At 66.3% G+C, this 57156-nt stretch carries 51 protein-coding genes; 20 read left to right on the forward strand and 31 right to left on the reverse strand.

Features of this window, described 5'->3' with window-relative positions:
* The 5 genes from DID99_RS24125 to DID99_RS24150 form a co-directional block, all read right to left on the reverse strand.
* Positions 1–917 (reverse strand): methyl-accepting chemotaxis protein (locus tag DID99_RS24125; protein WP_148091649.1); only part of this gene is annotated, 917 nt, incomplete at its 3' end.
* A gap of 123 nt (positions 918–1040) precedes the next feature.
* Positions 1041–2174 (reverse strand): hybrid sensor histidine kinase/response regulator, encoded by a 1134-nt coding sequence (locus tag DID99_RS24135; RefSeq protein ID WP_044847544.1) that lies wholly within the window; start codon positions 2172–2174, stop codon positions 1041–1043.
* A gap of 505 nt (positions 2175–2679) precedes the next feature.
* Positions 2680–4263, reverse strand: a complete 1584-nt coding sequence (locus DID99_RS24140) for a Na+/H+ antiporter (RefSeq protein ID WP_044847545.1) — start codon at positions 4261–4263, stop codon at positions 2680–2682.
* A gap of 244 nt (positions 4264–4507) precedes the next feature.
* Positions 4508–5941 (reverse strand): aldehyde dehydrogenase family protein, encoded by a 1434-nt coding sequence (locus DID99_RS24145; protein WP_124667640.1) that lies wholly within the window; start codon positions 5939–5941, stop codon positions 4508–4510.
* Between the two features lie 28 nt (positions 5942–5969).
* Positions 5970–7610 (reverse strand): acetolactate synthase large subunit, encoded by a 1641-nt coding sequence (locus tag DID99_RS24150; protein ID WP_124667641.1) that lies wholly within the window; start codon positions 7608–7610, stop codon positions 5970–5972.
* 381 nt (positions 7611–7991) lie between these two features.
* Here DID99_RS24150 and DID99_RS24160 point away from each other — a divergent pair, with 381 nt between their 5' ends.
* Both DID99_RS24160 and DID99_RS24165 read left to right on the forward strand, forming a co-directional pair.
* Positions 7992–8309 carry a type II toxin-antitoxin system RelE/ParE family toxin gene (locus tag DID99_RS24160; RefSeq protein WP_124667642.1) on the forward strand — a complete coding sequence of 106 codons (318 nt, stop codon included), beginning with the start codon at positions 7992–7994 and terminating at the stop codon, positions 8307–8309.
* Between the two features lie 3 nt (positions 8310–8312).
* Positions 8313–8612, forward strand: a complete 300-nt coding sequence (locus DID99_RS24165) for an addiction module antidote protein (RefSeq protein WP_006750245.1) — start codon at positions 8313–8315, stop codon at positions 8610–8612.
* A gap of 48 nt (positions 8613–8660) precedes the next feature.
* On the opposite strand, the gene DID99_RS24170 is transcribed toward DID99_RS24165, so the two are convergent.
* The 5 genes from DID99_RS24170 to andAc all read right to left on the reverse strand — a co-directional run bounded on the left by DID99_RS24170 (position 8661) and on the right by andAc (position 13448).
* Positions 8661–9947, reverse strand: coding sequence for a DUF445 domain-containing protein (locus DID99_RS24170; protein WP_124667643.1), 1287 nt, complete (start codon positions 9945–9947; stop codon positions 8661–8663).
* A gap of 164 nt (positions 9948–10111) precedes the next feature.
* Positions 10112–11332, reverse strand: coding sequence for an anthranilate 1,2-dioxygenase system ferredoxin--NAD(+) reductase (gene andAa, locus DID99_RS24175; protein ID WP_124488770.1), 1221 nt, complete (start codon positions 11330–11332; stop codon positions 10112–10114).
* Entirely contained in the window at positions 11322–11648 is a 327-nt protein-coding gene (gene andAb, locus DID99_RS24180) for an anthranilate 1,2-dioxygenase ferredoxin subunit AndAb (RefSeq protein WP_044847551.1), read from the reverse strand. Before andAb ends, andAa begins: the two co-directional genes overlap by 11 nt.
* A gap of 25 nt (positions 11649–11673) precedes the next feature.
* Positions 11674–12159 (reverse strand): anthranilate 1,2-dioxygenase small subunit AndAd, encoded by a 486-nt coding sequence (gene andAd, locus DID99_RS24185; protein ID WP_044847552.1) that lies wholly within the window; start codon positions 12157–12159, stop codon positions 11674–11676.
* A gap of 17 nt (positions 12160–12176) precedes the next feature.
* The gene (andAc, locus tag DID99_RS24190) at positions 12177–13448 is read right to left on the reverse strand and encodes an anthranilate 1,2-dioxygenase large subunit AndAc (protein ID WP_044847583.1); all 1272 of its coding nucleotides are present in this window, start codon (positions 13446–13448) and stop codon (positions 12177–12179) included.
* Between the two features lie 210 nt (positions 13449–13658).
* Between andAc and andR the strand changes: the two genes are divergently transcribed.
* Complete coding sequence (andR, locus tag DID99_RS24195; RefSeq protein WP_124488772.1) at positions 13659–14615, forward strand: anthranilate 1,2-dioxygenase regulatory protein AndR; 957 nt, start codon at positions 13659–13661, stop codon at positions 14613–14615.
* Between the two features lie 186 nt (positions 14616–14801).
* On the opposite strand, the gene DID99_RS24200 is transcribed toward andR, so the two are convergent.
* Positions 14802–15692, reverse strand: a complete 891-nt coding sequence (locus DID99_RS24200) for a LysR family transcriptional regulator (protein ID WP_044847554.1) — start codon at positions 15690–15692, stop codon at positions 14802–14804.
* Positions 15693–15783: 91 nt separating this feature from the next.
* Here DID99_RS24200 and DID99_RS24205 point away from each other — a divergent pair, with 91 nt between their 5' ends.
* The 3 genes from DID99_RS24205 to catC are packed head-to-tail and all read left to right on the forward strand — an operon-like array spanning position 15784 to position 18188.
* Positions 15784–16917, forward strand: coding sequence for a muconate/chloromuconate family cycloisomerase (locus DID99_RS24205; RefSeq protein WP_124667644.1), 1134 nt, complete (start codon positions 15784–15786; stop codon positions 16915–16917).
* Positions 16918–16953: 36 nt separating this feature from the next.
* The gene (gene catA, locus DID99_RS24210; protein ID WP_044847556.1) at positions 16954–17856 is read left to right on the forward strand and encodes a catechol 1,2-dioxygenase; all 903 of its coding nucleotides are present in this window, start codon (positions 16954–16956) and stop codon (positions 17854–17856) included.
* A 41-nt stretch (positions 17857–17897) separates the two neighbouring features.
* Complete coding sequence (gene catC / locus DID99_RS24215) at positions 17898–18188, forward strand: muconolactone Delta-isomerase (RefSeq protein WP_044847557.1); 291 nt, start codon at positions 17898–17900, stop codon at positions 18186–18188.
* Between the two features lie 145 nt (positions 18189–18333).
* Here the strand turns inward: catC and DID99_RS24220 are convergent, their stop codons facing one another.
* On the reverse strand, positions 18334–19119 hold the full coding sequence (locus tag DID99_RS24220; protein ID WP_124667645.1) for an NAD(P)H-dependent oxidoreductase: 786 nt from the start codon (positions 19117–19119) through the stop codon (positions 18334–18336).
* 86 nt (positions 19120–19205) lie between these two features.
* On the opposite strand from DID99_RS24220, the gene DID99_RS24225 reads away from it, so the two are divergent.
* Together DID99_RS24225 and DID99_RS24230 are read left to right on the forward strand one after the other, a co-directional pair.
* On the forward strand, positions 19206–20099 hold the full coding sequence (locus DID99_RS24225) for a LysR family transcriptional regulator (protein WP_124667646.1): 894 nt from the start codon (positions 19206–19208) through the stop codon (positions 20097–20099).
* Positions 20100–20405: 306 nt separating this feature from the next.
* Positions 20406–20816 (forward strand): DUF2471 family protein, encoded by a 411-nt coding sequence (locus tag DID99_RS24230; protein WP_044847560.1) that lies wholly within the window; start codon positions 20406–20408, stop codon positions 20814–20816.
* Between the two features lie 25 nt (positions 20817–20841).
* On the opposite strand, the gene DID99_RS24235 is transcribed toward DID99_RS24230, so the two are convergent.
* The gene (locus DID99_RS24235) at positions 20842–22875 is read right to left on the reverse strand and encodes an NADPH-dependent 2,4-dienoyl-CoA reductase (RefSeq protein WP_124520324.1); all 2034 of its coding nucleotides are present in this window, start codon (positions 22873–22875) and stop codon (positions 20842–20844) included.
* 76 nt (positions 22876–22951) lie between these two features.
* Between DID99_RS24235 and DID99_RS24240 the strand changes: the two genes are divergently transcribed.
* Positions 22952–24034 carry an AraC family transcriptional regulator gene (locus tag DID99_RS24240; protein ID WP_124645991.1) on the forward strand — a complete coding sequence of 361 codons (1083 nt, stop codon included), beginning with the start codon at positions 22952–22954 and terminating at the stop codon, positions 24032–24034.
* A 64-nt stretch (positions 24035–24098) separates the two neighbouring features.
* Here DID99_RS24240 and DID99_RS24245 read toward each other — a convergent pair whose 3' ends face one another.
* The 3 genes from DID99_RS24245 to DID99_RS24255 form a co-directional block, all read right to left on the reverse strand.
* On the reverse strand, positions 24099–24548 hold the full coding sequence (locus tag DID99_RS24245) for an aconitase X swivel domain-containing protein (protein ID WP_124520326.1): 450 nt from the start codon (positions 24546–24548) through the stop codon (positions 24099–24101).
* Positions 24541–25788 (reverse strand): aconitase X, encoded by a 1248-nt coding sequence (locus DID99_RS24250; RefSeq protein WP_044847565.1) that lies wholly within the window; start codon positions 25786–25788, stop codon positions 24541–24543. Before DID99_RS24250 ends, DID99_RS24245 begins: the two co-directional genes overlap by 8 nt.
* Before the next feature lie 65 nt (positions 25789–25853).
* Positions 25854–26282, reverse strand: coding sequence for a MarR family winged helix-turn-helix transcriptional regulator (locus tag DID99_RS24255; protein ID WP_044847566.1), 429 nt, complete (start codon positions 26280–26282; stop codon positions 25854–25856).
* A 112-nt stretch (positions 26283–26394) separates the two neighbouring features.
* Here DID99_RS24255 and DID99_RS24260 point away from each other — a divergent pair, with 112 nt between their 5' ends.
* The 5 genes from DID99_RS24260 to DID99_RS24280 all read left to right on the forward strand — a co-directional run bounded on the left by DID99_RS24260 (position 26395) and on the right by DID99_RS24280 (position 32045).
* Positions 26395–27315, forward strand: coding sequence for a LysR family transcriptional regulator (locus DID99_RS24260; RefSeq protein ID WP_044847567.1), 921 nt, complete (start codon positions 26395–26397; stop codon positions 27313–27315).
* Positions 27316–27422: 107 nt separating this feature from the next.
* The gene (locus tag DID99_RS24265) at positions 27423–27854 is read left to right on the forward strand and encodes a MarR family winged helix-turn-helix transcriptional regulator (RefSeq protein ID WP_044847568.1); all 432 of its coding nucleotides are present in this window, start codon (positions 27423–27425) and stop codon (positions 27852–27854) included.
* 61 nt (positions 27855–27915) lie between these two features.
* A complete protein-coding gene (locus tag DID99_RS24270) occupies positions 27916–29004 on the forward strand; it encodes an HlyD family secretion protein (protein WP_124520327.1) in 1089 nt (362 codons plus the stop codon).
* A 13-nt stretch (positions 29005–29017) separates the two neighbouring features.
* Positions 29018–30592: a DHA2 family efflux MFS transporter permease subunit gene (locus DID99_RS24275; protein WP_124488781.1), complete on the forward strand. Its 1575-nt coding sequence runs from the start codon at positions 29018–29020 to the stop codon at positions 30590–30592.
* 16 nt (positions 30593–30608) lie between these two features.
* The gene (locus DID99_RS24280) at positions 30609–32045 is read left to right on the forward strand and encodes an efflux transporter outer membrane subunit (RefSeq protein WP_124645990.1); all 1437 of its coding nucleotides are present in this window, start codon (positions 30609–30611) and stop codon (positions 32043–32045) included.
* 142 nt (positions 32046–32187) lie between these two features.
* Here DID99_RS24280 and DID99_RS24285 read toward each other — a convergent pair whose 3' ends face one another.
* From DID99_RS24285 to glmS, 4 genes are all read right to left on the reverse strand, one after another.
* The gene (locus DID99_RS24285) at positions 32188–32598 is read right to left on the reverse strand and encodes a TIGR02594 family protein (protein ID WP_124488821.1); all 411 of its coding nucleotides are present in this window, start codon (positions 32596–32598) and stop codon (positions 32188–32190) included.
* Positions 32599–32927: 329 nt separating this feature from the next.
* On the reverse strand, positions 32928–33152 hold the full coding sequence (locus DID99_RS24290) for a hypothetical protein (RefSeq protein WP_044847573.1): 225 nt from the start codon (positions 33150–33152) through the stop codon (positions 32928–32930).
* A gap of 280 nt (positions 33153–33432) precedes the next feature.
* On the reverse strand, positions 33433–33636 hold the full coding sequence (locus DID99_RS24295; protein WP_006485974.1) for a cold-shock protein: 204 nt from the start codon (positions 33634–33636) through the stop codon (positions 33433–33435).
* Positions 33637–34179: 543 nt separating this feature from the next.
* Complete coding sequence (gene glmS / locus DID99_RS24300; RefSeq protein WP_124645989.1) at positions 34180–35997, reverse strand: glutamine--fructose-6-phosphate transaminase (isomerizing); 1818 nt, start codon at positions 35995–35997, stop codon at positions 34180–34182.
* Positions 35998–37269: 1272 nt separating this feature from the next.
* On the opposite strand from glmS, the gene wecB reads away from it, so the two are divergent.
* A complete protein-coding gene (gene wecB, locus DID99_RS24305) occupies positions 37270–38487 on the forward strand; it encodes a non-hydrolyzing UDP-N-acetylglucosamine 2-epimerase (RefSeq protein ID WP_124488785.1) in 1218 nt (405 codons plus the stop codon).
* 144 nt (positions 38488–38631) lie between these two features.
* Here the strand turns inward: wecB and DID99_RS24310 are convergent, their stop codons facing one another.
* The 6 genes from DID99_RS24310 to DID99_RS24335 all read right to left on the reverse strand — a co-directional run bounded on the left by DID99_RS24310 (position 38632) and on the right by DID99_RS24335 (position 44805).
* Positions 38632–39420, reverse strand: a complete 789-nt coding sequence (locus DID99_RS24310) for a hypothetical protein (protein ID WP_124667657.1) — start codon at positions 39418–39420, stop codon at positions 38632–38634.
* A 102-nt stretch (positions 39421–39522) separates the two neighbouring features.
* The gene (locus tag DID99_RS24315) at positions 39523–41385 is read right to left on the reverse strand and encodes a methyl-accepting chemotaxis protein (protein WP_124645988.1); all 1863 of its coding nucleotides are present in this window, start codon (positions 41383–41385) and stop codon (positions 39523–39525) included.
* 149 nt (positions 41386–41534) lie between these two features.
* Complete coding sequence (locus DID99_RS24320) at positions 41535–42212, reverse strand: OmpA family protein (protein WP_124645987.1); 678 nt, start codon at positions 42210–42212, stop codon at positions 41535–41537.
* 18 nt (positions 42213–42230) lie between these two features.
* On the reverse strand, positions 42231–42995 hold the full coding sequence (locus tag DID99_RS24325) for a flagellar motor protein (protein WP_044847579.1): 765 nt from the start codon (positions 42993–42995) through the stop codon (positions 42231–42233).
* 22 nt (positions 42996–43017) lie between these two features.
* Positions 43018–44253: a Crp/Fnr family transcriptional regulator gene (locus tag DID99_RS24330; protein WP_124645986.1), complete on the reverse strand. Its 1236-nt coding sequence runs from the start codon at positions 44251–44253 to the stop codon at positions 43018–43020.
* A gap of 126 nt (positions 44254–44379) precedes the next feature.
* Complete coding sequence (locus DID99_RS24335) at positions 44380–44805, reverse strand: hypothetical protein (RefSeq protein ID WP_124667647.1); 426 nt, start codon at positions 44803–44805, stop codon at positions 44380–44382.
* Positions 44806–44978: 173 nt separating this feature from the next.
* On the opposite strand from DID99_RS24335, the gene DID99_RS24340 reads away from it, so the two are divergent.
* Positions 44979–45881: a hypothetical protein gene (locus DID99_RS24340; RefSeq protein ID WP_260426195.1), complete on the forward strand. Its 903-nt coding sequence runs from the start codon at positions 44979–44981 to the stop codon at positions 45879–45881.
* Between the two features lie 41 nt (positions 45882–45922).
* Here the strand turns inward: DID99_RS24340 and DID99_RS24345 are convergent, their stop codons facing one another.
* Both DID99_RS24345 and DID99_RS24350 read right to left on the reverse strand, forming a co-directional pair.
* Positions 45923–47617 carry a bacteriophage N4 adsorption protein A gene (locus DID99_RS24345; RefSeq protein ID WP_124488789.1) on the reverse strand — a complete coding sequence of 565 codons (1695 nt, stop codon included), beginning with the start codon at positions 47615–47617 and terminating at the stop codon, positions 45923–45925.
* The gene (locus DID99_RS24350) at positions 47614–49572 is read right to left on the reverse strand and encodes a glycosyl transferase family protein (protein WP_124645983.1); all 1959 of its coding nucleotides are present in this window, start codon (positions 49570–49572) and stop codon (positions 47614–47616) included. Before DID99_RS24350 ends, DID99_RS24345 begins: the two co-directional genes overlap by 4 nt.
* Before the next feature lie 956 nt (positions 49573–50528).
* Between DID99_RS24350 and DID99_RS24355 the strand changes: the two genes are divergently transcribed.
* The 3 genes from DID99_RS24355 to DID99_RS24365 all read left to right on the forward strand — a co-directional run bounded on the left by DID99_RS24355 (position 50529) and on the right by DID99_RS24365 (position 53564).
* Positions 50529–50834, forward strand: coding sequence for a hypothetical protein (locus DID99_RS24355; RefSeq protein WP_235879201.1), 306 nt, complete (start codon positions 50529–50531; stop codon positions 50832–50834).
* Positions 50835–50846: 12 nt separating this feature from the next.
* Positions 50847–52490: a DUF2334 domain-containing protein gene (locus tag DID99_RS24360; RefSeq protein ID WP_124520336.1), complete on the forward strand. Its 1644-nt coding sequence runs from the start codon at positions 50847–50849 to the stop codon at positions 52488–52490.
* A 105-nt stretch (positions 52491–52595) separates the two neighbouring features.
* The gene (locus DID99_RS24365; protein WP_124645982.1) at positions 52596–53564 is read left to right on the forward strand and encodes a hypothetical protein; all 969 of its coding nucleotides are present in this window, start codon (positions 52596–52598) and stop codon (positions 53562–53564) included.
* Positions 53565–53768: 204 nt separating this feature from the next.
* Here DID99_RS24365 and DID99_RS24370 read toward each other — a convergent pair whose 3' ends face one another.
* Positions 53769–54431, reverse strand: a complete 663-nt coding sequence (locus tag DID99_RS24370) for a glutathione S-transferase family protein (protein ID WP_124645981.1) — start codon at positions 54429–54431, stop codon at positions 53769–53771.
* A 333-nt stretch (positions 54432–54764) separates the two neighbouring features.
* Between DID99_RS24370 and DID99_RS24375 the strand changes: the two genes are divergently transcribed.
* Complete coding sequence (locus tag DID99_RS24375) at positions 54765–56123, forward strand: polyhydroxyalkanoate depolymerase (RefSeq protein ID WP_124667648.1); 1359 nt, start codon at positions 54765–54767, stop codon at positions 56121–56123.
* A gap of 123 nt (positions 56124–56246) precedes the next feature.
* On the opposite strand, the gene DID99_RS24380 is transcribed toward DID99_RS24375, so the two are convergent.
* Both DID99_RS24380 and DID99_RS37380 read right to left on the reverse strand, forming a co-directional pair.
* Positions 56247–56714, reverse strand: a complete 468-nt coding sequence (locus tag DID99_RS24380) for a DUF3761 domain-containing protein (RefSeq protein ID WP_044848073.1) — start codon at positions 56712–56714, stop codon at positions 56247–56249.
* Between the two features lie 68 nt (positions 56715–56782).
* The gene (locus tag DID99_RS37380; protein WP_185500349.1) at positions 56783–56920 is read right to left on the reverse strand and encodes an HHHH-motif protein; all 138 of its coding nucleotides are present in this window, start codon (positions 56918–56920) and stop codon (positions 56783–56785) included.
* Positions 56921–57156: the final 236 nt, after the last annotated feature.

Consider the following 57156-nt stretch of genomic DNA (forward strand, 5'->3'; position numbering starts at 1 on the left):
GCGGTCGCCTGCTGCTCGCGCGACGTCGCCGCGATTTCGGCGACCGACGTCGTCACCTGCAGCGACGACTGCTGCGCGCGCGCGACCAGCTCGGTCAGCTCGTCGGCCATCCGGTTGAAGCCCGTCTCGAGCGTGCCGAATTCATCGCGGCGGCGCAGGTCGAGGCGGCGCGTCAGGTTGCCGGTACGCATCACGTCGTGCACCTCGACGAGCCGCGTCATCGGCACGGTGACGGAACGGTACAGCCCGTAGCCCAGCCCCAGCGCGGACAGCAGCACGATCGCCAGCGCGGTCGCGAGCACGACCTCGGTGTCCTGCACGGATTCGCGGATCAGCTTCGCGGACTGGTCGGCGAACTTGCGGTTCTCCTGCACCAGGATATTCGCGTTGCGCACGACCTCGGCCCATGAAGGCTGCACCTTCGCATAGGCGGCGACGGCCTCTTCGCGCGACACGCGGCTCTTCTGCACCGCGTCGTTCAGCAGCGGCAGGTAGCGGTCGAAGGCGCCTCGAAACGTCGCGAAGCGCTGGCGGTCGTCATCGCGAAACGTCGTGTTCTGGTAGTCGACCGACAACGACTCGACCTCCTTGAGCGCCTCGCCGATCTTCGCGAAATCGCGCTGCACGAGTTCGGGATCGGTGTCGACGAACGTCGCCTGCTGCAGCGCCGTGAACGATTCGTTGACCGCGCCGCGCAGCGACGCCGCGAGATAGACGCCGGGCAGCGAATCGCGTTCGATGCTGACGGCTTCGCTGTTGATCGCGCGCAGGCGCTCGTAGGACACGCCGGCCATCACCAGCATCAGCACGAACAGCACGCCGAAGCTGATCAGGATACGGTTGCCGAGCGTCAGCCGGGCGGCGCCGCTCGTCGTGTGCAGGCTTTCATTGGTCGCGCGGGGCGTCACGGTGGCCATGTTCGTTATGGGCTTTCTAAAATCAGCGTTGAAAAAATCCGCGCCCGCCTGCGCGCCGGACGGCGCGCCACGAGCGCATCGGGGTCTGCGGGCAACGCGGCACCGGCGGGCCGCGCCGCGAAATCATCGCTCCGCTTGTGCCGGCAGCCGAAGCGCGACCATGAAGCCGCGCGCCGTATTGCGCATCAGGATCTGGCCGCGATGCCGCGCGGCCGTCGCGCGGACGAACGCAAGCCCGAGGCCGAAGCCGCCGCGCGCCGCGCCATGCGCGGATTCGAGCCGCACGAACGACTCGGTCGCGGCCGTGCGCTGCTCGGGCGCGATGCCGGAGCCGGCGTCCTCGACGCCGATCAGCCAGGCACCGTCATCGTCGCTCAGCGTGCAATGCACGTCCGTACCGGCCGGGCCGTATTTCAGCGCGTTGTCGATCAGGTTCGCGACCGCGCGCGTGAGCATCATGCGGTCGCCCATCGTCACGCACTCGGTGCCGGGCACGTGGGCAACGACCCGGCTGCCGAATCCGGCCGCCTTCTCCCACAGCTGGTCGACCGCGTCGAGCACGATCTCGTTGAGGCTCAGGACCTCGTGCGCGCGGCGTTCCGACTGCGCGCGGGTCAGGTGGATGAAGCCGTCGGCGAGCGCGAGCGCGCGCCGGGCGTGGCCGGCAATGCGCTCCATGATCGCCGGCATGTCGCCGTGCTCGGTCCGGTAGACCTCGAGCAGCGCGAGAATCGAGGTCTGCGGCGAGCGCATGTCGTGCGACAGGAAATCCAGCGCTTCGTCGCGCTGCCGCGACATCAGGTACGAATTCGAGTGATAGCGGATGCGCGCGGTCAGCTCCATCGCGTCCGGGAGCTTCACGAGATAGTCGTTCGCGCCGGCGATGAATGCCTCGCGCTTGACGATCGGCTCTTCCTTCGCCGACAGCACGATGATCGGCACGCGTGCGGTGTCGGCGTTCGCGCGCCACGCGCGAACGAGGTCGAGGCCGTCGATGTCCGGCATCACGAGATCCTGCAGGATGACCGTCGGCTTCACGTCGCGCGCGACCGCCATCGCCCGGTGTGCGTCGGTGCACACATGCAGGTCGATATCGTGCTCGCTGCGCAGCGCGCGACGGATCACCTCGCCGACGAACGGCTGATCGTCGACGAGCAGAACCGATAGCCCCGATTCGAGACAATCCGGCGCATTTTCACCGCTGGATTCTTTCATAAATACCGTTTCAAACGCCAAATCTCCAATTGATTCTTTCATAGGAGTTGTTTATCCGACTTGGACGCCATCTTAAAACATGGCGGCAGAGAAATCCGCCTGTGTTGCCGAACTGGCCTGTCGGCATTGCCTCGCGGGGATCCGAACGCCGAATTCACCCCGACGACGGTCGCATTACCTCCGCGCGCTTTCTCTCAATAAAGATAACCGGCTGATTCTAAATGAAATTAGAACACAGCATCTATCTCCTTCCGGTTTAGTTTTGCCAAATATGGTGAGAGAGCGGAATTCAGATAAATCAGATCATTTCCTGGCGCGAAAGACGACAACGTTTGCGAAGCCGCCGCCATGAGGTTTGCATGCGCTGCAAGGCCGCCCGTCGAACGTATCGGGACCGGATTTCGATGCGACGGAATGGGGAAGGTAGAGAGGAGAAAAGCGCGCGCCGCCACCGGATCGGCCGCGACGCGGCACGCATCGAACGCCGCCGGCCGGCGCCGGTGGCGCAGCAAGGCGGCCGTGCGCTCACGCCCGGCCGCGCGGCCGATTACCCGCGCGCGTGCTGCGCGGACACTTCCTGCAGGTCGAGATCGCGCTCGACCATGTGCAGCATCTCGTCGTGAATGCGGCCCGTACGATGCAGGCGCAGCAGCTCCGCGCGCCCGGCCTTGATCGCGGCCAGCACGACGTCGTAGTGCGCGACGCGGACCTCCGCCGGATATTCGGGCTCGTTCTTCGCCCGCTCGGTCAGCTCCGCACGATACGTGTATTGCTCCAGCAGGCGCGGATGAATCACGTTGCCGCTGTCGTCGCGCACCAGCGGCTGGATCGCCGCGAGCTGCGCTGCCTCGATATGCGCCCACGTCTGCGGCTCGGTCAGGTGATGCGCGGCGCGCTCTTCGCGTTGCGGCAGGCGCAGCAGCCGGATCAGCGGGCCGATGGTCGTGCCCTGCAGCAGCACGGTGACGAGGATCACCGCGAACGACGCGACCAGGATCACGTCGCGGCCCGGCAGCGCCTCCGGCAACGACAGCGCGATCGCCAGCGTCACGACCCCGCGCATGCCGGCCCAGCTCATGACCGTCGCGGCCTTCCAGTCGGGCGCGCCGCCGCGCCGCACGATCCCGCGCACCGGCCACTTCAGCACCTCGACGGCATAGATCCACACGAAGCGCGATACGATCACGGCCGCCAGCACCGCGAGCACGGCCGGCATCATCGTGGCGAGCACCTGCTCGAAGCCGCCGAGCCGGTGGATCGCGCCGCGCAGCGACAGCCCGATCAGCACGAACACCAGTGCTTCGAGCAGGAACACGATGACCTGCCAGAACGCGGTGCCGCGCGTGCGCACGGCCGCCGAGAACACCTCGTGCTGATGCCAGCCGACGATCATGCCGGTCGTGACCGTCGCGATCACGCCCGACACCTCGGCCATCTCGCCCGCGATGTATGCGATCCAGCCGGCGATCACCGCGACGGTGACTACCAGGTAGTCGTCGTCGAGCAGCTTCAGGAACCACACGACGAGCTTGCCGACCAGGAAGCCGACCACGACGCCGCCGAGCCCGAGTTCCGCGAAACGCACGACCGCGTGCTCGAGGCTGAACGCGCCCGTCAGCGCGGCGGCGACCGCGAAGCGGAACAGCACCAGGCCCGCCGCGTCGTTCAGCAGGCTCTCCCCTTCGAGCAGCACCATCAGACGGCGCGGCAGCGCGACGCGTTCGAGCACCGCCTTCGCGGCCACCGCATCGGGCGGCGACACGATCGCGCCGAGCGCAAAGCACGCGGCCCACGGCAGCGACGGCACGACCCAGTGCACGGCGAAGCCGACCGCAAACGTCGTGAACACCACCGCGCCGATCGCGAGCAGCAGGATGCCGCCCACATTGCGCTTGAACTCTTCCCACACGGTGAAATATGCGCCGTCCATCAGCAGCGGCGGCAGGAACACGAGCAGCACGAGCTCCGGATCGAGGTTGATCGGCGGCAGGCCGGGAATGAACGCGATGCCGATGCCGCCGATCAGCAGCGCGGCCGCCGGCGGCAACCGCAACCGCTTGGCGATGTATTCGAGCGCAACGATCGCGAGGAATGACAACAGAACCAGCTTGAATGCCGAGACGGGGGACATGAATCGACCTCGTGAGGAATGAATGCGCACGCCAGCCGGTGTCGTACCCCGGTTGGCCATTTCGCGCGATTACATCACGATGCGATGCGTGCAGTCGAGCGCGTTCGGCCGGCGCGGCCCGCATTGCCACGACGATGGCGCACGGCGGACATCGCCGCGATCCGTCGGTGTGCGCCGAAACGAAAACGGCACGCGGGCCGGCGCGATGCGCCCCCCCGCGTGCCGTCATGCGGCGCCTCTCGCGCTAGCGGCGGCGCACGACCATCAGGCGCGGCTCGGTCATGTCCTCGATCGCGTAGCGGATCCCTTCGCGGCCGAGCCCCGAATCCTTCACGCCGCCATACGGCATGTTGTCGACGCGGAACGACGGCACGTCGTTGATCACGACGCCGCCCACCTCCAGCTCGTCCCATGCGCGCTGCGCATGTGCGAGCGAATCGGTAAACACGCCCGCCTGCAGGCCGAAGTCGCTGTCGTTGACGCGCGCGAGCGCATCGTCGAAGCGCTCGAACTTCTCGAGGATCGCGACCGGACCGAATGCCTCCTTGCGGTAGAGGTCCTGTTCGCGGCCGACGTTTTCCAGCAGCGTCGCCTCGAACATCGCGCCGTCGACCTTGCCGCCCGCGACGATCTTCGCGCCCGCCGCGACGGCCGCATCCATCCAGCCCGACAGGCGGCGCGATTCGGATTCCGAGATCATCGGGCCGACGAACGTCGACGGATCCTTCGGATCGCCCATCTTCAGCGAACGCGTCTTCGCGACCAGCTTGTCGCGCAGCGCGTCGTACAAGTCCGCATGCACGAGGATCCGCTGCACGCCGATACAGCTCTGGCCAGACTGGTAATACGCGCCGAACGCGAGACGCTCGACCACGTAGTCGAGCTGGTCGAGCTGGTCCGCGTCGACGATCGCCGCCGCGTTGCCGCCGAGCTCCAGCACGACTTTCTTCTTGCCGGCCTTCTCCTTCAGCGCCCAGCCCACGGCGGGCGAGCCCGTAAACGACAGCAGCCTGAAGCGCTCGTCGGTCGTGAACAGGTCCGCGCCGTCGCGATGCGCGGGCAACACCGAGAATGCGCCCTTCGGCAGGTCGGTTTCGGCGAGCACCTCGCCGATGATCAGCGCGCCGATCGGCGTGCGGCTCGCGGGTTTCAGCACGAACGGACAGCCAGCGGCCAGCGCCGGTGCGACCTTGTGCGCGGCGAGGTTCAACGGGAAGTTGAACGGCGAGATGAACGAGCACGGGCCGATCGGCACACGCCGCGTATAGCCGGTGTAGCCTTGCGCGCGGGCCGAGATCTCGAGGTTGATCACTTCGCCGTCGATGCGCACCGACTCCTCGGACGCGACGCGGAACGTATCGATCAGCCGCGTCACTTCGCCCTTCGAATCGTTGATCGGCTTGCCGGCCTCGATGCACAGCGCCTCGGCCAGCTCGTCGAAGCGCTCGCGAAAGCGCGCGACACAGTGGTCGAGCACCGCCTGCCGCCTGTAGGCCGGCAACTCGCGCATCGGCTTCGCGGCGTCGACCGCCGCGCCGATGGCCGCATCGATCGCCTTCGCGTCGGCCAGCGCGACGCGTGTCGCGACCTTGCCGCTGAACTTGTCGGTGACTGCGAGATCGGTGTTCGCGTAGACGGCCTCGTTGGCCAGATAGTACGGATAGGTATCCTTCAGCATGGAACGCTCCTTCCGGTGAACGGCGGATTCAGAGTTGCGCCGACAGGCGCTTGATTTCGCGGTTGAGCACGCGCTCGTTGTCCGAATAGTCGATCGGCACGTCGATCACGTGCACGCCCGGCGTCGCGAAGCAGTCGCGCAGCAGCGGCCCGAGATCGTCGGCCGCTTCGACGCGATGCCCGTGCGCGCCGTAGCTCTGCGCATACGACACGAAATCGGGGTTCTTCAGCGTCATCGCGAAATCGGGGAAGTTCATGTTTTCCTGCTTCCAGCGGATCATCCCGAACGCATCGTCGCGCAGGATCATCACGACGATGTCGAGCTTCAGCCGCACGGCCGTTTCGAGTTCCTGCGAATTCATCATGAAGCCGCCGTCGCCGCAGACGGCGATCACCTTGCGCTGCGGATGCACGATCTTCGTCGCGATCGCCGACGGCAGGCCGGCGCCCATCGACGCGAGCGCGTTGTCGAGCAGCAGCGAGTTCGGTTCGTGCGCGCGCCAGTAGCGCGCGAACCAGATCTTGTACATCCCGTTGTCGAGACAGACGATCCCGTCGACCGGCAGCGCGTTGTACAGGTCGTTCACGATCCGCACCGGGTACATCGGGAAGCGCGGATCGTGCTGGCCCTTCTCGAGGTGCGCGTCGAAATGCGCCTTGATCATCTTGAAGCGCTCGAAATCCCAGTGCGATTGCGGCGTCACCGCTTCCTTCATCTGCCACACCGCGTTCGCGATGTCGCCGACCACTTCGATCTGCGGGAAGTAGACGGGATCGACCTGCGCGCCGAGGAAGTTCACGTGGATCACGGTCTTGTCGTCCGTGCGCATGAAGAACGGCGGTTTCTCGATCACGTCGTGGCCGACGTTGATGATGCAGTCCGCGTGCTCGATCGCGCGGTGCACGAAGTCGCCGTCGGACAGCGTCGCGTTGCCGAGCCACAGCGGATGCGTTTCGTCGATCACGCCCTTGCCCATCTGCGTCGTGAAGAACGGGATGCCCGTCCTGTCGACGAATTCGAGCAGCATCTTGCAGGTCGTCTTGCGGTTGCCGCCCGCGCCGATCATCAGCAGCGGGTGATGCGCGGCCTGAATCGCGTCGACCGCATGCGCGACCGCCTTCTCCTCCGCCACCGGCCGCCGGCTGTAGCTGCGCGGAATCGGCTTGCCGTCGCCCTCCTCGTGCGCGATGTCTTCCGGCAGTTCGAGGTGCGCGGCGCCCGGGCGCTCCTCCTCCGCGCGGCGGAACGCCTCGCGCACCGCCGACGGAATGTTGCCGATCGACACGATCTGCCGCGTGAACTTCGTGAGCGGCTGCATCATGTCGACGACGTCGACGATCTGGAAGTGGCCCTGCTTGCTGGACTTGATCGGCTTCTGCCCGGTGATCATCAGCATCGGCATGCCGCCGAGCTGCGCATACGCGGCGGCCGTCACGAAGTTGGTCGCGCCCGGCCCGAGCGTCGCGAGACACACGCCGGTGCGGCCCGTCAGGCGGCCGTAGGTGGCGGCCATGAACCCGGCCGCCTGCTCGTGCCGGGTCAGCACGAGCTTGATCTTCGAGCGCCGCAGCGATTCGAGCAGATCGAGGTTTTCCTCGCCGGGAATGCCGAACACGTACTCGACGCCTTCGGCTTCCAGCGCCTTCACGAACAGATCCGATGCTTTCATGGGGGACTCTCGGTTGATGCCGCCTGCCCGGCTTACGGGCGCGCGACGTTCAGAACGCGCGCCGGCCTACGGCACGCGGACGCTTTACCTACTGGACACTGACCACGGCACTGCCCGCCGTGCAACGCACGGCGGCGCCTCCCTGTGCAGGAGGACAAACGGATTCACCCGCGCGCGGCAAGCACGCGCGGGCGGCAAGGACGTTTTTGATTGTAGACGGATTCGCGGAATTCCGACTTCGGCCGAATGGCCGGGTCCGGCCGCGCGAAAGGGTCGGCCTGACGGCCAATTCGACCTCAAGCGGCGCGCGCGGCCCTATCGTCGGGGGCAAGCCGATTTCATTCATCGAACCTGTGAACCATGGTTTACATACCGAGATCCATGCCCTACAGTGCCCCTACGTTCAGTATCCGGACCACCGATGTCTTCGACGCGTGGTTTGCCGGCCTGCAGGATCGCGTCGCCAGGCGGCGCATCCAGGCCCGCATCGACCGCCTGTCGATGGGCACTCCGGGCGACTGGAAATCCGCCGGCTCGCCCGTCGTCGAAATGCGTATCGACCACGGCCCCGGTTATCGCGTCTACTACGTCAGGCGCGAAACGATATGGGTGATCCTGCTCTGCGGCGGCGACAAGTCGACGCAACAGGCGGACATCCGCGCCGCCCACGCGATGCTCGAGCGGCTCGATCTGGAGTAACCGATGGACAAGATCAAGACCCGGCCGTGGGATTCGGCCGAACACCTGAAGACCGACGACGACATGGCCGACTACTTCGAGGCCTGTCTGCAGGAAGCCGGCGACGACCCGGCCTTCATCGCGCATGCGCTCGGCGTGATCGCCCGCGCGCGCGGCATGTCGCAGGTCGCGCGCGACGCGGGCCTGTCGCGCGAAGGGCTGTACAAGGCGCTGTCGCACGACGGCAATCCGAGCTTCGGCACGATCCTGAAGGTGATCAAGGCGCTCGGCCTGCAACTGCACGGCGCGAAAGCGCACGCGTGATGCGGCGGCACACGATGCCGCGCCACATGCTCGACGCTCGGGGCCGCATCAATGCAGCCACTCCGCGGCCCAGCGCGGCACCAGCGACACCAGATACAGCCCGAGCCCGATCAGCCCGCCGACCAGCGTGCCGTTGATGCGGATGTACTGCAGGTCCTTGCCGATGTTCAGCTCGATCTGCCGCGACATCTCGCGCGCATCCCAGTTGCGCACCGTGTCGCGGATATGACGCATCAGGAAATCCGCGAAATCCGGCGCCATCTCGTGCACGGCCTTCTCGATGTGCTCGTTCAGCGACGCGCGCAGCGCCGGGCTCTCCGCGAGCCGCGCGCCGAGCCAGCCGCCGAGCGTCGCGGCCTGCCGGTGCAGCGTCGAATCGGGCCGTGCGAGATCGGCCTTCAGCCATGCGCGCAACTGGTTCCACAGATCGCGCACGTAGTCGTTGAACGCGTCACCATCGCGGATGTAGCGCTTGATCTCGTCGCCCTTCGCGATGAACGCCGGGTCGTGCTTCAGCCGCTCGGTCAGCCGCACGACCGTGCGGTCGAAGCGCTGCCGCAGCTCGTGTTCGGGATCGGCCGCCACGCCCTCGAGCACGCGGCTCACCGCGCTCGCCAGCATGCGCGCGCCGTTCTCGCCGAACCACTGCGTCGGCATGATCTTCTCGATCTTCGGGTATTGCGTCTTCAGCCATTCGACGATGAAGCCCGCGATCACCTCGCGGTTCTCCTCCTTGTCGAGCACGTCGACCACCTGTTCGATCGCATCGTCGAGCAGCGCCTGGTGGCGGCCGTCCTTCGTCAGCGTGTCGAGGATCGCGCCGGCCGATTGCGACAGGTCGATCCGGTCGATCACCGCGCGGAACGCGTCGTGGACGAACGACTGGATCCGCGCGTCGTCGGTCATGTCGAGCGCGAAGCTCATCAGCTTCGTCACGTAGCCGCCGAGCGCGTCGGTGTTCGCGGGCTCGCCGAGCCATGCGCCGAGCTTCTGCGCGGGATCGTGCTGGCGGATCTGCGCGGCGAGCGCGTCGGGGCCGAGGAATTTCTCGCGCACGAACACCGCGAGGTTGTCGGCGATCTTGTCCTTGTTCTTCGGGATGATTTCGGTGTGGCGCGACACGAACGGAATCGGCACGCGGCGGAACAGCGCGACGACCGCGAACCAGTCGGCGAGCGCGCCGACCATCGCAGCCTCGGCCACCGCCTTGAAGCCGTCGACCCACGGGCCGCGCGGCAGCAGGATCGTCGTGACGAATACCGCGACGGCGGCCAGCAGCAGCCATAGCGCGCGGCGCTTGCTGCGTTTCAGTTCGAGGGCTTTGTCTGTCGTCATGGGCGACCGGTGAAACGGCAATGCCGCTAATATGCACCGATCGCCGGCCCGCGACAAACCCGAGCGCATTGCGCGCGCCGGGAATGTTGTCCCGAACGGGTTTCCTCCTGCGTTTGAGCGATCCGACGCGAACACGGCCGCCCCGGCCGCATTCGCGCGTTGCCTCAGAGAAACGTCTTCAGGTTCACCGCCGGATCGGCAAGCTTCGCCGGATCGGGCACGGCCCCCGCCGCAATCAACCGCCGCGACGCGCCGATGTCGCGCCCCAGGTTCGCCGCGGCCACCGCGACGATCTTCCCGTCGTCGCCCAGCCCGAACACCGTGAACGGCCCGCTCGCGGGATCGCCGCGCACGACGGTCGTCCGTTCGCTGCCGAACAGCCCGAGCATCTGCAGGTTGCAGTCGTACTGATCGGACCACAGCCACGGCAGCTCGGCATAGGTTTCGTCCGCGCCGAGCAGGTTCGCGGCCGCGACGGCCGGCTGGTTTTCCGCGACCTGCCACGACTCGATCCGTACGTGACGCCCGAGCAGCGGATTGAAGTGCATCGTCACCTCGCCGGCGGCGAAGATCGCGCGATCGGCCGTCCGGCATCCCGCATCGACACGGATCCCGTTGTCGACCTCGAGGCCGGCCGCCTGCGCGAGCTCGACATTGGGCACGACGCCGATCCCGACTACCACGATATCGGCCGGCACGTCGCCGCGATCGGTCTCGACGATCGCGCCGCCGCCCGGTGCGCGGCGAATCGCGCGCGGCAGCGTCGCCATCTGGAAGAGCACGCCGCGCGCGTCATGCAGTTGCCGCGCATACGCGCCGACGACTTCCGGCAACGCACGCTGCAGCAGGCGCGCAGCCGGGTCGATCACCGTCACGTCGCAACCGAGCTGGCGCGCCGCGGCCGCCACTTCGAGGCCGATGAAGCCGCCGCCGAGCACCGCCACGCGACGCCCCGGCGCGAGCTGCGCGCGCAACGCACGCGCGTCGGCCACGGTGCGCACGTAATGCGGGACGACGCCTTCGTCGACCGGCCCGCCGAACGCACGCACGCGCGAACCGGTCGCGAGCACGAGCCGCGTGTACGGCACCGTCGCATCGTTATCGAGCCGCACACGCTGCGCGGCGCGGTCGATCGCGTCGACGCGCGAGCCGAGCCGCAACTCGATGCGCTGCGCGTCGTACCACGCGGCGTCGCGGATGAACGCGCGCTGCTCGCCGCCGTCCGACAGCAGCGCGTCCTTCGACAGCGCGGGCCGGTCGTACGGCAGCTCGCGCTCCGCGCCGATCATCACGATGCGTGCGTCGGCGTCGCGCGCGCGCAGCGCCTCGGCCGTGCGCCGCGCCGCGTGGCCGGCGCCGACGATCACGAACGGGTCAGCCGACATTGACTTCCACCTGCCCGTCGACGATCCGGATCGGATAGGTCCGCACCGGCTCGGTGATCGGCGCGCATTTCGGCGCACCCGTGCGAATGTCGATCAGCCCCTGGTGCAGCGGGCATTCGACGCAGCCGTCTTCCACATAGCCTTCGGACAAGCGCGCGTGACCATGCGAACAGAGGTCATGCATCGCGAACAGTTCGTCGCCGATCCGGAACACCGCGATCGGCTTCTGGCCGGCGACGCGTGCCGCCGGTTCGTCTTCGGAGAATTCGTCGAATGTGCCCAGCGGGTGCCATTCGGCGAGGGTTGCTTCGGTCATGTCGTTTCCTTGGCTGTCGGATCGGTCAGATCGGGGTGGCGAGCAGCGTCTGCACGCGCGACGTGTCGTAGATCACGCGCTTGGTCTTGTAGCGCAGCCCGTCGGGCGTGCGCACGACCGTGTCGTAATACTTGCCGGCCTGGTACACGTTCGATTCGCCGTTGCTGCGCGTCTGAACGACCACGTAGTTGCTCTCGGTGTCGATCTCGCCGTCGCGTTCGGCGACGATCGTGAGGCCCGACGTCATGTGCCGGTACGTGTGCTCTTCGAAGATGTTCGCGTGCCGCAGCGACACCACGCGGTCGCGCAGCATCCGTTGGTTCGTGCAGTGGACGATCCCGACCGGCAGCCCGAGATCGGCGTTCTCCTTCGGCACGATCTCGTACGTGCAGTCCTCGGTGAACATCTCCGGCCAGCGTTCGAGCCGGTCGTTGTCGAGGTGGCCGATGTAGCGGTTCTGGAGCATGTAAATCTCGAACCACGTCTTCATGTCTTCCGTCAGGTTTTCCATCGTTCCGCGCTCCCGCTTCAATAGCCCATCAGCTTCTGATAACCGACCCAGAACTTGCGGATCAGGCTTTCGGTGATCACCGTGTCCTGCTGGTCAGGGTTGCCGCGCGACATCTCGATCACCGACGTCGCATCGGCGTCGCGCACCGTGCCACGCTGCACGAGTTCGGTCGCCTCCGTGTCCTCCATCGAGATGTAGCCGGCCGGCCCGACGAGGTTCGCCTGCTTGATGCGCAGCGCGCGCAGCTCGGGCGTGTCGTCCGCATAGCCGAAGAAGTGGAAGATCAGCTCGAAGTTGTCCGGCCCCTTCGGCAGGATCTGGCGCGCGACCAGCGTGTTGTGGATCTGCTGGATCACGAGCTGCGGGAAGATCGGCTGGATGTGGTTCGTGCAGTCCTCGTCGTATTCCGACACGAGATCGAGAATCGACTCGTCTTCGAGATGGAAACCCTCGTCGAACGAGCGGATGTTCTGCTGCTTGTATGCTGCCGACGTGTCGTCGCCCGTCTTCGTCACCGTGATGATGCTGTGCAGCCCGTGGTTCGCATCGGGAATCGAGCGCGCCTTCATCCCGACGCGGAAGATGTTGAAGGTCGTATGGAACAGGTGCAGCATGCTCGCGTGATACGGATCCTTCACGTTCTCCATGTACAGCTTCCAGTTCGACTTCGAATACTGGCGCGTGCAGCCGAGATACTCGATCGGCTTGTGGAAGATCCGGTCGATCCACGGACGCATCTGCTCGCCCAGGTATTCGGGCAGCGGCGCCACGTCATCGCTGAAGGTCGCGAACACGAGCCCGCGATAGCTGTCGACGCGCAGCTTGCGCAGCCCGTGCTGCTTCGGGTCGAAGTCGGCCGGCATCCCGGTCATCCCCTTCTGGCCGCGCCGGAACGGCACGCCGAGCAGGTTGCCCTGGTTGTCGAAGCTCCACTGGTGATACACGCACGTGTGCGAGCTCGCGTTGCCGCGCGACTTGCGGCAGACCTGCGCGCCGCGGTGCGCGCAGCGGTTCACCCACGCGGACAGCGTGCCGTCCTCGGTGCGCGTGACGACGACCGGCGTGTCGCCGACGAACGTGCTCTTGAAGTCGCCGGCGTTCGGGATTTCCGCTTCCAGCGCGACGAAATTCCAGGTCGGCCCGCGGAAGATGCGTTCCTGCTCGCGATCGTAGACCGCGCGCGAGCTGAACACCTTGTACGGCACGCGCGAACCGTCTTCGTGCGGAAAGCGCACATCGGACGCGTCGTCACGCGTGGCGAATACGACGGGCGATTCTGTCTGCTCCATGTCGGACTCCTTGTGGTTCCGTTTCGTTGATTCCATGGAGCCGATTTTTGAAAAGCTAATATTCGGCGTCTATCCGGAAAGTGTGATTGCGGCGGCGCAATATCCACTTTCGGCGGATTTCTGCGCTAGCATGGCGACACACGCGACCCGGCGCACGATCGCGACCCATTCGTCGGATCGAAGCGCGCGTCCACACCAAGGCCGATGCCCATGTCCCCAACGTCGTTCGAGCCGCTTGCGCTGCGCGCGCACCGGCTGTTCGAATCCCGCGATCTCGACGAGACGCGCGAGCGGATCTCGCGCGTGATGCAGCCGCACGCGCTGCTGCCGAGCGGGCGCGTGCAAGGCGCATCGCATATGGATTTCGTCCGGCTCGGCGGCCTCGGGATCGGCACCATCGCGTTCGGCGACGCGATGCGCGTGCAGGTCGACGCCGTCGACGGCTATTACCTGCTGATGTTCTGCCTGTCCGGGCAGGCGGAAGTCCACGCGATGGGGCGCCGGCTCGGCGTCGACGGGCAGACGGGCGTGCTGTGCGCGCCCGGCGAGCGCTTCGACGCGGTGCTCTCCGCCGACTGCGAGCAGTTCGTGCTGCGCATCGATGCCGCGACCGTCGGCTCGCTGACCGGCGATCCGCGCGCGATGCTCGACCCCGTGCTGCACATCAGCGATGCCGCGCTCGCCGCGTGGCGCCAGCAGCTGATGCTCGTCGCCCGCTCGCCCGAGCTGCTCGAACGTGCGAATGCCAACCCGCGCGTCGCGTCGCAGCTCGAGCACCTGCTGATCGATCTGCTGATCGAAGGCCACCCGCCGTCGGTACCGAGCGCGCGCCTCGATCCCGCGCCGGGGTTCGTGCGGCGCGCGCAGGAGTTCGTGAACGCGCACTACGCGCAACCGCTGCAGCTCGCCGATATCGTCCAGGCCGCCAACGTGCCGGAGCGGACGCTGCGCGACGCCTTCCTGCAGTTCCGCGGGATGAGCCCGATGCAATACCTGCGCGCGACGCGGCTCGAGCATGCGCGGGAGTTGCTGCGCGGGTCGGCGTCCAAGCGACGGATCGCCGATATCGCGCTCGATTGCGGGTTCACGCACCTCGGGCGGTTCGCGATCGCGTACCGGGAGAAATTCGGCGAATCGCCGTCGGAGACGCTCGACGGGATGCGGTAGGCGGGTGCCGGGCTTGTCGGGCTCGGCTGCCTTGCTGCCTTGCTGCCTTAGCGCCTTACCGGCCTGATCGGCTCGCTGCGCGCCTGCATCTACGGCAAATGACATCGCATCGCGATGCCCTCTCCGCATTTGGCGTAGCGTGGTGAAATTGACCGTTAGTTGCAATTGATACGGAAACGGCCGGCCCTACGCCGCCGGCGCGATCATCGCCCGCGCGATCGCGCAGAACGCGGTCGTCGCGGCGCTTTCGCCGTGCAGCCGGCGGCTCATGATGATCGGCGACGTCGCCGTGGGTTCCGGCAGCCGCCGGTAGACGACGCCCTTCACGCGCACGCCTTCCACGCTTTCCGGCACCAGCGACACGCCCACCTGCGCGGCGACGAGCCCAAGCGCCGTCTGCAGTTCGCGCACCTCGTGCACGGCCGCGGGCACGAGCGCGCCGTCGCGCAGCGCGGACAACTGCTGGTCCGCGAAGCTCGGCCGCGGCGTGCTCGGATAGACGATCAGCGTCTCGTTCGCGATGTCCGCGAGCGTCAGCGGCCGGTCCGGATCGGCGAGCGGATGGCCGACCGGCAGCGCCGCGATCAGCTTTTCCTCGATCAGCGCCTCGCGCACGAGCTGGTCGTCGTCGAAGCGCAGGCGGCCGAACCCGACGTCGATCCGCCCGCCCTTCAGCGCGCCGAGTTGCTCGAGCGTGAACATTTCGATCAACGACAGCTCGACGTCCGGCTGCGCCTCGCGAAACGCGCGGATCACGTCCGGCAGCGCGCCATAGAGCGTCGACGGCACGAAGCCGATCACGATCCGCTCCGACAACTGCGCGAGCCGCCGCGTCAGCGGGCCGAGCTCGTCGGCCTGTTCGACGACCCGCGTCGCCTGCGCATAGAACACGCGGCCCGCGTCGGTCAGTTTCAGCGGCCGCGCGCCGCGCTCGAACAGCGGCAGCCCGACCTCGTCCTCGATCGCCTGGAGCTGGCGGCTCAGCGGCGGCTGCGTCATGTGCAGCCGCTCCGCGGCCCGCGTGATGTTCATCTCCTCCGCGACGGCGATGAAGTACCGGAGCTGGCGCAATTCCATTTCATGCCTCAAAGGTATGGAAGTAGTCGGAAAGAGTGTTGGACGACGCCGGGCGGGAATTCCTACCATGTGCACCAACAGGAGGAATCGCATGATAGCAACTGCCGCCACCATCGAACGCATCGAGACGCTGCTCGTCGACGTGCCGACGATTCGGCCCCACAAACTGTCGGTCGCCACGATGAATTGCCAGACCCTCGTACTGGTCCGCGTTCGATGCACGGACGGTATCGAAGGCGTCGGCGAGGCGACCACGATCGGCGGGCTCGCGTATGGCGAGGAGAGCCCCGAGAGCATCAAGGTCAACATCGACACCTACTTCGCGCCGCTGCTGCAAGGCATGGACGCGACATGTCCGGGCGCTGCGATGGCGCGTGCGCGCAAGCTGTTCCAGGGCAACCGGTTCGCGAAGTGCGCGCTCGAAACCGCGCTGTTCGATGCGCAGGCGCGCCGCCTCGGCGTGCCGCTGTCCGAGTTGTTCGGCGGCCGCACGACCGACGCGGTCGACGTCGCGTGGACGCTCGCGAGCGGCGACACGCAGCGCGACATCGCGGAAGCCGAGGCGATGCTCGACGCACGCCGCCATCGCGCATTCAAGCTGAAGATCGGCTCGAACGCGGTCGACGACGACGTCGCGCACGTGATCGCGATCAAGCGCGCGCTCGGCGAGCGCGGCGACGTGCGTGTCGACGTGAACCAGGCCTGGACCGAAACCGACGCGATCCGCGCCGGCGCACGACTCGCGGACGCCGGCGTGAGCCTCGTCGAGCAGCCGATCGCCGCAACCAATCGCGCGGGGCTGAAACGCCTCACGCAGCTCGCGCACATTCCGATCATGGCCGACGAGGCGCTGCACGGCCCCGTCGATGCGTTCGCGCTCGCACAGGACCGCGCGGCCGACGTGTTCGCGGTGAAGATCGCGCAGTCGGGCGGCCTGCTCGGCGCGGCGAGCGTCGCATCGATCGCGTCGGCGGCCGGCATCGACCTGTACGGCGGCACGATGCTCGAAGGCGCGGCCGGCACGATGGCGTCCGCGCAACTGTTCAGCACGTTCGGCTCGCTGAAATGGGGCACCGAGCTGTTCGGCCCGCTGCTGCTCACCGAGGAAATCCTCGTCGAGCCGCTGCGCTACCAGGATTTCAAGCTGCACCTGCCGGCGACACCCGGCCTCGGCATCACCTTCGACTGGGCCCGCATCGAACGGATGCGACGCGACGCCCGCTGATCCCGCACGACACGACAACCGAAACCGGAGACACAGATGAACAAGCAAGCCATCGACGCCCTGCTGAAAACCTTCGACGACGCCGCGGAAAAGCCCGGCAATCCGCGCGTGCGCGCGATCGTCAACCGGATCGTGAAGGACCTCTGCTACACGATCGAGGATTTCGACGTGCAGCCGAGCGAGTTCTGGACCGCGCTCAACTACCTGAACGAAGCCGGCCGTGAATTCGGGCTGATCGCCGCGGGCCTCGGCCTCGAGCGCTTCCTCGACGTGCGGATGGACGAGGCCGAGGAGAAGGCCGGCTTCCACGGCGGCACGCCGCGTACGATCGAAGGGCCGCTGTATGTCGCGGGCGCACCGGAATCGGTCGGCCATGCGCGTCTCGACGACGGCACCGATCCGGGCCAGACGCTGATCATGCGCGGCCAGGTGCTCGGCCAGGACGGCACGCCGCTCGCGAATGCGCTCGTCGAGGTATGGCACGCGAACCATCTGGGCAACTACTCGTACTTCGATCAGTCGCAGCCGGCGTTCAACCTGCGCCGCTCGATCCGCACCGACGCCGAGGGCCGCTACAGCTTCCGCAGCGTGCTGCCGGTCGGCTACAGCGTGCCGCCGGGCAGCAAGACCGAGCAACTGCTCGACCAGCTCGGCCGCCACGGCCATCGTCCGGCGCACATCCACTTCTTCGTTTCCGCGGACGGATATCGTAAGCTGACGACGCAGATCAACATCGAAGGCGATCCGCATATCTGGGACGACTTCGCATTCGCGACCCGCGAAGGGCTGATCCCGAAGATCAGGCAGGCCGAGGGTGCGGAAGGCAAACCGTATGGCGTCGACGGGCAGTTCGCGCTGATTGACTTCGATTTCTCGCTGCTCAAGGACAAGCAGGACGTGCCGGCGAGCGAAGTCGAACGGGTGCGGGCGCAGGCCTGAGCGGCCGTCCCGTTCGCCGAATCGACAACAAGGAGCGCAGGATGCTGTTTCATGTGGAAATGACCGTCCGCCTGCCGGCGGACATGGATCCGGTCAAAGCGGCCACGCTGAAGGCCGAAGAGAAGGCGATGTGCCAGCGGCTGATGAACGAAGGCGTCTGGCGGCATCTGTGGCGGATCGCGGGGAAGTATGCGAACGTCAGTATTTTCGACGTCGAAAGCGTGCAGCAGCTGCACGACCTGTTGAGTCAGCTGCCGTTGTTTCCGTATATGGAGATGGAAGTGCGGGCGCTGTGCCGGCATCCTTCTTCGGTGCGGGAAGATGATCGGTAAGAAGTGAATGTGAAGCGCGGCGTTATCGAACGGCCGCGCGAAGCACGGCCCCGGGCGGCCGGCGATTTTCTCGCCGGTCGCCCGTGACGTTTTGCACAGCCGCCGGGTTCAGGTGGCGCCCCGCGTCACGACGATACAGTGACGATCACCGCTCGCTCGCCAGATGCGCCGCGAACCCGACCGTCCCCGGCGCGATTTCCGCCTTCAGCGTCAGCGCCGGAATGTCGTAGTCGCCCGCGTTCTGTCGCCGGAACGGAATCGGCTGCGCGGTCCACAGTTCGTCGAGACGCTTGCCGAGCGCCGCACGCGTTGCGTCGAAGCGCTCATCGTTCATCTTTCCCGTCCGGTAAATCACGAACGGCGGCAGCACGTCGAACCCCGGGTAGTACAGAATCCCGTGCTGGATCGGGAACAGCACGTCGTCGATCGGCCCGTTGATGCCGCGCGCGCTGTAATGCGACTCCCAGCCGCCCGTCGTGACGATCACCATCGCCCGTTTGCCCGCCAGCGAACCTTCGCCGTAACGGTCGCCCCAGTGCAGGTCGGAATGCTCGCCGACGCCGTATGCGAAACCATACGCATACACACGCTCGACCCAGCCCTTCATGATCGCCGGCATCGAGAACCACCACAGCGGGAACTGCAGGATCACCGCATCGGCCCACTTCAGCTTGTCCTGCTCGCGCGCGATGTCGTCACGCTGCGTGTCCGTCTCGAACGCATGCTTCGAATCGAGCGCAGGATCGAAACGCGCGTCGGGTGCACGGACGGTCACGTCGTCCGCGTCGAACGCGGCCTTCCAGTTCATCGCATACAGGTCCGTCACCTGCACGCTATGACCCGCCGCTTCGAGATGCTCGACGGCAAAGTCGCGCAGCGCGCCGTTCAGCGAACGCGGCTCCGGATGGGCATAAACGATCAGCACATTCATGTTCGTCACTCCGTTGATTGAATGACTGCAGGATGCCGTCGCCGAAGGTATATTGGAAATGAATTCCCGATATTCCAGGTATAGCCGTGAACAATCTCAGACGACTGGATCTGAACCTGCTGGTCACGCTCGACGTGCTGCTTGCCGAGCACAACGTCACGCGGGCGGCCGAGAAACTGAACATGTCGCAGCCGTCGGTCAGCGTGCAACTGCAGAAACTGCGCGACCTGTTCGGTGATCCGCTGTTGCTGCCGGGGCCGCGCGGAATGCGGCCGACCGCGCGGGCGGAAACGCTGAGCGAGCCGCTGCGAGATGCGCTCGAAGCAGTCGAACGCGCGGTGCTGACGGCCACGCCGTTCGATCCGGCAACCGCGACGAACACGTGGCGCGTGGCCGCAACCGACTATGGCGAATCGACGATCGTGCTGCCCGCGCTGAACAGGCTGCGCTCGGCCGCCCCCGCGACGCGCCTCGCCGTCGTCGAACTCGTGCCGCCGCGCATCGAGCAGGACGCCGAGCGAAACGGTATCGACCTGGCCTTCCATACGACCGAAGGTTCGCCGGAAGGGATGCGGCGCCTGCCGCTGTTCGTCGAGCGTTACGTGCTGGTCGGCCGCGCCGGTCATCCGAAACTGAAGCGCCGCCCGACGCTCGCGCAGTTCGGCGCGCTGGAACATGTGATCGTGTCGCCCGACGGCGGCGGCTTCTTCGGCGTGACGGACGAAGCGCTCGCCAAAGCCGGCGCCACGCGGCGCGTGGTGCTGTCGGTGCCGCATTTCCTGTTCGTGATGACGGCCGTCGCCACAACCGACCTCGTGGCGATGCTGCCCGAGCGGCTGGTGCGCAACACGCCCGCATTGCGCGTCGTGGAGGCGCCGGTCGACGTGCCCGGCTATGAAATGTCGATGCTGTGGCACGAGCGCGTGCACCGCGATCCGGCGCATCGATGGTTGCGGGAGACGATCGCCGCGTCGGTGTAGATCGCCAGACGAGCGGTCGGCGCAGCGAGGCCACCGCGAGGTTCCGAGACACAACGTGCGCAGCGCGATGCAGCGAAGAGCACGGAGCAGAAACGCGCTTCTTGCCAATGCGGCTTCATGCGTCGGCCGCCCTCGCCGGTCGCCCTTGCCGGTCGCCCGAATCCGCTCACCCGAATCCCGGTCGCCGCACGAACACATTCATTCAGTACTTGAAACCGCCTCGAACACTGTATATATTTACAGTGCTTTTGTACCATTTGACCCGAATTCCGTCACCCATGACGGACGGACTTTTGTGAGGCGACCATGTTCCAGTCATCCGCATTCGATCCCGAGCAACCCGGCTTCAACCCCGTCCACTTCGAGCGTGCCGCGCGGCAAGCGGTCGTCGATCTCCAGCGTGTCGTCGGCGGCCCTGCGCAGCGGGCGCTCGGCTTGCGGCGCCGCAGCCATCCGGCCGCCGTCCGCACGATGAGCTGGCAGGCGCTGCTGAATGTCGAGGAGCTGGCGTTCTCGAACACCGGCTTCCTGAACCGCAACGATCCGATGGTCGTCGACGCCTTCATCCGGCTGCGCGACAGCCGGATGGTCGCCGCGGACGTCGAGGAAGCCGTCGACTGGAAGCGCGACGACGACGATCTGCCCGCCGTCTATCTGATCGTCAAGGCGATGCTGGAAGCGGAAGAGCGCGAGACACAACGCGTCGAGATGGAGTGACGGCGGCGCCTCGCGCGCTGTACCGTTACAGCCGCGCCGCGAGCCGCGCGCCCTGATCGATCGCACGCTTCGCATCGAGCTCGGCCGCCAGTTCCGCGCCGCCGATCAGATGCACGGAGCGTCCGGCCGCCTGCAGCGGCGCGAACAGCGCGCGCTGCGGCTCCTGCCCCGTGCACAGCACGATCGTGTCGGCTTCGATCAGTTCGTGATCGGTGCGCTGCTCGCCGTACGACACGTGCAGCCCGCGCGCATCGATCAGTTCGTAGTTCACGCCGCCGATCATCTTCACCTGCTTCATCTTCAGCGTCGCGCGGTGAATCCAGCCGGTCGTCTTGCCGAGCCCCTTGCCGAGCGGCGCGGCCTTGCGCTGCAGCAGCGTCACTTCGCGAGCGGGCGCCGCGACCTGCGCGCGCGTCACGCCGCCGCGCGTCGCGGCCGGATCGGTCACGCCCCACTCCGCCTTCCACTCTTCCAGATCGAGCGTCGGCGACTCGCCGTCCTGCACCAGATACTCGGCGACATCAAAGCCGATGCCGCCCGCGCCGACCACCGCGACACGCCGGCCGACCGGCTGCCTGCCGGCGAGCACGTCGATATAGCTGAGCACGTTCGGCCCGTCCTGGCCGGGAATCTTCGGGTCGCGCGGCGCCACGCCGGTCGCGAGCACGATCTCGTCGTAGCCGCCCGCGATCAGTTCGCTCGCATCGACGCGGCGATTCAGGTGCAGATTCACGCCGGTCAGCTCGACCTGACGGCCGAAGTAACGCAGCGCTTCGTCGAACTCCTCCTTGCCCGGAATCCGCTTCGCCATGTTGAACTGGCCGCCAATCTCCGGCGCCGCGTCGAACAGGTCGACGTGGTGGCCGCGCTGCGCGAGCACGGTCGAGCATGCAAGCCCGGCCGGCCCGGCGCCGACCACCGCAATGCGCTTCGGCTGCTGCACGCGCGTATAGATCAGCTCGGTCTCGTGGCAGGCGCGCGGGTTCAGCAGGCACGACGCGATCTTGTTCCTGAACGCGTGGTCGAGACACGCCTGGTTGCAGCCGATGCAGGTGTTGATCTCGTCGGCGCGGCCCTGCGCGGCCTTGACGACGAACTCGGCATCCGCGAGCAGCGGGCGCGCCATCGACACCATGTCCGCGCAGCCGTCCGCAAGGATCTGCTCGGCCACTTCCGGCCGGTTGATCCGGTTGGTCGTCACGAGCGGAATGCCGACCTCGCCCTTCATCTTCTTCGTCACCCACGCGAACGCGCCGCGCGGCACCGACGTCGCGATCGTCGGCACGCGTGCCTCGTGCCAGCCGATCCCGGTGTTGATGATGGTCGCGCCCGCGCGCTCGACGGCCTTCGCAAGCTGCACGGTCTCGCTCCAGTCGCTGCCGTCGGGAATCAGGTCGAGCATCGACAGCCGGTAGATCAGGATGAAGTCGCGCCCGACCGCTTCGCGCGTGCGCTCGATGATCTCGATCGGCAGGCGGATCCGGTTCTCGTACGAACCGCCCCACTGATCGGTGCGCTTGTTCGTATGCATCGAGATGAACTGGTTGATCAGGTAGCCCTCGGAGCCCATGATCTCGACGCCGTCGTAACCGGCCTCGCGCGCGAGCTGCGCACAGCGGACGAATGCACGAATCTGCCGCTCCACGCCGCTTGCGCTGAGTTCGCGCGGCGCGAACGGCGAAATCGGCGACTTGATCTTCGACGGCGCAACCGCGAACGGGTGGTAGCCGTAGCGGCCGGTATGCAGGATCTGCAGCGCGATCTTGCCGTCGTCCGCATGCACGGCGTCGGTGATCACGCGATGGCGCCGCGCGCCGGCCGACGTCATCAGCGTGCCGCCGAACGGCTTGGTCCAGCCGGCCACGTTCGGCGCGAAGCCGCCGGTCACGATCAGGCCGACGCCGCCGCGCGCGCGTTCGGCGAAATAGTCGGCGAGCCGCGGCAGCGTCTTGCGGCTGTCCTCGAGGCCCGTGTGCATCGACCCCATCAGCACGCGATTCTTCAGCGTGGTGAAGCCGAGGTCGAGCGGCGCGAGCAGATGGGGAAAGGAGGTCGTCATGATGATCCTGCCGGTAAGCGATGCGTGTCATCGTAGGCCGCGCGCCGCCTTGAACGTGAGGGGGCAAACAGCCATAATGCTTGTCATTTCCGGCCAAATCGACATGACCTCCCCATCGCGCAAGGACCGCCTCGGGCTACGCCGGCCGACGATTCCGGTCGCCTATACGCGCCTGCTGCTGCAGGCGCTGGCCGCACGCGGCGTCGACCTGGCCGCCGTGCGCGCGGGCACCGGGCTGCGCGATGCGGTGTTGGCCGAACCGGACGCGCGCGTCGCGCCGTCGCAATGGGGCCGGCTCGTGCTCAACGCGATCGAGATCGGCGGCGATCCGGGCATCGGGCTGGCGTTCGGGCTGCTGCTGAAGCCGACCGTGCACGGCTTCCTCGGCTATGCGACGCTGACCGCGCGGGACATCCGGGAAGCGCTGGTCGTCACGCAGCGCTACTTCCGGATGCGCAACCGCCAATATCGGCTGACCTACGCGGAGGACGCGCACGGCGCGACGCTCGAGCTGCACGGCGTGCAGGCGAGCCCCGTGCTGCAGCATCACGTGATGTTCGAGTTCGTGCTGACGGGGCTCGCGCAGAACATCTCGCAGTGGTCCGGACGCGCGTCGCCGCCGATCGTGCTGCGCTTCACGTGGCCCGAGCCCGGTTATTTCGCGCGTTATCGCGACCAGTTGCCGCCGGTCGAATTCGGCTGCGCGGCGAACGCGCTGTGGATCGCGCACGACGTGCTCGACTGGCCGCTGCCGCTCGCCGACGAAGTCGCGCACCGGCAGGCGCTGGTGCAGGTCGAGCGCGAGTATGCGCAGGTACGCCAGGAGGAAGGCGATCTCGTCGAGCGCGTGCGCGCGGAACTGGCGCGAACGGCCGGCGACTATTCGAGCCCGGAGGCGCTCGCCGACGCGCTGCTGGTATCGACGCGCACGTTGCGGCGTCGGCTCGAGGACGCCGGGTCGAGCTATCGGCAACTGCTCGACGAAGCGCGGTTTCGCGACGCGAAGCAATTGCTCTGCGCGTCGGACCTCGACCTGAAGACGATCGCCGAGCGGCTGCAGTTCACCGACCCGGCGAATTTCACGCGCGCATTCCGGCGCTGGGCCGGGCAGACGCCGAGTGCGTATCGGGAAGCGGCCGGCGCCCCGGCGAGCGAGTGAGCCGGAAAGCGCTCGCGCTCCGTCGCCCGAATCGCCGACGTGAAACGGAACCAAGCGCTGCCCGTCAACCGCCGACGAAGATCCACGCGCCGCCGTCGCCCTCACCCGCCTCGATCCGCACGTCACCTGTCGCGGCGACGATCGCGTCGTACACCGCGTCCGTCACGCACACCACCGGCACCGCGATCGCATACAGCTCGGCGGCGACGATCGCGCCGATCGAGATGATCAGGTCGCGCTCCTTCAGCACGATCCCGACCGGCCCCGTGCCGTTGCGCACCGCTTCCGCGAGCACGCTGCTGCTCGAACTCGAGCCCTTCGCGTGCGGCATCACCATGATCCGGCCGGCGAGGCTCGCGCCCGCCTGCGGATGCCCGCGATCGACGATCCGCCCCGCCCCCGAGTCGTAGCCGCCCCAGAAGCTGAGCGGCTTGTCGAGCACGATCGTCTTCGCGCATGCGCTGCCCGGCACGAGCGTGTCGCCCGTCAGTTTCCCGATCGTTGCATCAGTCATCGAATCGCACCTTTCCTTCGAACGCGGAACGCACGCATTCGCGCATGCTGCCGTACGCCACCGTGACGCCGATGTTCGCGGGCGCATACGACGCCCACTTCCCCGAGTTGGTCATCACCAGGCCCGACAGCTGTTTCATGACCGGCGTGATGTACGTGCAGGTATCGACGACGATCTGGATGCCGCGCGCGTCGAACTTGCCGGCGAGCCCGAGCTCGCCCAACTCCCACAGGATGAAGCGGCTCGTGTTCACGTAGAAATCGCACTTCGGCCGGCCGTCGAACTGATCGAGCAGCGCGTCGAGCGTGCGGAACTCGGCCAGCGAGAAGTGCGGCGTGCCGAGCGCGACCGCGACGAGCGCATCGCCGGCCGCGCCGTGGTTCAGCGTGCGGCGGATCTCGTCGAGATCGGCCATCGCGACATCGACCGTGCGCTGCGCCGCCCGCCCGTGCAACGCGGCGTCGAGCGTCGGCGCCTCGGGCGTGACGCCCACCGCATGGAACAGCGCGACCGCGCCGCTCGATGCGGCAGCCGCGCCGAGCGCCTTGAGTTCGTCTTCGGTGGTGTCCGCGGGCAGCCCGACGATCGCCGGCACGGTCGCGCCGGCGATCCGGCCGATCAGAAGCCCAAGCGCCGCGAAATAGATGTCGCGCGAGGGCCGCTTGCCGAAGTCCGGCGCGTTGAACACGATCCGCGCCGCGCGATTCGCTTCGACGTGCAGCCCCGCATACGGCGCACGCCCGGTGATCGCGGCGGCCAGGTCGAGAAAGTCGCCGTAGCGGCTGGTACGCGCACCGAGCACCGAATTGGCGAACACGATCGCATTGGATTCCGCCCACGCGATCTGCTCGCCCAGGCGCGGACGATTCTTCAGCTGATACGGCGCGCACGTGAAGCTCGATTCGCAGCCGAGCTGCAGATGCGCATCCATCAGGCGCTGCGCGTCGCGCTGGATCGCGCGGTCGCCGTGATACAGCTCGGGATGGATCAGGTCGAGCGACCCGACGTTCAAAGTGGTCGGCACCGCGACCCGCGCGCCGGTGTCGACGAAATACTCGACGAAGTCGAGGCTGGTCCGGCCGTGGTAAAGACAGCCGTCGATATGCGCGGACGTGATGTCGATCAGGTGCGGCGCCGACATGACCTCGGCCGTGCGCGCGACGATCCGCATCGCGCGCGCGACGCCGTCGCCGAATGCGCCGCGCAACATCGCGTCGTCGCGTTCGCTCAACTGCAGCATGGGGGGCTCCTCGTGTCTCGTCCGGTGGATCCGGATCGCTTTTGTCATACTACCGCGCGTCGCGCCTAGCGCTGCGCCGTCAGGCTGAACAACTCGTCGCGCAACGCCTGGGCGCGGCCCTGGCCGAATTGCGTCTCGAACTCGTCCTGCGCGGCTTGCCACGCGACCTTCGCTTGCGCGTAGGTGCGCTCGCCGAGCTTCGTCAGGCTGAGTGCATGCGCGCGGGCGTCATGCTCGGACGCGGCCGCGGCGACGAAGCCGTCGCGCTGCAGCGGCTTCAGCGCGCGCAACAGCGTCGTGCGGTCCATCACCAGCCGGTCGGCGAGTTCGCTCATCAACAGGCCGGGCCGGCGCGACAGGTTCGCCATGATCGAGAACTGCGCGGCCGTGACGCCGACGGGGGCCAGATGCCGCTCGTAGAGTTGCGTGACGAAGCGCGCCGCCTGACGCAGCGCGAGGCAATTGCAGGCCTGGGCCATCTGGATGTCGTTCATGACCGGCAATTTAAATGTGCATATGCATAAAGTCAATGTACACTCGGCCGTAACAAGGGCCGGCGCCGGCCGCGCGCATCCGGCGCCGCGCCATCGCTTCGAGGAGACGGACATGGACTACATCGACAAGCTGCGGATCTTCCGGTCGGTGGTGGAAATGCGCAGCTTCACGCGCGCGGCCGACATGCACGGCCTCGCGCGGCCGGTCGTGTCGCGGGCGGTCGCGGATCTGGAAGCGCGCTTCGGCAGCCGCCTGCTGCACCGGACCACGCGCCAGGTCTCGCTGACCGAAACCGCCGAGCGCATCTACGAGCGATGCGCGGCGGTGCTCGACGAGCTCGACTCGCTGGAAGCGCAGGCGCAGTCGTACACGCGCGAGCCCGAGGGACTGCTGCGGCTCGTCGCGCACACGACGGCCGCGCTGAACCGGCTCGTGCCGCTGATCGCCGGTTTCAAGGCCGCGCATCCGAAGGTGCGGCTCGACGTCACGCTGACCGAGCGCCCGGTCGACCTCGTCGGCGAAGGCTACGACATCGGCATCGTCGTGCCGTACATGCTGACGAGCGAGACGACCGTCGTGCGGCTGATCGAACGCATTCCGGTGGTGATCGTCGCGACGCCCGCCTACCTGCGCGCGCATCCGCGTCCCGAAACGCCGGCCGAGCTCGCCGGCCACATGTTCGTGCCGATGTCGCCGTCGCTGCGCCGGCCCGCGCTGTCGTTCCGCGTCGACGGCGACACGCTGACCGTGCCGTTGAGCTTCGACGTTTCGTCGAACAGCCCCGTCTTCAACCGCGAAATGGTGATGCACGACTTCGGCATCGGCGTGGTGCCGAGAGCGCTCGTCGAAGCCGAACTCGCGTCGGGTGCGCTCGTGCAGTTGCTCGAAGGCGCCGATCTCGTCGACGCGTTCGTGGAAATCAAGCTCGCCTACGCGAACCGCGCGCTGCTGCCCGCGAAGGTCAAGGCGTTCATCGACTACACGGCCGCGTACTACGACCGCGAAGGCTCGATTGTTCCGGCCGCGGCCTGATCCGGCGCGCAAACGCACCTTTCCACCGCCGATTGGTACAGCCACGGCACCAATCTGATCCTGTCTCGCCGCTCGCTTCGCATCGCGTGGGCACCTAATATGTGCACATGCACAAGTCCACGCTTATCGATGACGATTGTTTCGCGGTCCGGCAAGCCGCCCGGCGAATCTCGCAGTTCTACGAGCGCTACCTGTCGCGGGCGGGCGTCACGCCGTCGCAGTACAGCATTCTCGCGCTGCTGCGGGAGCGTCCGGGCCTGACGATGGCGACGCTGTCGGCCGTGCTGGTGATCGAGCGCACCGCGCTATTGCGCGCGCTGAAGCCGCTGGTCGGCGCGGCGCTGGTCACGGGCCGGCTCGAGCCGCGTTGCCGCCGCCAGACGTTCGCGCTGACCGCGCACGGCGAAACGAAGATCGCCGACGCGCATGTGCACTGGCTCGCCGCGCAGGAAGCGTTCGAGCAGCGGTTCGGGCCGGCGCAGGCGGCCCGCCTCAGAGACGAATTGTTCCGGATCACGCACAACCTGCCGGAACGCTAACTTCCCCGATCGGCGACGCGTCGTCGGTCGTTTCAATAAGTGCATATACATAGGTGAATCGATGGAAACGACCCAAGCCGCTGCCTCCCGCGAGGCAGCCACAACCGACCGGCCGGCAAAGCAGCGCCGCGTGCCGTGGATGCGGATCGCGGTGGCCGCCGTCGTCGTCGCGGTCGCGGCCGCGGCGCTCGACTGGCTGTTCGTGCTGCGTTTCCAGGAGAGCACCGACGATGCGTATGTCGGCGGCGACGTGACGGTGCTCGCACCGAAGGTAAACGGTTTCGTCGACAAGATCCTCGTGACCGACAACCAGCGCGTGAAGGCCGGCGACGTGCTCGTGCAGCTCGATGCGCGCGACTACGATGCGAAGCTCGCGCAGGCGAGCGCGGAAGTCGACAGCGCGCGCTCCGCGGTGGCCGAACTCGAAGCGAAGCAGCAACTTCAATACGCGGTGATCGGCCAGCATGCGGCGGACCGGAATGCGTCGTCGGCCGAGCTCACGCGCGCGTCGTCCGATCGCGTGCGCTACCGCGAGCTCGTGAAATCCGATGCGGTGTCGAACCAGATCGTCGAGCGCGCGGACGCCGATTACTCGAAGGCGGATGCGGCCGTCGCACGCAGCGACGCCGCGCTGCTCGCGTCGAAGCGGCAGCTCGACGTGCTCGGCGCGCAGCTCGCCGATGCGCGGGCCCGCGTGAACACGGCACTCGCCGCGCAACGCGTCGCGGCGCTGAACGTCGAGTACACGACGATCCGCTCGCCGGTCGACGGTTACGTCGGCAACCGCACTGGCCGCGTCGGGATGCTCGCGAACGTCGGCGTGCCGCTGCTGACGGTCGTGCCCGCGGCCGGGCTGTGGATCGACGCGAACTTCAAGGAAGACCAGCTGCGCAAGATGCACTCAGGCGATCGCGTCGACGTCACGCTCGATGCGTCGAGCACGCGCCTCCACGGCCGCGTCGACAGCCTGGCGCCCGCGACCGGCGCGACCTTCAGCGTGCTGCCGCCCGAGAACGCGACCGGCAACTTCACGAAGATCGTCCAGCGCGTGCCGGTGCGCGTGCATCTCGATCCGCAGCCGGGCATCGAGCACGTGCTGCGCCCGGGTCTCTCCGCGGTCGTGACCGTGCATACCGACCACGCGAACTGAACGGGAGCCTGCGATGACCACCGCGATTTCCGGCGACCCCGCGTCGCAACCGACCAGGCAGCGCGTCTTCGCGTTCGCGCTGATGTGCGTCGGCTTCTTCATGGCGACGCTCGACATCCAGATCGTCGCATCGTCGCTGCGCGACATCGGCGGCGGGCTCTCCGCGAGCCAGGACGAGCTGTCGTGGGTGCAGACGGCCTACCTGATCGCCGAGATCATCGTGATCCCGATGTCGGGCTGGCTGTCGAAGGTGATGTCGACGCGCTGGCTGTTCACCGCGTCGGCGGTCGGCTTCACGATCACGAGCATGCTGTGCGGGCTCGCGTGGGACATCAACTCGATGATCCTGTTCCGCGGGATGCAGGGTGCGCTCGGCGCCGCGATGATCCCGACCGTGTTCACGACCGCGTTCGTGCTGTTCCCGGGCAAGCAGCGGCTGATCGCGTCGACGACGATCGGCGCGCTCGCGTCGCTCGCGCCGGCGATCGGGCCGGTGATCGGCGGCTGGATCACCGATCAATGGTCGTGGCACTGGCTGTTCTACCTGAACCTCGTGCCGGGCATCGCGGTGGCCGCGCTCGTGCCGCGCTACGTGCACATCGACGCACCGGACCTGAGCCTCGTCAAGCGCGGCGACTATCTCGGCATCGTGCTGATGTCGGGCTTCCTCGGCTGCCTCGAATACGTGCTCGAGGAAGGCCCGCGCAAGAACTGGTTCGGCGATCACGTGATCGTGTTCTGCGCGTGGATCTCCGCCATCTGCGGCTTCCTGTTCATCGTGCACGCCCTGACCGCGGAAGACCCGATCGTCGACCTGCGCGCGCTCGCCGTGCGCAACTTCGGGATCGGCAGCCTGCTGTCGTTCGTGACCGGTATCGGGATCTTCGTCACCGTGTTCCTGACGCCGCTGTTTCTCGCGCAGGTGCGGGCGTTCAGTTCGCTGCAGATCGGCATCGCGCTGCTGTCGGTCGGCGCGTTCCAGCTGCTCGCGCTCTGCGCGTATGCATTCGCCGCGCGCTACTTCAGCATGCGCGCGCTGCTCGTGTTCGGGCTGATCTGCTTCGGCCTCGGCTGCTACCTGTACACGCCGATCACGCACGACTGGGGCTGGCGGGAACTGCTGCTGCCGCAGGCGCTGCGCGGCATCGGCCAGCAGTTCAGCGTGCCGCCGATCGTGACGATGGCGCTCGGCTCGCTGCCGCAGTCGCGACTGAAATCGGCGAGCGGCCTGTTCAACCTGATGCGCAACCTCGGCGGCGCGATCGGCATCGCGGTGAGCGCGACGATGCTCAACGACCGGCTGAACTTCCACTACCTGCGCCTGAACGAGCATGTGAGCGCCGGCGAGCCGCAAGTCGCGTCGCTGCTCGACCGCCAGGCCGCGTACTGGACCTCGGTGGCCGGCAACACGCTGGATACCGCGCAGGCCGGCCTCGCGAACCTGCACCGCCTGATCTATCGGGAAGCGCTGACGCTCACCTACGCGGATGCGTACTACGTGCTGTCGCTGTGCTTCGTGGTCGCGCTGGTCGCCGTCGCGTTTTCCCGTCCCATCACCCTGAACGCGCCGCCGCCGGACGCGCACTGAAGCCAAGGTCGTCATCATGAAAAAGCTACTCGTCGCGCTGGCCGTCAGCGCCTTCGCCGCAGGGTGTGCGGTGCAGCCCGCGCAGCATCCCGCGCTGCACGATTCCGTCCAGTCGCTTGCGCCCGCCGCGTGGGACACCGACGTGCCGCGCGCCGACATCGACGCCGCCGCGTGGTGGGCGCAGTTCAACGACCCCGTGCTCGACCGGCTGATCGCGACCGTGCTCGACGGCAACCTCGATCTGCAGGCCGCCGCCGAACGCGTGAAGCAGGCGCAGGCGCTGACCGTGCAGAAGCGCGCGGTGCTGCTGCCGAAACTCGACGCGACCGCGCATGCGGCCGACGCGCGCCAGAACACGCCGCCGCCGCTCGGCTACGTGCGGCAGGCCGGTGCGGGGCTCGCGCTGAGCTGGTCGCCCGACGTGTTCGGCGGCGAACGGCTCGACCTGCTGGCCGCGCAGGCCGAGCTGGTCGGGCAAAAGCATGCGGAAGACGCGATGCGGCTCGCGCTCGCGGCCGATGCGGCATCCGCCTATGTCGACCTGCGCTGGGCGCAGCAGGAACTGAAGATCCTGGAGGACAACGCGGCGATCCGCCGGCATGCGCTCGAACTCACGCGCAAGCGGCAGGCGTTCGGGCTGTCGACGGAACTCGACGTCACGCGCGCGCAGAACCAGCTCGATGCGCTGGAGGCGCGGATTCCGCCGACGCAGGCGCAGATCGCGCATCAGCTCAACCTGATCGCCGTGTATTCGGGCCGCACGCCCGAATCGGTCGACCGGCTCGTGCTCGCGCAGGCCGGCGCCATTCCGGCGCCGCCGGCCGGGTCGCCCGCCACGCTGCCGTCGCAGGCGCTGCTGCGCCGGCCGGACGTGCTGACCGCTTACGCACAGGTCGAGCGGCGCGCGGCACAGGTCGGTGTCGCGAAGGCCGAGCGGTATCCGAAGTTCTCGCTGAACCTGACGGACGGGATTCTGGCCGCGTCGTATCTCGGCTTGCCGACGCTGACCGACAACCTGTTCAGCGCGGCGCTGAGCGCGACGAGCCCGATCTTCAACGCGGGACGGATTACCGCCGATATCTCGCAGAGCGAAAGCCGGATGCGCGAGTCTGAACTCGGGTTGCGGCAGACGATGCTGCAGGCGTTGCGGGAGGTCGAGGATGCGCGCGCGAACCTCGTCGGCAGCGATGAAGCGACGCAGCGGCTCGGCAGCGCGCTCGCGGCTTCGGACAAGGCGCTCGGGCTGGCGAACCAGCTCTACAAGGGCGGCGCGACGGATTTTCTGGACGTGCTGTCGGCGCAGGAGGTGTATCTGCGGGATTCGGACGCGCTCAACCAGGTCAGGCGCGAGCATGCGCTGGCGGCGGTCGCGTTGTATCGCTCGCTCGGGGGCGGGTGGAGCAGGAATGATGCGGCCGGTGGGCCCGAGGTGGAAGCCGTGGCGAAGAACTAGGCGCGATCACGATACGGCGCCGGCCTCGACACGTGCCGGGGCCCCGCTCTTCAGCCGCACGATCCCGGGCATTCGACCGACAACGCGATCAAGCAAGCCGCCAACCACGCGATTGCAAATTCGCGTATGCCGGAGGACGAGGTCATCCCGCGTCGGGCCAACGGTAACCGATCACTTCGTTCAGCGGGTACGCAAGCTCGCGTACCTCTTCAAGCTGATTGCCGCCGAACAGATGCACGTGCTCGTCGTCGTGGCGCAAGTAGAACCCGACATGCCCTTTCCAGCTCGCGGGATCGTCACGCGTCAGGATCGCGATGCAGCCGTAGACCGGGCGGTCCAGCGGGCGGCCCCATTCGAGCCACGAACGCGCGAGCGCGGACCCCGTGCCGCGGATGCCCGCATGCGTCATGCACCAGTTGACGAACGAAGAGCACCAGGAAATCTTGTCGTCGTAGCCGACCAGATTCGTCCGGTTGTTGTACTCGACGATGCGCGGGTTCACGCTGCCGGGCGGATGGCGGCGGATGCCGAGTTCGGCCAGGGCGACGGCCATCCACGGCGGATCGGCGGCGTCCGGGTTGCGCTCAGGATTTGCTCGGGTCACGTCGTTCTCGGGCGAGTGTGATGTGCGTGCAATCTTCGCACGGATGCGTAGATCGGCACCACCGTTCGGTCAGCCCAGGCCTCTCATGTACGCCACCCGCTTCGACGCCGGGATGGCGTCATGCGCCGCCGGCGTCGAAAGGAAAATCCGGTAACCCGAATCGAGCGCGCGGCTCCAGTCGGGAGGTACGGAGTCGATCGCACGCGAGGTTCGGGCGCGCATTGTTGCGCGCCCGGGCGACTCACATGCGTCGGGTATCCGGTCCCACGGCGCTGCCTTTAACCGCGCGTATCGACCCAGTTGCGTGCCCAGCGTTCCGAGTGCCGCAATGCCTGCGCTTCACTCGCGAAGTAATCGAGCGAATAGAACCGGTAGCGGCCTTCGACAGACGCGCTATCGATGCGCTCGAGCAGCAGGTTGGCTGAAAAACTGCCATCGGGCAAACGATGCGCCGAGGGCCGGACGGCATAGCCGTTGTATTGATGATTTTGTGTGTTTTGCATTTTTAATTTTAATAATGTTCGGCTGCGCGCGTGCCGTGCGAAATGTGCACGGATGCGCCGATCCAACGCCATTGCGAGCTGAACCCGAAGCAGTCGGAAAGCGAAAATACGGCGCTGCGGCCGGAGGGGGAACGAAGTGCAGCGAGGTGTATGGCGCCTGGTTGGCGGCTCAATGAGCAGACGCAGCCGGAAACGAGCGCGCCAACTTTACGAGACCAAGCTCCGTGCGGATGTCGCTGCGGCCCGGCGCCCATCGTGGGATGGCCGGGCCCTTCAGACTTTACAGCGGCTTGATGTTGGCCGCTTGCAGACCCTTCGGGCCTTGCTTCGTCTCGAAGCTCACTTTCTGGTTTTCGGCCAGCGTCTTGAAGCCGTCGGCACGAATTTCCGAGAAATGAGCGAACAGGTCGTCGCCGCCGTTGTCCGGCGTGATGAAGCCAAAGCCTTTGCTGTCGTTGAACCACTTGACGATACCGGTATCCATGAAGATTCCTTGAGAAAAATGAAGATTTGCCCTGCTGGAGAGCGCGTGAAGCATCAAGGAGGGAGAGGACAACGAATACCGCTGAGGAGAGCGAGCAATTGATGAACAGCAATCGGACTTCTTGGACTTCGACGCACACACTAACTGCCGGGGAGATGCGCGTCAACGGCTAACTTGTAACTGTTTTACCTCGCGACCCGCTGTTCGGGCGAAGCGATGCGGCCCTGACTGACGGCGCGCGTGGCCTGGCCGGGCGCGCGTTGCACATGATCTCCGCACGAACGGGCCGATCGGCAACGATTTTCCCGCCTTCCGGTTTCCGTTCGATCCGCCCGTATCGTGTCGACAGCCTCCTCCGATTCCCTGCGCCCATGACGTCGTCGTGCTCGCCGGAAATCCGCTCGACGATATCGGCCTCGTCGCGGGAGAAGGCGAACGTGTCGCGTACGTGCTGCAGCGGGGCAAGATCGTGAAGGCCCGGGCGGCGGCCTTGCGCTGACCGTCCGCGCGGGCCGGCCGGCAATCGTCGGCCGGCCCTGCCCGTCACTCGACCGTCACCGATTTCGCCAGGTTCCTCGGCTTGTCGATATCCGCGCCGCGCAGGCACGCGGCGTGATACGCGAGCAGTTGCAGCGGCACGACGTGCAGGATCGGCGACAGCAGCCCGTAGTAATCTGGCATCCTCATCACCGACACGCCTTCGCTGCCGTCGATCCGCGTATCGGCATCGGCGAACACGTACAGCTGACCGCCCCGCGCCCGCACTTCCTGCATGTTCGACTTGAGCTTCTCGAGCAGCGCGTCGTTCGGCGCGATCGTCGCGACCGGCATCGCGTGTGTCACGAGCGCGAGCGGCCCGTGCTTCAGCTCGCCGGCCGGATACGCTTCCGCGTGGATATACGAAATCTCCTTCAGCTTCAGCGCCCCTTCGAGTGCGATCGGGTAATGCAGCCCGCGCCCGAGAAACAGCGCATTCTCGTGCCGCGAGAATTCCGCGGCCCAGCGCTCGATCTGCGGCTCCAGCGCGAGCACGTCGTCGAGCGCGCCCGGCAGCCGCCGCAGCTGCGTCGCATAGCGCGCAAGCTGCGCATCGTCGACGTAGCCGCGCAACCGGCCGAGCGTCACCGCGAGAATGAACAGCGCGACGAGCTGGGTCGTAAACGCCTTGGTCGACGCGACGCCGATTTCCGGGCCGGCGCGCGTCAGGAACCGCAGGCTCGTCTGCCGCATCATCGCGCTGGTCGGCACGTTGCAGATCGCGAGCGCATCGATATGCCCGAGCGCCTGCGCATACTTGAGCGCGGCGAGCGTGTCGGCGGTCTCGCCCGATTGCGACACGCCGACCACGAGCGTATTCGGCAGCGCGAGCGCATCGCTGTAACGGTATTCGCTCGCGATCTCGACCTGCGCCGGCAGGCGCGCGATCGTCTCGAGCCAGCGGCGCGCGGTCAGGCCGGAATAGTGACTCGTGCCGCACGCGAGGATCAGCACGTTGTCGATCTGCTCGAACGCGCGCGCGGCATCCGGGCCGAACGCCGCCGGATCGAACAGCCCCGCATCGGGGATGGTCGCGGCCACGGCCTGCGGCTGCTCGAAGATCTCCTTCTGCATGAAATGCCGGTACGGTCCGAGCTCGACCGAGCCTTGCGTCGACGAGACGGTCTGGATCGGACGATCGACCGGCGTGCCGCCGCGTTCGAGAATGCGCACCCCGCCCGGCGTCAATTCGACGATGTCGCCCTCCTCGAGAAAGATGAAGCGGTCGGTGATGCCGGCGAGCGCGAGCGCGTCGGACGCGAGGAAGCATTCGTCGTCCTTCAGGCCGACGACGAGCGGCGAGCCGACCCGCGCGCCGATCAGCCGCTGCGGCTCGTGCTTGCTGAACACCGCGATCGCGTATGCGCCGTGCAGCTGCGACGTCGCATCGCGCACGGCGGCGAGCAGGTCGCCGTGGTACTTGCTGTGGATCAGGTGGGCGACGACCTCGGTGTCGGTCTGGCCATCGAACTGGTAATGCTCGTCGGACAGTTGCCTGCGCAACGTCTCGTGATTCTCGATGATGCCGTTGTGCACGAGCGCGATCTCGTCGCGCGAGAAGATCGGATGCGCGTTGCAGGTGGCGGGCGCGCCGTGCGTCGCCCAACGGGTGTGCGCGATGCCGGTGCTGCCGGACAGCCCCGCGCTGCGCACGTGCGCGTCGAGATCGGCGACGCGCGACACGCTGCGTTCACGGCGCGCCTGGCCGTCGACGACGGTCGCCACGCCGCATGAATCGTAGCCGCGATACTCGAGGCGGCGCAGACCTTCAATCAGAATCGGAACGACGTTCCGTTGCGCGACCGCGCCGACGATGCCACACATGACTCGTCTCCTTCCCCTGTTTTCGTTGATCGACCGTGCGCTGTCGTATCAGCGCGATCCGGTTACCGTTGTCTTCGCCATCGTGAACCCGCATGGGCGGGAGCGAGCGGGTCGGCATCGGCGTAATGGCCTGCACACTCCATCGCGTCGGCAACCGGCCGTGATGCGCGGTCAAGCGCGGCCCGCACGCCGCCCGCCCGGCGCGTGTCGTCGCGCCTGGCAGGTTTGTCGTATCGGTATCCCCGCCCTTCCGTCGTCGCTCGAACTCGGACGGGCACGCCTGTCCTCCTGAACAAAGCAAGCGGTGAGCCATGGATCGCCCTACCCCGTGATGCAATGGCCTGCGGGTACCCGATCGACGGGCTCGCGGCACGGATCGCGTGTTTTTGATTCACCGGTGAATCAGGGTTCACCTCCCCCCTAGCGGGATCTTCCGCCTTCAGTGAACCGAAACGTCGCGCGCCACCCTTTCTGCTGGTCGACCGCTGCAGGCTGTCGTTGCAGGGCTCTTGTCCGGCAACGCTCCGTGCGCGGCGTGGCACACATCGGCCAACCGACGTGCGGATATGGCCGGCCGGCTCCGGACGGTCGTTACAGATACGCAACGTTTCGCATCGCCCGGTGCGGACGATACACGCGCCGCGATGCGTGAGGGCCATCCTTCGCACGGAGGCAATGGGTGGCAGCCGACGACGTTCCCCACGTTGCCCGGACAAAACTCGCATGTCGAAACGCTCCGAGGCGCGTGAAACGGCGCATGCGGTTCGATCGGCAGCCCGCGCGTGACGCAAGTCGCCATTCGTCGCATGACGTGACCGGCTCGATCGCGCGAACGGTCGGATTTTTACCCGCATCGCGGCAGGGCGCCGCAATCGCGCTCGTAGCAATTGTGAAACGTTCCCTGGCATTCCACCGGTGTGGCGCGAAGCGGGGCCGGCCACAGGGCCACTGGTTTGAATATTGCTCTATCGGAAGGAGGAACGGGTGCGGGCGCGCAGCGACGTGGAAACGTACGCGGCCTGACCGGCAGACATGGCGATCGACACAGCGAGAAATGCTCATGACGTGATTGACGAGGTGCAACGGGACGGCCGTAGTTCGACGATTGCGTGGCGCAGACCACGCGGACAAAAACGGCGCGCTCGCCCCGCAATACCGCTGCATGTCGCGCGACTGGCGCCGATACATGCGGGGACGGGACGGGTTGCCTGCAACCATGCCTGGCGCCAGACGCCGGATCTTCCGGCGCGAAGATGCTCAACGAGGACATCGATGAAAAAGATCTTGCTTGTGTTCGGAACTCGACCGGAAGCCATCAAGATGGCGCCGCTCGTCCGCGCGCTGAAGGCGCGCAAGGATGTCGATGCCCGCGTATGCGTGACCGCCCAGCATCGGGAAATGCTGGATCAGGTCCTCACGTTGTTCGACATCAAGCCCGACTACGATCTCAACCTGATGCGTCAGAGCCAGACGCTGACCGACGTGACGACCGGCATTCTTCAGGCGATCGGGACCGTCTTCGACGACTTGCGTCCGGACGTCGTGCTGGTGCACGGCGACACGACGACGACGCTGGCCGTCAGTATCGCGGCGTTCTACCGCTATCTGCCGGTCGGGCACGTGGAAGCGGGCTTGCGCAGCGGCGACATCTGGTCGCCGTGGCCGGAGGAATTGAATCGCCGCGTGACCGATGCGGTGTCGTCATGGCACTTCGCGCCGACGGGCCAGGCGCGCGACAACCTGTTCAGCGAAGGCGTGCCGGTGGGTGCGGTCGTGATGACGGGCAACACCGTGATCGATGCGCTGCACGACGTCAAGCGCATGCTCGACCACGATAGCGCGCTCCACGACAAGGTCGCCGCACACTTTCCGTTTCTCGAAGCGTCGCGCCGCGTCGTGCTGATCACCGGCCATCGCCGCGAGAGTTTCGGCGAACCGTTCCGGCATTTCTGCGAGGCGCTCTGCACGCTCGCGAAGCGCTATCCCGATGCGCAGTTCGTCTATCCGCTGCACTTGAATCCGAACGTGCGCGAGCCGGCGCGCGCGCTGCTCGGCAGCGTACCGAACATCTACCTGATCGAACCCCAGGAATATCTTTCGTTCGTATTCCTGATGTCACGCTCGCACTTCATCATCACCGATTCGGGCGGCATCCAGGAGGAAGGGCCGGCACTCGGCAAGCCGGTGCTCGTCACGCGCGAGACGACCGAGCGGCCCGAAGCGATCCACGCCGGCACCGCGCGGCTCGTCGGCACGGACCAGGAGCGGATCGTCTGGGAGGCGTCGCGGCTATTCGACAGCGACAGCGCGTATGAGGAAATGGCGCGCGCGAGCAATCCGTATGGCGACGGCCATGCGAGCGAGCGGATCGTTCATGCGCTGATGCACGCGCCCGGGGCGACCGCAAAGGCGACGAGCTTTTCGATGGGCGCCGCGGAGATGCCGTTCAACCCGCTCACCCTGGGGTTGCAGGCGTTGCGCTCGCGTTGAAGTCGCTCGCCGGACGGCATGCCGACGGTCGGCGACGCGTGATGTCGCCGACCGTCATTCGTCGGACGCGAACCTCCATCCAGCGCCGTCGAATCGCGCCGTGCGAGCGACGGCTGCGACCCGTGTCTGCCGCCCGCTATCCCGCTATCGGACCACGGCATCGGCCATCGATTGCGCCTGCGCGACCAGCCGCGGATAAATCCGCTGGGTCCCCACCTGCCTGGCGAAACACGCCTGCCGCCCGTTCTCGGGCACGCGCGCCGCGCCGCACGCCGCGATCGGGCGCAGCGTCACGCCGCGCCACAGGATATAGACGCGTTGGCCCTGCCGGACCGACACGGCCAGCGTGTTCGGCCCGTCCGGCACGCCGTCCTGGCTCTCGCCCAGCAGCCACGCCTTCACCACGCCGTCGGCCGGCTGCCGCTTGACGGGCAACTCGGCGAAGCGAAACGCGGCGGCGTCGTCGCTGAATACGTGCGTGTAAAGCGTTTCGTTGCCGAACATCGCGGCGACGTCGTCGGTCGGCTTGATGCCGGCGTCCGCCGTGCTCGCCCAGGCCTTCAGCAGCGGAACGGTCGTCACGACGAGATGCGTCTTGCCGTCGTCCGACTTGAAGGACAACCCGTCCGGCCCCGGCGGCATCCCGTCGACGGGGCCAACGCTCTGCACCGTGCCCTCGGCCTGCGCGACGAACCCTCTCGCCCTGACCGTGCCAATTAGTTTGGCGAGCCGCGCGTTCACGTCGGCCGTGTACTGCCGGTCGAGGCCCGCCCGATCCTCCATCCGGGCCGCCGCCACGGCCGCCGCGGCCTGCTTCCGATAGGCAAGATACGCATCCGCCGGCGATGCGATCACCTTCGCCCCGACCGCGGCGAGCACCGCCGCGACCGCCACCGCCCCCACCCCGATCTTCAGTCTTGAAATGCGCTTCATTTTTATGACGTCACCGATTCCCGCGCTGACAGCGAAAACGGCTACCGTATCCCCACGGCAGCCGTCCCCCAGAAACGCGTTCATTCTAACGTCGCGCGGACGCTATTCATCTACCTTGAACGCCGATACCAGGCGCGTCAGATCCGCCGCCTGCTGCTTCAGGCTCTCCGCGGCCGCGGCGCTTTCCTCGACCAGCGCCGCGTTCTGCTGCGTCATCTGATCGAGCGACTGCACCGCATCGCCGATCTGGTCGATGCCCGCGCTCTGCTCCAGGCTCGCCTCGGCGATCTCGCTCATCATCGCGCTGACGCCCCGCACCTGCGACACGACATCGCGCATCACCTTCCCGGCCTCGCCGACGAGCCGCGACCCGGTGCTCACCGTCCCCGCACTGTGCTCGATCAGCGCCTTGATCTCCTTCGCCGCCTGCGCGCTGCGCTGCGCGAGGTTCCGCACTTCCGCCGCGACGACCGCGAACCCGCGCCCCTGCTCGCCGGCGCGGGCGGCCTCGACCGCCGCATTCAGCGCGAGGATGTTGGTCTGGAACGAGATGCCGTCGATCATCACGATGATCTCGGCGATCCGCCGCGACGCATCGCTGATCTGCTCCATCGTGGTCACGACTTCGCCCACGACCTGCCCGCCGCGCGTCGCCGTGTCGGCGGCGCCGGTGATCAGCTGCGCGGCCGTCGTCGCGGTTTCGGTGTTGTTGCGCACAACCGCCGTGATTTCCTCCATCGACGAAGCCGTCCGCTCGAGGTTGCCCGACTGCCCTTCGGTGCGTTCGCTGAGGTCGGCATTGCCCGACGCGATCTGCGCGGACCCGGTCGCAATCGACGCGGACGCCGCGCGGATCCGGTGGACGAGCGTCGACAACGACGACACGAAACGGTTGAACGCGTCCGACAGCTGGCCGATCTCGTCCTGGCTTTCGACCGTCATCCGGCGCGTCAGGTCGCCCTGGCCGCTCGCGATGTCCGACAGCAGCGTCGCCGCGCGGCGGATCGGCGCGGCGATCGCACGCCCGACCAGCCAGATCACGACCAGCGCGACGCCGAGGCCCGCGATCGCGGCGACGAGCGCCGCACTGCGAATCGCACGCGTCACCGGCCCGAGCAGTTCGGCCTGCGGCACTTCGACGACCACGTACGCATTCAGCTCCGGAACGAACGATGTCGCGATGAAGCGCGCACCGCCGTCGCCGTCGTAGCTCAGCGTCGCATACGGCTTGCCGGCCAGCAGCGTCGACGATGCGTCGCCGGGCAGGTCCGGTTCGTCCTTCAGGAAGTGCTTGCCGTCGATCAGCGACGCATCGCGATGCATCATGATCGCGCCGTCCGGCCGCACGAGGTACGCAAACCCGGTGTCGCCGATCCGGTATGCGGCGATCCCCTTCGCGAGCGCGTCGACGGACAGGCTCATGCCGGCCGCGCCGATCGGCGCGCCGTCGAGCTCCACCCGGCTGTTGATGAACATCATGTAGCCGCCGGCCGTGACCTCGCGGTCCATGTTCACCTCGTAGGCCTTGCCCGACGCGAGGAAATCCGTCAGCCACCGATCCTTGTCGGTGACCTTCCGCTGCAGGCCGGCTTCGTTGTAGTAGTTGCCGCTCTTCACCGACACCCACTGCACGGACGCCGCCTTCTGCTCGTCCTTCACGTTCTTCGCGAGCTGAATCCAGCTGCGCGTGCCGGCATCGGGCTCGCCGTCGGCCTCCCATTGCAGCAGGAACGCATCGCGCGCAAGGAGGCGCGACGCGGCAATCGGCCCGGCCATCTGCCGCTGCACGTCGGCGCGGATGCCGCTCACGGCCGTCGGCAGCTCCTCGCGGACGACGCGATCGCGCACGGCGTTGCCGATCAGACGGACGCTCAACCCGCTCGAAATCGCGACGAACACGAGCAGGCAACTCGTCATGCTGAGAATCAGCTTGTTCTGAATGGACAGCTTGCGCCAGAAATGCATGGGGAACCCTCGATAACCGCTCGGTCTGAGCCAGCCTGGGTTATCGGCAGGCACGCGCGGAATCGCATCGCCGGGTTCACATGTTCGTCATCCGAGATCCGATATGTCGTCGACGGGCGGCCGTCGCGCACCCGTCGAGATTCGCGCGTTCAATACGCGACGAAGATCGTCACCCGCCGGTTGCGCGCCCGCGCGGCCGCATCGTCGCCCGCGACGAGCGGCTGCGTATCGGCCCGCCCGATCGCGGCGAGCCGGTGCGGCGCGACGCCGCGATCGGCCAGATAGCGCACGACGCTGCCCGCCCGCGCGGACGACAGCTCCCAGTTCGACTCGTATTTCGCGTTCGCGATCGGCACGCTGTCGGTATGCCCTTCGACGAGGATGTCGCCGCTCGCATGCGCGCTCAGCGCCTGCGCGATCTGGCTCAGCACCGGTGTCGCGTCGGGCAGCAAGCGCGCATCGCCGACGTTGAACAGGATCTTCGCGTCGATGCCGATCTCGATGCCGTGCGGCGCGCGCACGAGCGAGATGTGGCCGGCCGCCTTCAGCGCGTCGAGCGATGCGAGCCACGCGGGCATGCGCCCGGTCGCTGCGTCGGGCGCGCTTGCCGTCCCGCCGTCATGCCGCGCAAGCGTCTGATAACGCGCATCGAGCGCGTTGTATTTCGCGAGCTGCAGCACGTACAGCGCGAGAAACAGCACCATCAGCGTCGTGACGAGATCCGCGTAGGAAATCAGCCAGCGCCCGGACTGCGTGCCTTCGGCCTCATCGTCGTCGCGCCCGGCCGCGGCTGAACCCGCACGCGCGCCGTCAGTTCGAGCCGTCATGTCGAAGCTCCCGGTGCGTCATGCGAGCGACTCCGCCGCGCGGCCGCGCACGTCGCCGGTCAGCCGCGTCTCGATCGTGTGAGGCGACTCCTTGCGCGAGATCGCGAGCAAGCCGTCGAGATACAGCTTGCGGAACCGCAGCTCGCTGTCGATCTGCGCGCGCAGCTTGCCGTAGAGCGGCAGGAACACGAGGTTCGCGAACGCGAGGCCGTAGAGCGTCGCGATGAACGCGACCGCGATGCCCGGCCCGAGCTGCGCCGGTTCGAGAATGTGGCTCGTCACCTGCACCAGCCCGAGCACCGAGCCGAGAATGCCGAACGTCGGCGCATAGCCGCCGGCCTGGTGCCAGACGCGCGCGGCCGCGAGGCGGCTGCGCTCGTAGGCGTCGAGCTCGCGCTGCAGCGCGTCCTCGAGCACCGCCGTCGACACGCCGTTCGCGAGCAGTTCGAGCCCGCGCCGCGCGAACGGATGGATGCCGCTCACGTCCATCGATTCGAAGGCGAGCAGCCCGTCGAGCTTCGCGCGATCGCCCCACTCCAGCAGGTCGGTCAGGTGCTTGCGGTCGACTTCCTGCGCGCGCACGAACGCGAGCCGCAGCTGCTTCACCGCATCGAAGAAGCGCGCCCACGTATTCTGGATCATCACCGCGCCGAGCGTGCCGCCGAGCACGATCACGAGCGCTTCGAACTGGAACAACATTGAAAAATGTCCGCCTTCCAGCGCGAAGCCGAACACGATCGCCACGCCGCCGAGCAGCACGCCGGCCAGGGTCAACAGGTCCATGGATGTCTCCGTCGGGTGGGCGTTACGCGGCGGATGTAGCCGGCGGCACGGACGCCGCCGGCGCCTTGGCCGCGCGCACGGCATCGAGCACGCGCCGCTCGATCTCCTCGATCTCGATCGGGTCGAGCTTGAGCTCGCGGCGCATCACCCACGACACCTCGTTGCGCCGCGCTTCCGTCATCACCGAGAACAGCTTGTCGGCCACCGCGCGATCGTCGAGGCTCGCGATCAGCTTCGCGAGATCGTACGTATCGAATGCGCTGATCACGTCGAACAGCGTGCGCTGGTCGACCCCCACGAGATCCTCGAGCGCGCGCACGTCGCCGCCGGCGCGCGGGCTGCGCCGCGAGAAATACGCGACGCCTTTCTGCCCGACGTAACCGAGCACCTTCGACTTGCGGAACGCGAACACCTCGTCGGCGATCTCGCCGTGCGACAGCTTGTTGAGCAGCAGCTTCCGGTCGACGCCGATCAGCGCTTCGAGATCGGCGAGCTCGATCAGCTCCAGCTCGCTGTTGATCGACACGTCGAGATCGTGATCGGCAACCTGCTGCGCGCGATCGACCACGCGCGCAGCATCGAACGTGACGGTCTGGCGCGCATCCGACGACGCCGGGTAATCGGCCGCGCCGCCGGCATGGTCGCCCTGCGCGGCTTCGATCGTGACGAGATTGAGCTTCTCCATGCGGCGCAGCATCGCAAGCACGTGCGGGCGCGAATGGCCGGCAATCGCGCGGCACCGGCGGATCACCTCCGCGAGCGGCACCGACACCTCCGCATGTGCCTGCATCGGCCGCCGCGACCACGCGTCATCGGAGCCGCGCGCGTCGGCGCCCGCCATCAGCGACAGCACGTGCGCATACGACAGCACGCCCGGCATGAAGTCGGCATGCGTATAGGTCGCGAGCTGGTCGTCCTTGCGCTTCACGCGCCGGATCATCGTGCGCACGATGTGGCGAAGCAGCGCCGACACGTGCTCGATTTCCTCGTCGATCGTCGCGGCCGGCACGACCGTGAGCTGGCAGAACGACAGCGCCTTCGCGGTATGCGCGCGCGGCTCGGCGGCGAGCAGCGCCGATTCGCCGAAGAACTCGCCGCGCCCGAGCGTCGCGACGACGACGCGCTTGTCGTCGCAGCGCGTCGACAGCTCGACCTTGCCGTCGGCGATCAGAAAGATGACGGGCTCGCCGGCGAAGCCCTCCGAGTAGATGATCTCGCCGGGCGCGGCCGTACGCGTCCACGATTGCTGACGATTCATGTTGGTTCCCCTGCAGCGCTGGTTGTTGCGGACTGCGCGTCGCATGTCACATGCATGCGATCGGCAGTCATCCCCGTGCCCGTTTAACGTCATCGGCGCCGGCATCCTTTAGCGAAATCCTGCGCGTTACCGACGAAAATCAACGTGAAACGTTTGCGGATTGCCAGCATCGTCAGCAGATTCTTCGATGCGTGCGCTTGCGTGCGGCACCGCCCGTGAGCGGATCACCGCCTGGCCATCGCGAACGATGCGGCCGATCGTGAGCACGGCAGTGTTGACGATGGCGAAGTCGATGTCGATGTCGATGTCGATGTCGATGTCGATGTCGAAGCCGATGTCGAAGTCGAAGTCGAAGTCGAAGTCGATGCCGAAGCCGAAGCCGAAGCCGATGTCGAAGGCGACCGCGAAGCCGAAGCCGAATCGCAGCGCGTATACCCGAATGCGCCACCACGCCCGGTCGTCAGGAGATTCGCCGTCCGCCGGTCGTCCCGATGCCCGCTTGCGAACGTTTCGGGATGCTGCGTTTTTGATCGCCAGCCAGCCGCGCAGCAATTTCCATTCCGCAGCATCCGCCCCCTTATTGCGCATATCGTCCGATAATTACCTTTTATTTTCGTCTAAAATCGCGCTTCTTCTTACCTTAGGACGGAACCGAAGTTTTGATTAAACTGACGAAAACCATCTCACGCACGGCCATTGCCGCATGCGTTGCTTATGCCGGGCTGATGCCCTTGTCCCAAACCGCCAACGCCCAGGTCGAACCGCTGAAGAATCCGGTCTACGGCGTCACGCTCGATGACCTGACGAAACTGGATGCGATCATCGCGTCGCTGCAGAACCTGCCGTACCGACCGACGGTGCGCGTCGTGTTCGATCCGGGCACGTCGGCCGCCGACTACTACGCACCGCTGCTGCGCCTGCACTCGGTCGCATACGTGATGGGCGAAGTCTACGATTCGTACTATTTCCCGACGGATATCACGACGTACAAGGCGCGCACGCAGGAACTGGTGTCGCAGCTGAAGAACACGGTCGACGTGTGGGAAATCGCCAACGAAATCAACGGCGAATGGTTGCGCAACGATCCGAGCGGCACGAACACCGTGGTCAATGCGGAAGAACAGCAGATCGGCCAGATGGTCGCCGCGGCCAACACGATCGTCAAATCGAACGGCGGCAAGACCGCGATCACGCTGTACTACAACGACGACAGCAAGGGCAACAACTGCTGGGAGAAGCCGCAGGATTACTGGAAGACGTGGCCGACCGCGTTCCTGCCCGCAACGGTTCGCCAGCAGGCCGACTACGCGCTGTTCAGCTACTACCCGTACCAGGATTGCCCGGGGCTGAATCCGTCGTGGAAAAACGACTTCGCGGCGCTGGAAAGCATCTTCCCGAACGCGAAGGTCGGCTTCGGCGAAATCGGCACGTCGGATATCGCGGCGCCGGCGTCGGTGCAGCAGAACCTGATCAAGACCTACTACCCGATGGTCAACAGCATGACCGATCCGCGTTTCATCGGCGGATTCTTCTGGTGGAACTACGTCGAGCAGATGCTTCCGTATTCGACTAGCTCGTACTTCCAGCTGCTGCGTCAAACGATCATCACGCTCAAGTCGCCCAGCTGATCGGCCTCACCATCGAGTCGCCTGATCGTCAGCGCAGTTGCTCAGAACCACAATGTCGCGCGTACCACGAGACCACGTGCGCGTGCCGCTGACGTCAACCCGAACCGGTATTGCACCGTCACGTCGAGATAGCTCGCCGGCGCGGTATACCTGCCTTCGCGAAACCAGTACCTGAACTGAACCCCTGGCCCCGCACCGATTGCCGTCTTGTCAGGCTGACGGTTGTCGTGATCGCCCGCCACCGCGGCGTGCGGGTAGACGGTCAGCCGGTCGCTGATCATCGGCAAGCGCCACGTGTGCCCGTAACGCAACTCCGAATAGATGATGTAACGCCCGGCATTGATGAAGTACGCACCTTCTACATAGGCCTGCCAGCTGCGCCAGCTCGGTTCGGTGACCCGCAGGTCGGTGCCCGCCTCCGACGAGTAACCCAGGCGCATCAGCCAGTCCGTCATCGACAGGCTGCCGATATGGAACAACCGCTCGGCGGTCACCACCACGTTCTGATCGGGTATCGGCTTGTAGCGCACGCCCACCGACCCCTGCACGGTCGGCATGCCGGTCACGTTGCCCGTGCCGTCGTAGGCCGTGCCGTATCCCCGCACGAAGAACTGAAGAATGCGGCCGTTCCGATAGCCGATCTTCGGCGGCTGCCAATACGCCTCGATACCCGGCTGGAGCACGCTGATCGTGCCTTGCGGGCCGAATGCGGCCGACTGGTATGGCGCACTCAGCACGAAACCCCAGGTGCGCTCGAGTTGCTCGACCTCCCGCCGATAGCCGAACTTGCGCTGCGCGTCGAACGCATGTTCGTTTTCGTCGGCGTCGAGACTCTGCTCGAACATCTGGACGGACTGCTCGTTCAATCCGATCCGCTTGGCCGCATAGCCGGCGTCCGCGTAGTTCATCGCGTTGCCGGCGCCACCGGCGAAACCTTCCTGAAATGCGTCGAGCGCCTCGCGATCCTTGTGCTCGCGCAGGAGATCATAGGCGTGCTGCAAGGTCCGTTGCGCGGTATCGTCCACCGGCACCTCGGGCTGCTGATCGGCTTGCCGCGCCTGTGCCGCGATCGACGCGGCCATGCTCCGCTCGGCATCGGTCGATGCGTCGCCGGCCGCCAGCTCGGCCACGCGGAGCGCGCTGTCGTGGTCGCCCGCCTGCAAGCTCATCTGCGCGATACGCAACTGAATCACGGCCGATTTTTCATCAGCCAGCGGCGCCAGCGCGACGCCGGCCTCGTGCGGACGCTTCGCCGCGAGCGCACTGTCCGACCACGCGAGGCGCAAGTTGCGCTGCTGCTCCTTGCTCCAGTTTCCAGTCGCGACGGCCGCCGCGAAATTGCTGCACGCGACGTCGTAGCGCATCTGCCGCTGCGCCAGATAGCCATGCTGCGCCAGTACCGCCGCACTTTTCGGAAAACGAACGCTCAGCGATTCCAGCAGCGCGTCCGCTTCGTCGACTTTCCCTTCGCGCCGGTACACATCCACGAGCAACAGCCCGAGTTGCTCGCTTCCCGGCTGAATCTTGAGGGCGCGCAACGCGTACGCTTCCGCGCGGGGCAGGTCGCCTGCGTTGATCGCCTTGTAGGCGCCATCGGCGAGCCGATAGGCTTTGGGGTTGAGCTGCTGGGCGGCGGATGCCGGCGCCTGCCAGGCGAGCGACAGGGCAATGGCCAGCGCGCTCAAGCGTGCGCAGCGCTTGAGGCCGGCCGCGATCGGACGTGTCGAGCGCTTCATGCCTGTTCTCCCGACGGCTTTTTCACCGGCACTGCCTGCTGCGTCGCGCCGTCGCCGTCGCGCAGCCGCGCGATTTCGACGAAGCGCGAATGCCGGCCGAGTTCGGCGGCGATCTCCGCATCGCAGGCAATGAAATAGGCGACGTTCGTTCGGGCGCCGCGCCGCACGACGTCCTGTTCGTCCTGCGTGAGCGGCCGCCCGACCGCGACGTTCAGCGTCCCGTCGGCGGCGGTCGAAAACGGAACGGCACGATACGCGTACTGCAGCTCGAATGCCAGCGAGTCCGCGAAGTGGCCCACCGCGACGTTGCCCAGGCTCACCCGCGGCAGATCCGCCTGCTCGGCGATCGCATCCGCCAGCGATTCGGTGGACAACGCACTGCCTTCGAGCAACAGTTCACCCAGCCGCTTGCCGCATGTCAGTTGCCGCTCGAGGCCGTCCTCCAGTTGCGCCGGGGAAACCACGCCCCAGCCGACCAGGATCTCGCCGATCTTGCGGCGCGCCTTCCCGAGTTCCTCGTTGGACAGGTATGTGTGACTGGTCTTGTCCCATGCGATTGGCCTGCCGCTCACCAGGTGGCCGACATAGATGCGCCACGCGCGACTCACCGCGCAGAAATTGATCAGGTTGTTGACGAACATCCTCGGGATCGAGAGCAGCCCCTGGAGCAGGCCGTTCAGCTTGCTGACGAAGTAGAAACGCTGTCCGGCACGGGCGAACAGCATGAGGGTGTTGACCCACAGCAGCGGCGTGACCCAGGCACCGGCCGTCACGAGTTGAGCGCTGGCGGGAATGACGTGACCGGCTTTCTGAAGCGCGGAAAGCAACACGAAGTTGAGCAGCACGCCATAGGCAATCACCGAAAACAGCGACGTCACGATGCCCTTGCGATCGTGGAAGAACATGTAGCGGGTGAGGAAGTCGCCCTTCCAGCCGAGTTGCTCCCAGCCTTGAAACGCGATGCCGAGAATCCAGCGCGCGCGCTGCCGGTAGGCGGTGCGGAATGTCTTGGGAAAGTACTCGCGCGTGGCCAGCAGGTTTCGACCGGCGGCACCGTCCTTTGCGCGCTTGCCGCCGGCATCGCGCACGATGTCCGAAAGCGGCGTGCGGGCGAAGGTTTCCTTCATGCCGAGGTCTCTCAACCGGAAGCTGAAGTCATAGTCCTCGGTCAGCGAACGCGTGTTGAACGGGCCGCCGTCGCGCGCCTTCATCGCGGCTTCGATCGCACGCCGGCTGTAGCACGACGCAACACCCGCGCCCGGGACGATACCGGTCAAGCGTGCCCGCACCGGCACGTCCTTCTGGTGCGTTTCGCTGAAATCGTCGAGATAGCAGCCGGCGACGAACTCGTTCCATTTCCGGGGCAACGACAGCACCGGAAGCTGGACCAGATCGCTCTCCGCCACCGCATGGTTGAGGTACTTGAGTTCGACCGGATGAATGACATCTTCGCAGTCGTGCATGACGACGCCCGCGAACTGAATATGATGGACCGCTTCGTAACGCAGGATCGCCTCGAGAATCCAGTTGAGGCAGTCCGCCTTGCAGGTCGGCCCGTCGTTCATGACCGTGGCACGCGTCACCCTGCCCGGATACCGGCGGACCATCCGTTCGACTTCCGCCGTGGTTTCGGCGTCGTTGTGATAGGTGCCGACGAAGATGACATACCGCTCGTACTCGATGGTCGCCAGCGTGTTTTCGATCATCTTGGCGATCACGTCGTACTCTTTCCATGCCGGCACCATGAGTGCCAGATGGCGCTCTTCCAGCGCGCGCAGCATGCCGATGTCGACGGTCTGCGATTTCTCGCGACGCAGGATGCGCCCGATTTCGAATGACCAGTAACAGCCATCCAGCGTCAGGTCATCCAGCGTGCTGACCAGGATGACGAGGGCGGTCACAATGGCGACAAGGTTGAGTGCATATAAATACGCACTCCATATCATATTATCCATTACCTTTCCGCGATTTTCGTCCGTCTGTATTTCTTCCTTCGTACGAACGGAAGACGAAACCGCCCCGTCCCCGTCGACCCCGTCACGTCCACTCCTGCGGCTAACGCCGCATCCGTTCTCGTCGTTCTCAAAAGACTCGAGGCTGCCTGGAGCGCTATTGATACGACCACGCAACATCACCAAAAATGCAACGTGTTCAGTGGATGACTTTTGACAGCCGGTTTCCCCGCTTGCTTGCGTTCGTCCCTGCGTGCGCCGGCGCTTGCAGCGCCCCCCCGATCCAGCGCTACGCAGTGCGCCCCATACACCGTCTTTTCGATACACAGCGCTTCAAGCAAGTCGTGCGCCATCGTCCACCACCCTTGCGCCTTCCGGGTACCGGGCGTGTGCCGCACACGATCGGCGAATCGAAACCGAGCCAAATGTTTCAGTGCTGAAACATGCGGACCGGCGTTCCGAATATGAGACGTTTGGCAGGTTCTCTACCCGCGCCCCCGATCATCGCGACCGGAGCGCGTCACGCGATTCCGTCGATCCTGGACGGACGGATCGACGATGAAACCGAAAATCCGGTGCCCCGGTCGCCGTTGGATGGATGCGCCGCCGGCTCGGTTGCCGCGTTGCCGTGGGCGGAACGAAACACGCAACCGGTTTCACCTGAATCGCTCAAACAGACGTTACGCGTTCGTCGGACCCAATTTCCGAAACCGGTCGCGTTGCATGCGTGAAACGTTTATCGAGACAATTTCGGACCGTCTCGACGCGCCGATTTTGGCGTCCCGGCCCGGTGTCCATTTGCGGCGGATGGTACAGAACTAGCTTGAAAGCCAACTGTCCGGTTTCGTTTCATTAACCGGGGTATTAAACGCAAAAAATAACGACATAACACCCGATTCTAAATCGGGCAATGGGGCGTGCTCGTTTCGTTAACGAGAATCCAATTTGCATATCAAAGGATGAAAATCATGCCCTCGCATCGCAATCGATTTTTTCGAATCGGGTTGAGCACCGTTGGGCTACTCCTTGCATTGAGTCCCGCGCTCGTCATCACCAGCGCGGTTCAGCATGCGAGTGCGCAGCAGACGAACCAGTCGTCCGGCGGCAAGATCAAGCCCCCGCCATTGCCAAACGGCTCTGCCCAAGTCAACGTGAAACCCGGCATGTCCGATGAGGATTGGGACAAGGCATACAAGGAGACGGGGCGCCCGAAGTTCAGCAGAAATTCCGTCAAGAAGCACGGCGGCAACGTCGAACGCGACTAGGGAGATACGGCCATGAAAAAGATCTTGATCGTCATAGCCCTGCTTGCCGGACTCGCGCAAATGACATTGCCGGGCACGGCGCACGCGCAGACCACGACCGCACATACGCTCGTGTTATACGACAACCCGGCCAACGACCCGTTTTCGAAGCTCGGCCTGATGTACAGCATCATGTTGAGGAACCTGCTCGGCCACTTCAATACGACCGTCGACCTGGTACCGATACAGAACTACACGTCCGGCATGATCGGGAGCCACGACGCCACGTTCTATATCGGCGACTACTACAACAATCCGATTCCGACGGCGTTCATGAGCGACGTGATGACCGCCACGAAAACCGTGGTCTGGTTCAAGTACAACCTGTGGCAGCTCGCGTGGAACACGGCCTATACGTTCAACCAGACCTTCGGATTCAGCTTCCTGGGCCTTGCTGGGATGAACGCGACGCCTTCGTCGAGCAATCCGAATCCCGGCTTCTACGACACCGTCACGTACAAGAACCTGGCGATGGTCAAGTACTACGCGTTCGACGCGTCGACCGGCGCCATCAACGCGGACCCGGATGTCGGCCTGACCCAGGTTCTCGATGCCACCAAGGCGCAAGTGCTCGTCACCATCAAGAACAGCAAGAGCGGCGCAACGACGCCCTACGTCATGCGCTCCGGCAAGTTCTGGTACTTCGCGGACATGCCGTTCTCCTACATCGGCCCGACGGATCGCTACCTGGTGATATGCGACATCCTGCACGACATCCTGCAGACCAATGCACCGGTGAATCATCGTGCGCTGGTCCGCCTCGAGGATCTGGACGCATTCACGACGACGAGCTCGATGAGGCAGCTGTCGGACTATCTGTACTCGAAGAGGATCAAGTTCACGATGGCGACCATTCCGTTGTATACCGACCCGAACGGATATTACAACGGCGGCGTGCCGGAGACGATTCACCTCGCACAGGCAACGGGCCTCAAGAGCGGGTTGAACTACGCGCTCCTGCGTGGCGGCTCGATCGTGATGCACGGCTATACGCATCAGTATGACTCGACGCCGAATCTTCAGAATGCGGTGAGCGGCAGCGACTTCGAGTTCTGGTACGCAGTCCAGAATCGTCCTGTCGACGAGGACTCGGTGCAATGGGCGAAAGGCAGAATGGCCGACGGCCTGCTCGAGTTCACGCTCAATGGCTACAAGATCGTCGGCTGGGCTGCGCCGCAGTACCAGATGTCGCCGATGGCATCAACGGCCACGGCGCAGACGTTCCCGACCACGTTCCAGCGGGCCGTCTACTACACGTCGACCAATCCGCAGATCGGGACGGGCGCGCCCAACCAGGACTTTTCTGCCGGGCAATTCTTCCCGTACATCATCAACTCCGATTACTACGGGCAACGAATCATTCCGGAGAACCTGGGCAGCCTTCAATACAACATCTGCAGTAAAGACCCGTTCTCGTGCATCACGTACACGTGGCAGCAAATCGTCACCAACGCGCAATACGGTCTGGCGGTGCGGGACGGCTTCGCGTCGTTCTTCTTCCATCCGTACTGGCTCGAGCCCGATCTCGGACTGCCCGCCTTCCAGGACTTCCAGAGTATCGTGACGGGCATCACGAATCTCGGCTACACATGGGCGGACGGCACGACGGCCAAGTGACGCGAGCCGGTGGAAGCCTCGTGCGACCCGCAGCAGCAAGGCGGGTCGCACGTTTGCATGTGATCGGCTACGATGTCGCGCAGGAATGCTTCCGGGGAGGCCGCGATGATCACGTACGCCATCCCGGCCTTGCGCGGGATTCGACTGCGTCTGGGCCGGTTCCGGCACGCAAGCCGGCCACGCCGGCGCGCGCGCGCGCCGCGTTCGTCCCGCGCGGCGATGCTCGCGGCCGTCGGGGCATCGCTCGCCGTGGCCGCGTGCAGCTGGACGGCGCATGACGTGCATGCCGACGGAATCGTCTGGCAGGTAGACAACGCGACGACGAATCCCGTCGGGAACTGGCAACAGCTCGGCGTGCACGATCTGTTGATCCAGTGGAGCGTCGTCGACGATACCGCGTACGTGCCCGACGCCGGCATCCGTCCCGCGGCACACCTTCCCGACTGGGGGCGCATCGGCCGCGAACCCTGGGCCAGAAACGTCATCCTGGGCCTCGCCGGTTACCAGGATGAAAAGCGAGCACGCACCCATCTGTCGACACTCGCGGACCAGTCCCTGGCGGTAGCGCGCACGCACGTCCCGCTGAATGTCACCGGCTACTACTTCCCGGTCGAAATCGACCCGACCTGGCAGGACGCGCCAAAGCTGGCCGATATCCTGAAGCGACTGCCGCGTCCGCTGTGGGTGAGCGTCTACGACCAGACCAATATCGGCGGGAAGGCGCTGGCGGACTGGCTCGTGTCGTGGCTGCCGTCGGACGTCGGGGTGTTCTTCCAGGACGGCTGCGGCGTCTATGCGCGCGAACCCTACGTCGCGCGCGCCTATGTCGACGAGCTGACCTCGCGCCTCGGAAAGCAACGTGTGCGGGTAATCGCGGAGGCCTTCCGGCCCGCCGAGCACGGGGGATTCCGGGCGGCCAGCGCCGACGAATTGAGCAGGCAGCTGACAACCTACCGTGGCTATCAAGTCTATCTGTTCGATGGCCCGCACTATGTGTCGGACAACCTCACACGCGAACTCCTCACGCGTCCGGCCAAGCCACCCGCGGCCGAGCCGGCCAAAACGAGTCCCTGATCCTGCTGCGCCGTGCTGCAATGCGGGGAGCGAGCCTCAGGGTGCCCGGCAACAGGTAAGCAACGCCCCGCCGAAACGGCGGGGCGCGATGCCCGACAGATGCTGCGCGGGCAATGCGCGAGCAGGACACGCGCGGCCGCATCGACGATTCGTTTCGATGCACGTGCCGGTCATCCGGTTGAACGCGCGAAGGTGCGTTGCAGGTCAGAACTCCATGTCGAGTTCGTCGATGTCTTCGTGCTCCGCCTTCGCGGCATCGATCCACTCCGCCACGAACGGATGCGCGAGCATGCGCATGCAGTACTCGGCGATATCGGGTTCGAGTTTCACGTCGTACGTCAGGAATCGCGTGACGACCGGCGCGTACATCGCATCGGCGATGCCGATCTGCTCGCCGAACAGCCAGGGGCCGCCATACGCAGCCAGACACGTGCGCCAGATCGTCACGATGCGCTCGATGTCGTGCTGCGCACGCGACCAGATCCGGAAGCCGGGAAAATGCGCACGCAGGTTCATCGGCAGCGCGGAGCGCAGCGCACTGAAACCGGAATGCATCTCGCCGCAGATCGACCGGCAATGCGCGCGCGCACGCCGGTCGTCGGGCAGCAGCCGCGCCTGCGGCCGGATTTCGTTCAGGTATTCGGCGATCGCGAGCGTGTCCCATACCGTGCTGCCGTCGTGCGTCAGGCACGGCACGAGAATCGACGGCGACAGCAGCAGCAGTTCCGCGCGCGATGCCGCATCGATCGGCACGCTGATCGTCTCGAACGCGAGCCCGCTCAGCTTCGCGAGCAGCCAGCCGCGCATCGACCACGACGAGTAATTGCGGCTGCTGATGGTCAACGTCGTCTGTCCGGTAACGTCCATGTCGTTCCCCTGCTGATTGCCGTTCGTACCCCTGCACCGAAAGCACGCACCGCGCCGTGCGAAGCGCACCACGCCTGTGCGAAGCATTCGCCGAAGTGGCGCAGCGCGCTGCCCGGGGCAGCGACACATCGAGTACGCCGAGCCTCGTTGGCAACGGCGGCGCATCGCATTCGGTCGTCGGGCCCCACGCGCCGCATGCATCGCCGCATGAGGCGCCGCGCGCGTCGCCACGCGTATCGCCGCATTCGCAAACCGCGTGCAACGCGCGTGCCAGCCGCACGCTGGCATACGGCTTGCCTCGCTCGACGTAACGCGACGCAACGAACGACGGCCATGAACCTGCTTGCCTATCCCTTCTACCAATGGTCTGCCGAATGCCTGCGTCCGGCGCGCGCATGGGCGGCCGCCACGCGCGCGACGATGTCGCTGTGGCCGCCCGCCACGTCGACCCCGACGGGCCGCATGGTCGACGCGCTGTGCGAACTGCTCGAATGCTGCGCGTTCTCGCACCGGCGTCCGGCGTTCGGCATCGCGTCGACCGTCGTCGACGGCGAAGTGGTGCCGATCGTCGAGGAAGCCGCGGCGGCCACGCCGTTCGGCACGCTGCTGCATTTCCGCAAGGCGCGGCCGGTGGCGCGCCAGCCTCGCGTGCTGATCGTCGCGCCGATGTCCGGGCATTTCGCGACGCTGCTGCGCGGCACGGTCAGCACGATGCTGGCCGATCACGACGTGTACATCACCGACTGGCACAACCCGCGCGACATCCCGCTCGCGGCGGGCCGCTTCGGCTTCGACGAATACGTCGGGCACGTGATCGATTTCATTCGCCACATCGGCCCGGATGCGCACGTGCTCGCGATCTGCCAGCCGACCGTCGCCGCGCTTTCGGCGGTCGCGCTGATGGCCGCCGCCGGCGATCCCGCCCAACCCGCGAGCCTGACGTTGATGGCGGGGCCGATCGACTGCCGCGTGAATCCGACGAAGGTCAACGCACTCGCCACGAGCCGGCCGATCGAATGGTTCGCGCGCAACCTGATCAGCGTGGTGCCGGCCGGCTTCGTCGGGGCGCAGCGCTGCGTGTATCCGGGCTTCGTGCAGGTCGGTGCGTTCATGTCGATGAATCCCGACCGCCATGCGGCGTCGTTTTCCGACCTGTACTACGAGCGCGCGAAAGGCGACCCCGCGAAGGCCGACACGCTGCGCCACTTCTACGACGAATACTTCGCGACGGCCGACCTCACCGCGGAGTTCTACCTGGAGACGGTCGAGAAGGTATTCCAGCAATACGCGCTCGCGCGCGGCGAGCTGACGGTCGGCGACCGGCTGGTGGAACCGGCCGCGATCCACCGCACCGCGCTGTTGACGATCGAGGGCGAGAAGGACGACATCTGCGCCGTGGGCCAGACGGTGGCCGCGCAGGAGCTGTGTTCGGGATTGCCGCCGTACCTGAAAACGCACCACGTGCAGACGGGCGCGGGCCATTATGGCGTGTTCAACGGCGGCCGCTGGGAAACGCAGATCTATCCGATCGTGCGCGCGACGATCCACGACAACGAGCCGTACGATCGCACCGCCGCCACGGACGGCAGCGCGAGCGGCGCGCACTACGTGACGCTGCGGGCGTTGCTCGACGCGCGCGCGGCCGGTCGCGACGCGACGGCGGCCGCGGCGCCATCCGATCACGTGCACTGAGCCCGCGCGGGATGGCAACGCTCGGTGCGGCACACCGGCGTTGCGCTCGAATCGCCCCGCCCGCACGGCGGGGCGCGGTGCCGTGCAGTGCGCGGGCGGCAACGCCCGCGCGTTCCGCCGGTGTTACGAACAGGCCTTGCCGTGCGACGCGTGGTAGCCCTTCGCCTTCGCATCGGCTTCCGACATATAGCTGCCGTGCTTCGTCTTGCCGTAGTACTTGTCGGTCGAGCAATGGTAGACCTTCGTGCTGTCGTTGGCCCACACCTTGCCCGCGCCGCCGCCGGGCGCCGCCGCGGCGGTCGTCGCGGGCGCGCTCTTCGCCGGGGCGGCGCCGGATGCGGCGGAAGCGACAGCCGCGCTCGCGGGGGCCGCGGCCGGTGCGCTCGCCGCGGCTGCCGACGCTGCGCCATACCACGTCTTCACGCCCTTGTGGCCGGCGCACGCGCCCTTCTTCGACGCGCCCGAGTAGAACGAGCCGTCCTTGCACAGCCCGGTCGTACCGGCCGGCGCGCTGGCCGGAACCTGTGCGAACGCACCGATCGACACACCCATGCCGGCGACGAGCGCGGCGATCAACATCGTCTTTTTCATGATCCTCTCCTGATTTGCCTGAACGGGAAAAGCGTCCCGACGCTTTGCCGGGAATAACGCGTCGCGGGTCAACGGACCCAGCGGCACACGCGGTGATGGTGGTGATCGAAATGGCACACGCGGTGCGAATGGGCTTCGGCCAGCGCCGGCACGAGGGTGGCACAGGCGACGGCCGTCACGGTCAGGATCTTCGCGATGCGGGTCATGGACATTCTCCTGGGTAGGCCAGCCGGTGGTCCGGCTGTTACGTCCTTAACGCCGGTCGCCGACGCGCCGTGCACCGCACCTGCATCGAATTGACGATCTTTGACACGGTGTAACGAAACATCACGCGAAGCTGACAAATTGCCACCTGTCTTTTCGATTTCCTTACGCGGCAAATGCTTCGGATATCGAATGACCCGGTCGGAACCCGAAGCCCGGACAGGATCCATAAAAAAAC

Source organism: Burkholderia sp. Bp8986 (assembly GCF_003854225.1).
Taxonomy (GTDB): Bacteria; Pseudomonadota; Gammaproteobacteria; order Burkholderiales; family Burkholderiaceae; genus Burkholderia.

Coding starts and splice junctions, on each gene's coding strand:
- DID99_RS24360 (WP_124520336.1), top strand. CDS start 50,847: ATGAAAAAGATCTTGATCGTCATAGCCCTGCTTGCCGGACTCGCGCAA.
- andAa (WP_124488770.1), bottom strand. CDS start 11,332: ATGTCGGCTGACCCGTTCGTGATCGTCGGCGCCGGCCACGCGGCGCGG.
- DID99_RS24265 (WP_044847568.1), top strand. CDS start 27,423: ATGCACAAGTCCACGCTTATCGATGACGATTGTTTCGCGGTCCGGCAA.
- DID99_RS24320 (WP_124645987.1), bottom strand. CDS start 42,212: ATGACGGCTCGAACTGACGGCGCGCGTGCGGGTTCAGCCGCGGCCGGG.
- andR (WP_124488772.1), top strand. CDS start 13,659: ATGTCCCCAACGTCGTTCGAGCCGCTTGCGCTGCGCGCGCACCGGCTG.
- DID99_RS24325 (WP_044847579.1), bottom strand. CDS start 42,995: ATGGACCTGTTGACCCTGGCCGGCGTGCTGCTCGGCGGCGTGGCGATC.
- DID99_RS24200 (WP_044847554.1), bottom strand. CDS start 15,692: ATGGAATTGCGCCAGCTCCGGTACTTCATCGCCGTCGCGGAGGAGATG.
- DID99_RS24345 (WP_124488789.1), bottom strand. CDS start 47,617: ATGAAGCGCTCGACACGTCCGATCGCGGCCGGCCTCAAGCGCTGCGCA.
- DID99_RS24165 (WP_006750245.1), top strand. CDS start 8,313: ATGGACAAGATCAAGACCCGGCCGTGGGATTCGGCCGAACACCTGAAG.
- DID99_RS24350 (WP_124645983.1), bottom strand. CDS start 49,572: ATGGATAATATGATATGGAGTGCGTATTTATATGCACTCAACCTTGTC.
- DID99_RS24230 (WP_044847560.1), top strand. CDS start 20,406: ATGTTCCAGTCATCCGCATTCGATCCCGAGCAACCCGGCTTCAACCCC.
- DID99_RS24355 (WP_235879201.1), top strand. CDS start 50,529: ATGAAAATCATGCCCTCGCATCGCAATCGATTTTTTCGAATCGGGTTG.
- andAc (WP_044847583.1), bottom strand. CDS start 13,448: ATGGAGCAGACAGAATCGCCCGTCGTATTCGCCACGCGTGACGACGCG.
- DID99_RS24205 (WP_124667644.1), top strand. CDS start 15,784: ATGATAGCAACTGCCGCCACCATCGAACGCATCGAGACGCTGCTCGTC.
- DID99_RS24290 (WP_044847573.1), bottom strand. CDS start 33,152: ATGCAAAACACACAAAATCATCAATACAACGGCTATGCCGTCCGGCCC.
- DID99_RS24240 (WP_124645991.1), top strand. CDS start 22,952: ATGCTTGTCATTTCCGGCCAAATCGACATGACCTCCCCATCGCGCAAG.
- DID99_RS24235 (WP_124520324.1), bottom strand. CDS start 22,875: ATGACGACCTCCTTTCCCCATCTGCTCGCGCCGCTCGACCTCGGCTTC.
- catA (WP_044847556.1), top strand. CDS start 16,954: ATGAACAAGCAAGCCATCGACGCCCTGCTGAAAACCTTCGACGACGCC.
- DID99_RS24170 (WP_124667643.1), bottom strand. CDS start 9,947: ATGACGACAGACAAAGCCCTCGAACTGAAACGCAGCAAGCGCCGCGCG.
- DID99_RS24295 (WP_006485974.1), bottom strand. CDS start 33,636: ATGGATACCGGTATCGTCAAGTGGTTCAACGACAGCAAAGGCTTTGGC.
- DID99_RS24160 (WP_124667642.1), top strand. CDS start 7,992: ATGCCCTACAGTGCCCCTACGTTCAGTATCCGGACCACCGATGTCTTC.
- DID99_RS24365 (WP_124645982.1), top strand. CDS start 52,596: ATGATCACGTACGCCATCCCGGCCTTGCGCGGGATTCGACTGCGTCTG.
- DID99_RS24280 (WP_124645990.1), top strand. CDS start 30,609: ATGAAAAAGCTACTCGTCGCGCTGGCCGTCAGCGCCTTCGCCGCAGGG.
- wecB (WP_124488785.1), top strand. CDS start 37,270: ATGAAAAAGATCTTGCTTGTGTTCGGAACTCGACCGGAAGCCATCAAG.
- andAd (WP_044847552.1), bottom strand. CDS start 12,159: ATGGAAAACCTGACGGAAGACATGAAGACGTGGTTCGAGATTTACATG.
- DID99_RS24220 (WP_124667645.1), bottom strand. CDS start 19,119: ATGAATGTGCTGATCGTTTATGCCCATCCGGAGCCGCGTTCGCTGAAC.
- DID99_RS37380 (WP_185500349.1), bottom strand. CDS start 56,920: ATGACCCGCATCGCGAAGATCCTGACCGTGACGGCCGTCGCCTGTGCC.
- DID99_RS24145 (WP_124667640.1), bottom strand. CDS start 5,941: ATGCTGAAGGATACCTATCCGTACTATCTGGCCAACGAGGCCGTCTAC.
- DID99_RS24340 (WP_260426195.1), top strand. CDS start 44,979: ATGCCCTTGTCCCAAACCGCCAACGCCCAGGTCGAACCGCTGAAGAAT.
- DID99_RS24135 (WP_044847544.1), bottom strand. CDS start 2,174: ATGAAAGAATCAATTGGAGATTTGGCGTTTGAAACGGTATTTATGAAA.
- DID99_RS24150 (WP_124667641.1), bottom strand. CDS start 7,610: ATGAAAGCATCGGATCTGTTCGTGAAGGCGCTGGAAGCCGAAGGCGTC.
- DID99_RS24275 (WP_124488781.1), top strand. CDS start 29,018: ATGACCACCGCGATTTCCGGCGACCCCGCGTCGCAACCGACCAGGCAG.
- DID99_RS24380 (WP_044848073.1), bottom strand. CDS start 56,714: ATGAAAAAGACGATGTTGATCGCCGCGCTCGTCGCCGGCATGGGTGTG.
- andAb (WP_044847551.1), bottom strand. CDS start 11,648: ATGACCGAAGCAACCCTCGCCGAATGGCACCCGCTGGGCACATTCGAC.
- DID99_RS24375 (WP_124667648.1), top strand. CDS start 54,765: ATGAACCTGCTTGCCTATCCCTTCTACCAATGGTCTGCCGAATGCCTG.
- catC (WP_044847557.1), top strand. CDS start 17,898: ATGCTGTTTCATGTGGAAATGACCGTCCGCCTGCCGGCGGACATGGAT.
- DID99_RS24330 (WP_124645986.1), bottom strand. CDS start 44,253: ATGAATCGTCAGCAATCGTGGACGCGTACGGCCGCGCCCGGCGAGATC.
- glmS (WP_124645989.1), bottom strand. CDS start 35,997: ATGTGTGGCATCGTCGGCGCGGTCGCGCAACGGAACGTCGTTCCGATT.
- DID99_RS24245 (WP_124520326.1), bottom strand. CDS start 24,548: ATGACTGATGCAACGATCGGGAAACTGACGGGCGACACGCTCGTGCCG.
- DID99_RS24370 (WP_124645981.1), bottom strand. CDS start 54,431: ATGGACGTTACCGGACAGACGACGTTGACCATCAGCAGCCGCAATTAC.
- DID99_RS24250 (WP_044847565.1), bottom strand. CDS start 25,788: ATGCTGCAGTTGAGCGAACGCGACGACGCGATGTTGCGCGGCGCATTC.
- DID99_RS24270 (WP_124520327.1), top strand. CDS start 27,916: ATGGAAACGACCCAAGCCGCTGCCTCCCGCGAGGCAGCCACAACCGAC.
- DID99_RS24140 (WP_044847545.1), bottom strand. CDS start 4,263: ATGTCCCCCGTCTCGGCATTCAAGCTGGTTCTGTTGTCATTCCTCGCG.
- DID99_RS24260 (WP_044847567.1), top strand. CDS start 26,395: ATGGACTACATCGACAAGCTGCGGATCTTCCGGTCGGTGGTGGAAATG.
- DID99_RS24255 (WP_044847566.1), bottom strand. CDS start 26,282: ATGAACGACATCCAGATGGCCCAGGCCTGCAATTGCCTCGCGCTGCGT.
- DID99_RS24285 (WP_124488821.1), bottom strand. CDS start 32,598: ATGGCCGTCGCCCTGGCCGAACTCGGCATCCGCCGCCATCCGCCCGGC.
- DID99_RS24310 (WP_124667657.1), bottom strand. CDS start 39,420: ATGAAGCGCATTTCAAGACTGAAGATCGGGGTGGGGGCGGTGGCGGTC.
- DID99_RS24315 (WP_124645988.1), bottom strand. CDS start 41,385: ATGCATTTCTGGCGCAAGCTGTCCATTCAGAACAAGCTGATTCTCAGC.